At 70.9% G+C, this 54426-nt stretch carries 62 protein-coding genes (2 of these 62 running past the window's edge); 12 read left to right on the top strand and 50 right to left on the bottom strand.

What is annotated here, in order from left to right; genetic code table 11:
* Nucleotides 1-1081, top strand: partial view of a serine hydrolase domain-containing protein gene (locus AB0G35_RS18295; protein WP_360949828.1) — the 3' portion only. It extends 101 nt beyond the left edge of the window; the window shows 1081 of its 1182 coding nt (coding positions 102-1182); its start codon lies off the left edge, out of view; the stop codon is at nucleotides 1079-1081.
* Nucleotides 1082-1091: 10 nt separating this feature from the next.
* On the opposite strand, the gene AB0G35_RS18290 is transcribed toward AB0G35_RS18295, so the two are convergent.
* On the bottom strand, nucleotides 1092-2798 hold the full coding sequence (locus AB0G35_RS18290) for a glycerol-3-phosphate dehydrogenase/oxidase (protein WP_360949825.1): 1707 nt from the start codon (nucleotides 2796-2798) through the stop codon (nucleotides 1092-1094).
* A gap of 246 nt (nucleotides 2799-3044) precedes the next feature.
* On the opposite strand from AB0G35_RS18290, the gene AB0G35_RS18285 reads away from it, so the two are divergent.
* Nucleotides 3045-4286 carry a nucleotide sugar dehydrogenase gene (locus AB0G35_RS18285; protein WP_360949822.1) on the top strand — a complete coding sequence of 414 codons (1242 nt, stop codon included), beginning with the start codon at nucleotides 3045-3047 and terminating at the stop codon, nucleotides 4284-4286.
* Between the two features lie 660 nt (nucleotides 4287-4946).
* Here the strand turns inward: AB0G35_RS18285 and AB0G35_RS18280 are convergent.
* From AB0G35_RS18280 to AB0G35_RS18265, 4 genes are all read right to left on the bottom strand, one after another.
* The gene (locus AB0G35_RS18280) at nucleotides 4947-6062 is read right to left on the bottom strand and encodes a GuaB3 family IMP dehydrogenase-related protein (RefSeq protein WP_360949819.1); all 1116 of its coding nucleotides are present in this window, start codon (nucleotides 6060-6062) and stop codon (nucleotides 4947-4949) included.
* A 122-nt stretch (nucleotides 6063-6184) separates the two neighbouring features.
* Nucleotides 6185-7687 carry an IMP dehydrogenase gene (gene guaB, locus AB0G35_RS18275; protein WP_360949816.1) on the bottom strand — a complete coding sequence of 501 codons (1503 nt, stop codon included), beginning with the start codon at nucleotides 7685-7687 and terminating at the stop codon, nucleotides 6185-6187.
* A 130-nt stretch (nucleotides 7688-7817) separates the two neighbouring features.
* Entirely contained in the window at nucleotides 7818-8393 is a 576-nt protein-coding gene (locus tag AB0G35_RS18270) for a sigma-70 family RNA polymerase sigma factor (RefSeq protein WP_018090849.1), read from the bottom strand.
* 279 nt (nucleotides 8394-8672) lie between these two features.
* The gene (locus AB0G35_RS18265) at nucleotides 8673-9284 is read right to left on the bottom strand and encodes a response regulator transcription factor (RefSeq protein WP_003948568.1); all 612 of its coding nucleotides are present in this window, start codon (nucleotides 9282-9284) and stop codon (nucleotides 8673-8675) included.
* Nucleotides 9285-9665: 381 nt separating this feature from the next.
* Between AB0G35_RS18265 and AB0G35_RS18260 the strand changes: the two genes are divergently transcribed.
* On the top strand, nucleotides 9666-9998 hold the full coding sequence (locus tag AB0G35_RS18260) for a WhiB family transcriptional regulator (protein ID WP_360949813.1): 333 nt from the start codon (nucleotides 9666-9668) through the stop codon (nucleotides 9996-9998).
* Between the two features lie 465 nt (nucleotides 9999-10463).
* On the opposite strand, the gene AB0G35_RS18255 is transcribed toward AB0G35_RS18260, so the two are convergent.
* The gene (locus AB0G35_RS18255) at nucleotides 10464-11375 is read right to left on the bottom strand and encodes a LysR family transcriptional regulator (RefSeq protein WP_360949810.1); all 912 of its coding nucleotides are present in this window, start codon (nucleotides 11373-11375) and stop codon (nucleotides 10464-10466) included.
* Between the two features lie 251 nt (nucleotides 11376-11626).
* On the opposite strand from AB0G35_RS18255, the gene AB0G35_RS18250 reads away from it, so the two are divergent.
* From AB0G35_RS18250 to AB0G35_RS18240, 3 genes are all read left to right on the top strand, one after another.
* Nucleotides 11627-12286: an MOSC domain-containing protein gene (locus AB0G35_RS18250; RefSeq protein WP_360949807.1), complete on the top strand. Its 660-nt coding sequence runs from the start codon at nucleotides 11627-11629 to the stop codon at nucleotides 12284-12286.
* A gap of 83 nt (nucleotides 12287-12369) precedes the next feature.
* Nucleotides 12370-13143: an SDR family oxidoreductase gene (locus AB0G35_RS18245; RefSeq protein ID WP_360949804.1), complete on the top strand. Its 774-nt coding sequence runs from the start codon at nucleotides 12370-12372 to the stop codon at nucleotides 13141-13143.
* 444 nt (nucleotides 13144-13587) lie between these two features.
* Nucleotides 13588-14607 carry a hydroxyacid dehydrogenase gene (locus AB0G35_RS18240; protein ID WP_360949979.1) on the top strand — a complete coding sequence of 340 codons (1020 nt, stop codon included), beginning with the start codon at nucleotides 13588-13590 and terminating at the stop codon, nucleotides 14605-14607.
* Between the two features lie 213 nt (nucleotides 14608-14820).
* On the opposite strand, the gene groL is transcribed toward AB0G35_RS18240, so the two are convergent.
* Together groL and groES are read right to left on the bottom strand one after the other, a co-directional pair.
* Nucleotides 14821-16446 carry a chaperonin GroEL gene (groL, locus tag AB0G35_RS18235; RefSeq protein WP_360949976.1) on the bottom strand — a complete coding sequence of 542 codons (1626 nt, stop codon included), beginning with the start codon at nucleotides 16444-16446 and terminating at the stop codon, nucleotides 14821-14823.
* A gap of 132 nt (nucleotides 16447-16578) precedes the next feature.
* Nucleotides 16579-16887: a co-chaperone GroES gene (groES, locus tag AB0G35_RS18230; protein WP_030417080.1), complete on the bottom strand. Its 309-nt coding sequence runs from the start codon at nucleotides 16885-16887 to the stop codon at nucleotides 16579-16581.
* Nucleotides 16888-17447: 560 nt separating this feature from the next.
* On the opposite strand from groES, the gene AB0G35_RS18225 reads away from it, so the two are divergent.
* The gene (locus AB0G35_RS18225) at nucleotides 17448-18803 is read left to right on the top strand and encodes an FtsW/RodA/SpoVE family cell cycle protein (RefSeq protein WP_360949973.1); all 1356 of its coding nucleotides are present in this window, start codon (nucleotides 17448-17450) and stop codon (nucleotides 18801-18803) included.
* 317 nt (nucleotides 18804-19120) lie between these two features.
* The gene (locus AB0G35_RS18220) at nucleotides 19121-20332 is read left to right on the top strand and encodes a class I SAM-dependent methyltransferase (protein WP_360949801.1); all 1212 of its coding nucleotides are present in this window, start codon (nucleotides 19121-19123) and stop codon (nucleotides 20330-20332) included.
* 7 nt (nucleotides 20333-20339) lie between these two features.
* Here the strand turns inward: AB0G35_RS18220 and AB0G35_RS18215 are convergent, their stop codons facing one another.
* The 4 genes from AB0G35_RS18215 to tsaB form a co-directional block, all read right to left on the bottom strand.
* Complete coding sequence (locus tag AB0G35_RS18215) at nucleotides 20340-20705, bottom strand: hypothetical protein (RefSeq protein ID WP_360949798.1); 366 nt, start codon at nucleotides 20703-20705, stop codon at nucleotides 20340-20342.
* Nucleotides 20706-20855: 150 nt separating this feature from the next.
* Nucleotides 20856-22010, bottom strand: a complete 1155-nt coding sequence (gene tsaD, locus AB0G35_RS18210) for a tRNA (adenosine(37)-N6)-threonylcarbamoyltransferase complex transferase subunit TsaD (RefSeq protein ID WP_360949795.1) — start codon at nucleotides 22008-22010, stop codon at nucleotides 20856-20858.
* 5 nt (nucleotides 22011-22015) lie between these two features.
* Entirely contained in the window at nucleotides 22016-22489 is a 474-nt protein-coding gene (gene rimI / locus AB0G35_RS18205) for a ribosomal protein S18-alanine N-acetyltransferase (RefSeq protein WP_360949970.1), read from the bottom strand.
* A 134-nt stretch (nucleotides 22490-22623) separates the two neighbouring features.
* Complete coding sequence (tsaB, locus tag AB0G35_RS18200) at nucleotides 22624-23283, bottom strand: tRNA (adenosine(37)-N6)-threonylcarbamoyltransferase complex dimerization subunit type 1 TsaB (RefSeq protein WP_360949792.1); 660 nt, start codon at nucleotides 23281-23283, stop codon at nucleotides 22624-22626.
* Between the two features lie 89 nt (nucleotides 23284-23372).
* On the opposite strand from tsaB, the gene AB0G35_RS18195 reads away from it, so the two are divergent.
* A complete protein-coding gene (locus AB0G35_RS18195) occupies nucleotides 23373-23939 on the top strand; it encodes a L,D-transpeptidase (RefSeq protein ID WP_360949789.1) in 567 nt (188 codons plus the stop codon).
* Nucleotides 23940-24050: 111 nt separating this feature from the next.
* Here the strand turns inward: AB0G35_RS18195 and AB0G35_RS18190 are convergent, their stop codons facing one another.
* The 9 genes from AB0G35_RS18190 to AB0G35_RS18150 form a co-directional block, all read right to left on the bottom strand.
* Nucleotides 24051-24311 (bottom strand): hypothetical protein, encoded by a 261-nt coding sequence (locus AB0G35_RS18190; RefSeq protein ID WP_360949786.1) that lies wholly within the window; start codon nucleotides 24309-24311, stop codon nucleotides 24051-24053.
* A 238-nt stretch (nucleotides 24312-24549) separates the two neighbouring features.
* Complete coding sequence (tsaE, locus tag AB0G35_RS18185; RefSeq protein WP_360949783.1) at nucleotides 24550-25134, bottom strand: tRNA (adenosine(37)-N6)-threonylcarbamoyltransferase complex ATPase subunit type 1 TsaE; 585 nt, start codon at nucleotides 25132-25134, stop codon at nucleotides 24550-24552.
* Between the two features lie 59 nt (nucleotides 25135-25193).
* Nucleotides 25194-26531 carry an alpha/beta hydrolase gene (locus AB0G35_RS18180; protein WP_360949780.1) on the bottom strand — a complete coding sequence of 446 codons (1338 nt, stop codon included), beginning with the start codon at nucleotides 26529-26531 and terminating at the stop codon, nucleotides 25194-25196.
* Nucleotides 26528-27862, bottom strand: a complete 1335-nt coding sequence (gene alr / locus AB0G35_RS18175) for an alanine racemase (protein ID WP_360949777.1) — start codon at nucleotides 27860-27862, stop codon at nucleotides 26528-26530. Before alr ends, AB0G35_RS18180 begins: the two co-directional genes overlap by 4 nt.
* A gap of 59 nt (nucleotides 27863-27921) precedes the next feature.
* Nucleotides 27922-28812 carry a L,D-transpeptidase gene (locus AB0G35_RS18170; RefSeq protein WP_360949774.1) on the bottom strand — a complete coding sequence of 297 codons (891 nt, stop codon included), beginning with the start codon at nucleotides 28810-28812 and terminating at the stop codon, nucleotides 27922-27924.
* Nucleotides 28813-28927: 115 nt separating this feature from the next.
* Nucleotides 28928-30352 carry an NAD(P)H-hydrate dehydratase gene (locus AB0G35_RS18165; protein WP_360949771.1) on the bottom strand — a complete coding sequence of 475 codons (1425 nt, stop codon included), beginning with the start codon at nucleotides 30350-30352 and terminating at the stop codon, nucleotides 28928-28930.
* 10 nt (nucleotides 30353-30362) lie between these two features.
* Nucleotides 30363-30731, bottom strand: coding sequence for a holo-ACP synthase (locus AB0G35_RS18160; protein WP_360949768.1), 369 nt, complete (start codon nucleotides 30729-30731; stop codon nucleotides 30363-30365).
* Nucleotides 30728-32575, bottom strand: a complete 1848-nt coding sequence (gene glmS, locus AB0G35_RS18155; protein WP_360949765.1) for a glutamine--fructose-6-phosphate transaminase (isomerizing) — start codon at nucleotides 32573-32575, stop codon at nucleotides 30728-30730. Before glmS ends, AB0G35_RS18160 begins: the two co-directional genes overlap by 4 nt.
* Before the next feature lie 25 nt (nucleotides 32576-32600).
* Entirely contained in the window at nucleotides 32601-32870 is a 270-nt protein-coding gene (locus AB0G35_RS18150; protein ID WP_360949762.1) for a hypothetical protein, read from the bottom strand.
* A gap of 166 nt (nucleotides 32871-33036) precedes the next feature.
* Here AB0G35_RS18150 and coaA point away from each other — a divergent pair, with 166 nt between their 5' ends.
* Nucleotides 33037-34026, top strand: a complete 990-nt coding sequence (coaA, locus tag AB0G35_RS18145; RefSeq protein WP_360949759.1) for a type I pantothenate kinase — start codon at nucleotides 33037-33039, stop codon at nucleotides 34024-34026.
* 16 nt (nucleotides 34027-34042) lie between these two features.
* Entirely contained in the window at nucleotides 34043-34990 is a 948-nt protein-coding gene (locus AB0G35_RS18140) for a DUF389 domain-containing protein (protein WP_360949756.1), read from the top strand.
* A 31-nt stretch (nucleotides 34991-35021) separates the two neighbouring features.
* On the opposite strand, the gene glmM is transcribed toward AB0G35_RS18140, so the two are convergent.
* From glmM to AB0G35_RS18120, 4 genes are all read right to left on the bottom strand, one after another.
* On the bottom strand, nucleotides 35022-36380 hold the full coding sequence (glmM, locus tag AB0G35_RS18135; RefSeq protein WP_360949753.1) for a phosphoglucosamine mutase: 1359 nt from the start codon (nucleotides 36378-36380) through the stop codon (nucleotides 35022-35024).
* A 160-nt stretch (nucleotides 36381-36540) separates the two neighbouring features.
* Nucleotides 36541-37044: a 30S ribosomal protein S9 gene (rpsI, locus tag AB0G35_RS18130; protein WP_360949750.1), complete on the bottom strand. Its 504-nt coding sequence runs from the start codon at nucleotides 37042-37044 to the stop codon at nucleotides 36541-36543.
* A gap of 44 nt (nucleotides 37045-37088) precedes the next feature.
* Nucleotides 37089-37532, bottom strand: coding sequence for a 50S ribosomal protein L13 (rplM, locus tag AB0G35_RS18125; RefSeq protein WP_030413033.1), 444 nt, complete (start codon nucleotides 37530-37532; stop codon nucleotides 37089-37091).
* Nucleotides 37533-37838: 306 nt separating this feature from the next.
* Nucleotides 37839-39458, bottom strand: a complete 1620-nt coding sequence (locus AB0G35_RS18120; RefSeq protein ID WP_360949747.1) for an ATP-binding cassette domain-containing protein — start codon at nucleotides 39456-39458, stop codon at nucleotides 37839-37841.
* Between the two features lie 55 nt (nucleotides 39459-39513).
* Here AB0G35_RS18120 and AB0G35_RS18115 point away from each other — a divergent pair, with 55 nt between their 5' ends.
* On the top strand, nucleotides 39514-40389 hold the full coding sequence (locus AB0G35_RS18115; RefSeq protein ID WP_360949745.1) for a hypothetical protein: 876 nt from the start codon (nucleotides 39514-39516) through the stop codon (nucleotides 40387-40389).
* Nucleotides 40390-40422: 33 nt separating this feature from the next.
* Here AB0G35_RS18115 and truA read toward each other — a convergent pair whose 3' ends face one another.
* The 25 genes from truA to rpsC all read right to left on the bottom strand — a co-directional run.
* Nucleotides 40423-41280: a tRNA pseudouridine(38-40) synthase TruA gene (gene truA, locus AB0G35_RS18110; RefSeq protein ID WP_360949743.1), complete on the bottom strand. Its 858-nt coding sequence runs from the start codon at nucleotides 41278-41280 to the stop codon at nucleotides 40423-40425.
* A 106-nt stretch (nucleotides 41281-41386) separates the two neighbouring features.
* The gene (rplQ, locus tag AB0G35_RS18105) at nucleotides 41387-41869 is read right to left on the bottom strand and encodes a 50S ribosomal protein L17 (RefSeq protein WP_030413029.1); all 483 of its coding nucleotides are present in this window, start codon (nucleotides 41867-41869) and stop codon (nucleotides 41387-41389) included.
* 128 nt (nucleotides 41870-41997) lie between these two features.
* Nucleotides 41998-43020: a DNA-directed RNA polymerase subunit alpha gene (locus AB0G35_RS18100; RefSeq protein WP_003956430.1), complete on the bottom strand. Its 1023-nt coding sequence runs from the start codon at nucleotides 43018-43020 to the stop codon at nucleotides 41998-42000.
* Nucleotides 43021-43153: 133 nt separating this feature from the next.
* Entirely contained in the window at nucleotides 43154-43780 is a 627-nt protein-coding gene (gene rpsD, locus AB0G35_RS18095) for a 30S ribosomal protein S4 (RefSeq protein ID WP_360949740.1), read from the bottom strand.
* Nucleotides 43781-43807: 27 nt separating this feature from the next.
* Nucleotides 43808-44212, bottom strand: coding sequence for a 30S ribosomal protein S11 (gene rpsK / locus AB0G35_RS18090; RefSeq protein ID WP_004571845.1), 405 nt, complete (start codon nucleotides 44210-44212; stop codon nucleotides 43808-43810).
* A gap of 66 nt (nucleotides 44213-44278) precedes the next feature.
* Nucleotides 44279-44659 carry a 30S ribosomal protein S13 gene (rpsM, locus tag AB0G35_RS18085; RefSeq protein ID WP_018090888.1) on the bottom strand — a complete coding sequence of 127 codons (381 nt, stop codon included), beginning with the start codon at nucleotides 44657-44659 and terminating at the stop codon, nucleotides 44279-44281.
* Nucleotides 44660-44857: 198 nt separating this feature from the next.
* A complete protein-coding gene (gene rpmJ, locus AB0G35_RS18080; RefSeq protein ID WP_003956441.1) occupies nucleotides 44858-44971 on the bottom strand; it encodes a 50S ribosomal protein L36 in 114 nt (37 codons plus the stop codon).
* Between the two features lie 60 nt (nucleotides 44972-45031).
* Nucleotides 45032-45253, bottom strand: coding sequence for a translation initiation factor IF-1 (gene infA / locus AB0G35_RS18075; protein ID WP_003956442.1), 222 nt, complete (start codon nucleotides 45251-45253; stop codon nucleotides 45032-45034).
* A gap of 171 nt (nucleotides 45254-45424) precedes the next feature.
* On the bottom strand, nucleotides 45425-46261 hold the full coding sequence (gene map / locus AB0G35_RS18070) for a type I methionyl aminopeptidase (RefSeq protein ID WP_360949735.1): 837 nt from the start codon (nucleotides 46259-46261) through the stop codon (nucleotides 45425-45427).
* A 100-nt stretch (nucleotides 46262-46361) separates the two neighbouring features.
* Nucleotides 46362-47015 (bottom strand): adenylate kinase, encoded by a 654-nt coding sequence (locus tag AB0G35_RS18065; RefSeq protein ID WP_360949732.1) that lies wholly within the window; start codon nucleotides 47013-47015, stop codon nucleotides 46362-46364.
* Complete coding sequence (gene secY, locus AB0G35_RS18060; RefSeq protein ID WP_360949729.1) at nucleotides 47015-48328, bottom strand: preprotein translocase subunit SecY; 1314 nt, start codon at nucleotides 48326-48328, stop codon at nucleotides 47015-47017. The genes AB0G35_RS18065 and secY overlap by 1 nt, the downstream gene beginning before the upstream one ends.
* Nucleotides 48329-48555: 227 nt before the next feature.
* Complete coding sequence (gene rplO, locus AB0G35_RS18055; RefSeq protein WP_030062886.1) at nucleotides 48556-49011, bottom strand: 50S ribosomal protein L15; 456 nt, start codon at nucleotides 49009-49011, stop codon at nucleotides 48556-48558.
* A gap of 1 nt (nucleotide 49012) precedes the next feature.
* Nucleotides 49013-49195: a 50S ribosomal protein L30 gene (rpmD, locus tag AB0G35_RS18050; protein ID WP_360949726.1), complete on the bottom strand. Its 183-nt coding sequence runs from the start codon at nucleotides 49193-49195 to the stop codon at nucleotides 49013-49015.
* Nucleotides 49195-49797, bottom strand: coding sequence for a 30S ribosomal protein S5 (rpsE, locus tag AB0G35_RS18045; protein ID WP_043264889.1), 603 nt, complete (start codon nucleotides 49795-49797; stop codon nucleotides 49195-49197). The genes rpmD and rpsE overlap by 1 nt, the downstream gene beginning before the upstream one ends.
* Nucleotides 49798-49844: 47 nt before the next feature.
* Entirely contained in the window at nucleotides 49845-50228 is a 384-nt protein-coding gene (rplR, locus tag AB0G35_RS18040) for a 50S ribosomal protein L18 (RefSeq protein WP_030413021.1), read from the bottom strand.
* Between the two features lie 3 nt (nucleotides 50229-50231).
* The gene (gene rplF, locus AB0G35_RS18035) at nucleotides 50232-50771 is read right to left on the bottom strand and encodes a 50S ribosomal protein L6 (RefSeq protein ID WP_201803195.1); all 540 of its coding nucleotides are present in this window, start codon (nucleotides 50769-50771) and stop codon (nucleotides 50232-50234) included.
* Between the two features lie 22 nt (nucleotides 50772-50793).
* Entirely contained in the window at nucleotides 50794-51192 is a 399-nt protein-coding gene (gene rpsH / locus AB0G35_RS18030) for a 30S ribosomal protein S8 (protein ID WP_030413019.1), read from the bottom strand.
* A gap of 239 nt (nucleotides 51193-51431) precedes the next feature.
* Nucleotides 51432-51617, bottom strand: coding sequence for a type Z 30S ribosomal protein S14 (locus AB0G35_RS18025; protein WP_003956452.1), 186 nt, complete (start codon nucleotides 51615-51617; stop codon nucleotides 51432-51434).
* Nucleotides 51618-51622: 5 nt separating this feature from the next.
* A complete protein-coding gene (gene rplE, locus AB0G35_RS18020) occupies nucleotides 51623-52183 on the bottom strand; it encodes a 50S ribosomal protein L5 (RefSeq protein WP_030413018.1) in 561 nt (186 codons plus the stop codon).
* Nucleotides 52183-52506: a 50S ribosomal protein L24 gene (rplX, locus tag AB0G35_RS18015; protein WP_065963007.1), complete on the bottom strand. Its 324-nt coding sequence runs from the start codon at nucleotides 52504-52506 to the stop codon at nucleotides 52183-52185. Before rplX ends, rplE begins: the two co-directional genes overlap by 1 nt.
* Nucleotides 52507-52509: 3 nt before the next feature.
* Entirely contained in the window at nucleotides 52510-52878 is a 369-nt protein-coding gene (gene rplN, locus AB0G35_RS18010; protein WP_003998823.1) for a 50S ribosomal protein L14, read from the bottom strand.
* Nucleotides 52879-52982: 104 nt separating this feature from the next.
* Complete coding sequence (rpsQ, locus tag AB0G35_RS18005) at nucleotides 52983-53264, bottom strand: 30S ribosomal protein S17 (RefSeq protein WP_006604882.1); 282 nt, start codon at nucleotides 53262-53264, stop codon at nucleotides 52983-52985.
* A complete protein-coding gene (rpmC, locus tag AB0G35_RS18000; protein WP_004950453.1) occupies nucleotides 53264-53488 on the bottom strand; it encodes a 50S ribosomal protein L29 in 225 nt (74 codons plus the stop codon). The genes rpsQ and rpmC overlap by 1 nt, the downstream gene beginning before the upstream one ends.
* A complete protein-coding gene (gene rplP / locus AB0G35_RS17995) occupies nucleotides 53488-53907 on the bottom strand; it encodes a 50S ribosomal protein L16 (protein ID WP_004571829.1) in 420 nt (139 codons plus the stop codon). Before rplP ends, rpmC begins: the two co-directional genes overlap by 1 nt.
* 5 nt (nucleotides 53908-53912) lie before the next feature.
* Nucleotides 53913-54426 carry the 3' portion of a 30S ribosomal protein S3 gene (rpsC, locus tag AB0G35_RS17990; RefSeq protein WP_085925687.1) on the bottom strand. Its footprint extends 311 nt past the window's final position, so the window shows 514 of its 825 coding nt (coding positions 312-825); its start codon lies off the right edge, out of view — the gene reads right to left on this strand; its stop codon occupies nucleotides 53913-53915.

The following is a 54426-nucleotide window of genomic DNA, read 5'->3' as shown; positions in this document are numbered from 1 at the left end:
GCCGCCGGTGGGAGACGTCGACCGGCCGCCGGCGACGACGCTCCCCGCCCTGCGCCGGCTGGTCGCGGACGGCGCCCCGGGCGCGGCCTCGCTCGTCACCCGCGGCGGCAGGTTCGGCGCCTCGCGCTTCTCCACGGCGGGCGTCGCCGACGTGCGCACCGGCCGCAGGATGGCCGCGGGGGACCACTTCCGGGCCGGCAGCCTCACCAAGACCGTGGTCGCGACGGTGGTCCTGCAGCTCGTCGCCGAGGGGAGGCTGTCCTTGCGGGACAGCGCGGCCGCGCACCTGCCGCGGGGCGTGCCCGTCAGCGGCAGGAACGGCGCCGACCTGCGGAAGGTGACGGTCCACCAGCTGCTGGACCACACCAGCGGCCTGTACAACTACACCGACGACCCCCGGCTGGCCCGGCGGCTGTCCGGCACCGGCTTCCGCACCCACCGCTACGACCGCTACTCCCCGGCCGCGCTCCTGCGGATCGCCCTCGACCACCCGCCGTCGGCCGCGCCGGGCGCCCGTTACACCTACTCCAACACCAACTACCTGGTGCTGGGCCTGATCATCCGGGCGGTCACCGGCCACCCGTACGCCACCGAGATCCGCCGCCGCGTCCTCGTCCCCGCAGCGCTGTACGACACGTCCTTCCCCGGTACGGACCCGGGGCTGCCGGCACCGCACGGCCGCGCGTACTCCCAGGTCGGCGACCGGCGGGTGGACACCACCTACCTCGACCCCAGCCGGGCCGGCGCGGCCGGCGAGATGGTCACGACCCTGGGCGACCTCAACCGCTTCTTCGCCGCGCTGCTCGGCGGCAAGCTCCTGGCGCCCCGCCAGATGGCCGAGATACGCAGCGAGAAGGCCACCCACGGCGCCTACGGCCTCGGCCTCTACGCCACCGAGCTGCCCTGCGGCGTCACGGTCTGGGGCCACAACGGCGACATCAACAGCTCGTTCGCCCAAACGGCGGGCACCGCCGACGGCCGTCACCTCGTCAGCTACCGGGTCAACACGGACGCCCCGGCCGCCCGGGCACACGGCACCGACGTGCTGACCGCGGAGTTCTGCGCGGCACGGCGCGGGTGAGACCGGCGGGCTACAGCGGCACGATGTCCGGTGCCCCCAGCCGCGCCGCGTCCGCCGTCAGATCGTCCGGCTGGCGCTGCGATTCGCGTTCCGCCTCGACCCGCTTGCGGTAGTGGGTGATCTCCTTCTCGACCTGGTCGTCGTCCCAGCCGAGCGCCGGCGCCATCAACTCGGCCACCTCGCGGGCGCAGCGGGTCCCGCGGTCGAACGTCTCGATCGAGATCCGGGTCCGGCGGGTCAGCACGTCGTCGAGGTGGCGGGCCCCCTCGTGCGTACAGGCGTAGACCGCCTCGGCCCGCAGATAGTCGTCCGCGCCGGTCAGCGGTTCGCCCAGGGAAGGATCGTCCGCCACGAGCTCCAGCAGTTCCTCGGTGAGCGCGCCGTACCGGTTCAGCAGGTGCTCTATCCGTGCCACGTGCAGTCCGGTGCGGGCGGCGATCCGGGCCCGGGCGTTCCACAGCGCCTTGTACCCCTCGGCCCCGAGCAGCGGCACCTCCTCGGTGACGCACTCCGCGACCCTCTGGTCCAGCCCGTGCACCGCCTCGTCGACGGCGTCCTTGGCCATCACCCGGTACGTCGTGTACTTGCCGCCGGCGACCACCACCAGGCCCGGCACCGGATGCGCGACCGTGTGCTCCCGCGACAGCTTGCTGGTGGCGTCCGACTCCCCCGCCAGCAGCGGCCGCAGCCCGGCGTACACCCCTTCGACGTCGTCCCTGGTCAGCGGGGTGGCGAGCACCGCGTTCACATGCTCCAGCAGATAGTCGATGTCCGCGCTGGAGGCCGCCGGATGCGCCTTGTCCAGATCCCAGTCGGTGTCCGTGGTCCCCACGATCCAGTGCCGCCCCCAGGGGATGACGAACAGCACGCTCTTCTCGGTCCGCAGGATCAGCCCGGTCGTCGAGTGGATGCGGTCCTTCGGCACGACCAGGTGGATGCCCTTCGAGGCCCGTACGTGGAACTGCCCGCGCTCCCCGATCAGCGCCTGGGTGTCGTCCGTCCACACGCCGGTGGCGTTGACGATCTGCCGCGCCCGGACCTCGTACTCCCGGCCGCCCTCGACGTCCTGCACCCGCGCGCCGACCACCCGCTCGCCCTCGCGCAGAAAACCCGTCACCCGCGCCCGGTTGGCGGCGTGCGCCCCGTACGCCGCGGCGGTCCGCACCAGGGTCGCGACGTAACGGGCGTCGTCCATCTGCGCGTCGTAGTACTGGAGCGCGCCGACCAGCGCGTCCTTCTTCAGGCACGGCGCGACCCGCAGCGCCCTCTTCTGCGAGAGGTGACGGTGCACCGGCAGCCCGCGGCCGTGCCCCGACGACACCGACATTCCGTCGTACAGCGCCACACCGGAGCCCGCGTACCAGCGCTCCCAGAACTTGTGCCGCAGCGGATAGAGGAACGGCACCGGCTTGACCAGATGCGGCGCCAGCCGCTCCAGCAGCAGCCCGCGCTCCTTCAGCGCCTCCCGCACCAGCGCGAAGTCCAGCATCTCCAGATACCGCAGACCGCCGTGGATGAGCTTGCTCGACCGGCTGGACGTGCCGGAGGCCCAGTCGCGGGCCTCGACCAGCCCGGTGTCCAGCCCGCGGGTCGCCGCGTCGAGTGCGATCCCCGCGCCGACGACACCACCGCCGACCACGAGGACGTCCAGCTCCCGCTCCGCCATTCGGGCGAGCGCCTCGGCCCGCTGCGCCGGTCCCAGTATCGCTGTCCTCACCGCTGCCTCCCGCTGTGGTCGGGGCCCCCGCGACCGGGGCCCTGCCCCGTCCGTCGATTCTGACCGCGCTCCTTGCCGCTATCCCCCTTCACCCACACGGCAACACCCCGGCCACCTTGATCCATCAATGCCCATTCTGGGCCAAATATCCGCTTAGTCTACTTATGCACTCTTCGCATACGTCATGCACTTCCCGCCCCGCACACACCACCCGCCACCCCTCCGCTCGGGAAGGACGGTCGCAGCATGCCCGCAGATCTCGCCGTCATCGGACTCGGTCACCTCGGCCTCCCCCTCGCCCAGGCCGCCACCACCGCCGGCATCGGCACCCTCGGCTACGACCCCGACCCGGACGCCGCCGCCGACGGGCCGCTGACCGCCACCGAACTCCGCCGACTGCTCGCCGCCGGTTTCCGCACCACCGCCGACCCCACCGCCCTCGGCCGGGTCCGCACCGCCGTCATCTGCGCCCCCACCCCGCTCGGCGAGGACCGCGCCCTGGACCTCTCCGCGGTCGCCGCCGCCGCCCGCACGCTGGCCGCACAACTGCGCCCGCACACCACGGTGATCCTGGAATCCAGCGCGCACCCGGGCACCACCGAGGAATTCCTGCGGCCCCTGCTCGAAGCGGGCTCCGGCCTCACCGCCGGCCGCGACTTCCACCTCGCGTACTCACCCGGCCGCCACGACCCCGGCAACCGCACCCACCACTACGCCAACACGCCCAAGGTCATCGGCGGCCTCACCCCCGCCTGCACGGAGGCCGCCGCCACCTTCTACGGCCGCCTCACCGACAAGGTCGTCCGCGCCCGCGGCCCCCGCGAGGCCGAGACCGCCAAACTCCTCGAAACGAACTACCGCCACGTCAACATCGCCCTGATGAACGAGATGGCGGTCTTCTGCCACGACATCGGCGTCGACCTGTGGGACGTCATCCGCTGCGCCGAAACCAAACCGTTCGGCTTCCAGTCCTTCCGCCCCGGCCCCGGCGTAGGCGGTCACGCCCCCGCGGTGGACCCCAACTCCCTTGCCGAAAAGGGACGTTCCCCCTCCCTCCCGCTCCCCCTCCGCATGGTCGAACTCGCCCAGGAGGTCAACGGCCGGATGCCGCGCTACGTCATCCAGCGCTGCGCCACCCTCCTCAACGAACACGGCAAGTCCGCGCGCGGCGCCCGCATCCTCCTGCTCGGCGTCACCTACAAACCGGACGTCGCCGACCAGACCGGCTCCCCCGCCTGGGAAATCGCCGCCCGCCTCCGCGAACTCGGCGCCCACGTCACCTACCACGACCCGCACGTCCCGCACTGGACCGTCCACGGCCGCCCCGTCCCCCGCGCCGACTCCCTCTACGACGCCGCCTCCGCCGCCGACCTGACCCTCCTCCTCCAGCACCACCGCACCTACGACCTCCAGGGCCTGTCGGTGAAGGCCCAACTGCTGCTGGACACCCGGGGCGCCACGCCCACGGGGGCGGCGCATCGACTGTGAAGGGGGCGCGCGAGGTGACCCGGACTCCGGAGCTGGTGGCACCGGGCGCGCAGCGCGGGTACCTTACGGAAACAGGTGGAGCCCACCGCAGAGGCCACTGCGGCAGGCTCCTGATGGATCACGGGTGTCCGCCCCTAGCCTTTGTGGGGGCGGCCGCTCACCATCACCGCAATAAGGTGGAGCCCACCGCAGCCGGTACTGCGGCAGGCTCCGGATAGCTCACGGGTGTCCGCCCCTAGCTTTTGTAGGGGCGGCCGCTCACCATCCAAACATCCGCAAGATCCACCTCCTCCGGCACTTCACCATCCGAAGACGGATCCGGTCCCGGCGGGTGGGCTTGCGGTGACGTCCCATGGGCGTCGCCCCCTTCCACGACACCGCCCAGTAGCCCGGTGGACGGTCCGTCGGAAATCGGGCCGGGCCCCGACGGCCGGGGTCCGGAACCAAGTCCTTGGAAGGGGGCGCTACAGAAACCTGGGGCGCCACGTGAACGCTATCGGGCCCGGCCCCGCCGACCGGCCCGCATATGCCGCGAAGACAACCGTGCGCCCCCGCATCGCACAAGGCGCCCCCGGCCGAAGGCAGTTGGGCACGCGAAAGGGCCGGTCACCCACCAGGATGACCGGCCCTTCGTACGTGCCCTACGGACTACCGCACGGCCTACCGCCGCGGCGCGACCGTGACCTCGACGCGCTGGAATTCCTTCAGCTCCGAGTAGCCGGTGGTCGCCATCGCCCGGCGCAGCGCGCCGAAGAAGTTCATCGAACCGTCCGGCGTGTGGGAGGGGCCGAGGAGGACCTCCTCGGTCGTGCCGACCGCACCCAGGTCCATCCGCTTGCCGCGCGGCACGTCCTCGTGGACCGCCTCCATGCCCCAGTGGTGGCCGCGGCCCGGCGCGTCGGTCGCGCGGGCGAGCGGGGAGCCCATCATCACCGCGTCCGCGCCGCAGGCGATCGCCTTGGGCAGGTCGCCCGACCAGCCCACACCGCCGTCGGCGATGACGTGGACGTAGCGGCCGCCGGACTCGTCCATGTAGTCACGGCGGGCGGCCGCGACATCGGCGACCGCGGTCGCCATCGGGACCTGGATGCCCAGGACGTTACGGGTGGTGTGCGCGGCGCCGCCGCCGAAGCCGACCAGCACGCCGGCCGCGCCGGTACGCATCAGATGCAGGGCCGCGGTGTACGTGGCGCAGCCGCCGACGATCACCGGGACGTCCAGCTCGTAGATGAACTGCTTGAGGTTCAGCGGTTCGGCCGCGCTCGACACGTGCTCCGCCGACACCGTCGTGCCGCGGATGACGAAGATGTCCACGCCGGCGTCCACGACGGCCTTGGAGAACTGCGCGGTGCGCTGCGGCGACAGTGCCGCGGCGGTGACCACGCCCGCGTCGCGCACCTCCTTGATCCGCTGCCCGATCAGCTCTTCCTTGATCGGGGCCGCGTAGATCTCCTGGAGCCGGCGGGTCGCGTCGGCCTCGTCCAGCTCGGCGATCTCGGCGAGCAGCGGCTCCGGGTCCTCGTAGCGGGTCCACAGCCCTTCGAGGTTGAGGACGCCCAGGCCGCCCAGCTCACCGATGCGGATGGCGGTCTGCGGGGAGACCACCGAGTCCATGGGGGCCGCCAGGAACGGCAGCTCGAAGCGGTAGGCGTCGATCTGCCAGGCGATCGAGACCTCCTTCGGGTCGCGGGTGCGGCGACTGGGTACGACGGCGATGTCGTCGAATGCGTATGCCCGGCGGCCGCGCTTGCCGCGCCCGATCTCGATCTCAGTCACGTGTGTGGCCTTTCCTTCTACGTCTGCGTCTCCAGTATCCCCGACGCACCGGAGCCCGCGGCCGGGGTGCGGCCGCGGGCTCACGGTAGGGGCGTACGAGGCCCGGGGCTACCTGCCAGACGTCAGCGACGGGCGTAGTTCGGCGCCTCGGTGATCATCTGGACGTCGTGCGGGTGGCTCTCCTTCAGGCCCGCGGCGGTGATCCGGACGAACCGGCCCTTCTCCTTGAGCTCGGGGATGTCGGCGGAGCCGACGTAGCCCATGGAGGCGCGCAGACCGCCGACGAGCTGGTGGGCGACCGAGGCGAGCGGGCCGCGGTAGGGGACCTGGCCCTCGATGCCCTCGGGCACCAGCTTGTCCTCGGAGAGGACGTTGTCCTGGAAGTAGCGGTCCTTGGAGAAGGACCGGCCCTGGCCGCGGGACTGCATCGCGCCCAGCGAGCCCATGCCGCGGTACGACTTGAACTGCTTGCCGTTGATGAAGACCATCTCGCCCGGCGACTCCTCGCAGCCGGCCAGCAGCGAGCCCAGCATGACGGTGTCCGCACCGGCCGCGATGGCCTTGGCGATGTCGCCGGAGAACTGCAGGCCGCCGTCGCCGATCAGCGGGACGCCCGCGGCGTTCGCGGCCTGCGCCGCCTCGTAGATCGCGGTGACCTGCGGCACGCCGACACCGGCGACGACCCGGGTCGTACAGATGGAGCCGGGGCCGACGCCGACCTTGATGCCGTCCGCGCCGGCGTCGATCAGGGCCTGGGCACCGTCGCGGGTGGCGACGTTGCCGCCGACCACGTCGACGCTGATGTTGGACTTGATCTTGGCGATCATGTCGAGGATGCCGCGGCTGTGGCCGTGCGCGCTGTCCACGACGAGGAAGTCGGCACCGGCCTCGACCAGCGCCTGGGCCCGCTCGTAGGCCGCGTCGCCGACGCCCACCGCGGCACCGACGACCAGCCGGCCCTCGGCGTCCTTGGCGGCGTTCGGGTACTTCTCGGCCTTGACGAAGTCCTTGACCGTGATCAGGCCCTTGAGCACGCCCTCGTCGTCGACCAGCGGCAGCTTCTCGATCTTGTGGCGGCGCAGCAGCTCGATGGCGTCGTCACCGGAGATCCCGACCTTGCCCGTGACCAGCGGCATCGGGGTCATGACCTCGCGGACCTGCCGGCGGCGGTCCATCTCGAAGGCCATGTCACGGTTGGTCACGATGCCCAGCAGCTTGCCCGCGGCGTCGGTGACCGGCACACCGCTGATGCGGAACTTGGCGCACAGCGCGTCGGCCTCGGCGAGCTCGGCGTCCGGGCGGACCGTGATCGGGTCGGTGACCATGCCGGACTCGGAGCGCTTGACCAGGTCGACCTGGTTGGCCTGGTCCTCGATGGAGAGATTGCGGTGGAGCACGCCCGCGCCGCCCTGCCGCGCCATGGCGATGGCCATCCGCGCCTCGGTGACCTTGTCCATCGCGGCGGAGAGCAGCGGGATGTTCACCGTGACGTTGCGCGAGACCCGGGACGCGGTGTTCACCGCGTTGGGCAGCACCTCCGACGCGCCGGGCAACAGCAGCACGTCGTCGTATGTCAGCCCGAGCATGGCGAATTTGGCGGGCATACCGTCGACGTTGTCACTCATGACACCTTCCCCAATGCTCTTGCCTCAGCGCGGACTCCCATGCTAACGGCCTACGGGGGTGGCCCATTCCACGAGCAATGAGGGCCTTGTCACTTGTGCTTTCCTACGGTGACTTCACGTCACCTACGGGCTACTGCTCGGCGAGCGCCCGCAACCGGCTCAGCGCGCGGTGCTGGGCGACCCGTACCGCACCCGGCGACATCCCCAGCATCTGCCCGGTCTCCTCGGCCGTCAGCCCGACCGCGACCCGCAGCAACACCAGCTCGCGCTGGTTCTCCGGGAGGTTCGCCAGCAGCTTCTTGGCCCACTCGGCATCACTGCTCAGCAGCGCCCGCTCCTCGGGACCGAGGGAGTCGTCGGGCTGCTCGGGCATCTCGTCGGACGGCACGGCCGTACTGCCCGGGTGGCGCATCGCGGCCCGCTGCAGATCGGCGACCTTGTGACCGGCGATGGCGAAGACGAAGGCCTCGAAGGGCTTGCCGGTGTCGCGGTAGCGCGGCAGCGCGCAGAGCACCGCGACACAGACCTCCTGCGCCAGGTCCTCGACGAAGTGCCGGGCGTCGCCGGGCAGCCGGGACAGCCGGGTGCGGCAGTACCGCAGGGCGAGGGGGTGCACATGGGCCAGGAGGTCATGAGTGGCCCGCTGGTCCCCCTCGACGGCGCGTGCGACGAGATCGCCGATCTCCTGCTTCCCGTCGTCGCGCATCGGTCCATGGTGCCTTGGCGCCGCACGGTCCGCGGCACCAGGTCCATAGTTGTGCACTGAAGCGTTATGAGCGGCAGGTGCGCCGGCAGTCATCTCCCGCGCCCTCCCCTCGTGCCCTAGCGGCCCGTCCCCGAGGAACTCCATACGTCAAGGATGCGGCACCGCGCGGCGAATCGGACCGCCGTCGCCGACCGGGACATGCGGGGCACCATGCCGCCCCGCCCGCCACAGGGCGGGCGGGGATCTTCACTCCCCCGCATCGCTGCACGTCACAACGCCTTAGCGGACCAGTCCCCAGCGGAAGCCGAGCGCCACCGCATGGGCCCGGTCGGAGGCGCCCAGTTTCTTGAACAGCCGCCGGGCGTGCGTCTTGACCGTGTCTTCCGACAGGAAGAGCTCGCGGCCGATCTCGGCGTTCGAACGGCCGTGGCTCATGCCCTCCAGCACCTGGATCTCACGCGCGGTGAGCGTCGGCGCGGCACCCATCTCGGCGGACCGCAGCCGGCGCGGGGCGAGCCGCCACGTCGGATCGGCGAGCGCCTGGGTCACCGTCGCCCGCAGCTCGGCGCGCGAGGCGTCCTTGTGCAGATAGCCGCGGGCGCCGGCGGCGACCGCGAGCGCGACGCCGTCGAGGTCCTCGGCCACCGTGAGCATGATGATCCGGGCGCCCGGATCCGCGGACAGCAGCCGGCGCACGGTCTCGACACCGCCGAGACCGGGCATCCGTACGTCCATCAGAATCAGGTCCGACCGATCGGCACCCCAGCGGCGGAGGACTTCCTCGCCGTTGGCCGCGGTCGTCACACGCTCGACGCCGGGCACGGTCGCAACCGCCCGACGGAGCGCCTCTCGGGCAAGCGGGGAGTCGTCGCAGACGAGGACGGATGTCATGACCGCCCTCCGCAGCTGATGCGCGTCACCTTGAGCCTCCAGGCTGGTACGTATCGTCACCTGTGCGATTGACGGCCGCTCGGACACCTGCCCGAGGGCTACCTCTGCCAATCGCCTCCGCACACTCAACGACGGTCACCCGAAAGAGTTACGGCTTCGGCGACCGAGTTCAGCACGCTCCGTGAGGAGCCGGATACGCAGACGACTCATCGGGCGACCGGCATCCGCGCGTGCACCCTATGCCCTATTTGGCTCCCTTTCTTCCATTTTCGCGTTGACTATGACTAGATTCGCAATGAGTCATATTTACATCTACTTCGACAGTAGATGTACGGTCGTGAGCACCGAGCCCGAATCCGCATCGCTTCGAGGGGACAAGCAATGGCAGATTTCTCCCGCCTCCCGGGCCCGAACGCAGATCTTTGGGACTGGCAGTTGCTGGCCGCCTGCCGCGGCGTGGACAGCTCACTGTTCTTCCACCCCGAGGGCGAGCGCGGAGCGGCCCGTAGCGCGCGTGAGACGTCGGCGAAAGAGGTATGTATGCGCTGCCCCGTGCGGGCCGAGTGCGCGGCGCATGCGCTGGCCGTCCGCGAGCCCTACGGGGTGTGGGGCGGCCTGACCGAGGACGAACGCGAGGAGCTCATGGGCCGGGCCCGCCACCGGCTGGTCCCCGCGAGCTCGATGACGGGCCGGCCGGGGACGTCCGGCCACTGAGGAGATGGACGCGGAGCGCTTGCGGAAGAAACGTTCCTGCAGGGAGGTCTGAGCGCGCCTGCGATGCGGCGGCGGGATCGGGGAGGGGCGGGGTCGGGGAAGGGTCGGGGTCGGTGGGGCTCGTGGAGTCGGGGGTCGGTGGGGCTCGTGGAGTCGGGGGTCGGTGTCGGGGTTCGGGTATCGGGGGCGGAGGGCGGGTCCGCGGTTTCGGCGTGCGGTTTTGATGCGGGGCTTCGGTGTGCGGTTTTGATGCGGGGCTTCGGTGTGCGGTTTCGGTGTGGGGGCTTTGGCTTGCCTGCCGGTTCGGTGCGCAGGCAGTTGGGTATGCAGGCGGCTTTGGGGGCGTAGGTCGGCGTAGGCGCCCACCGGGTTGGACCGTCTGCGGGCGGGTGGGCGCTGCCGCTGCGGTCGTAGGGCGGGGCTTCGTCCGGCTGCTGGCGTCCGCCTGCGGTCGTGCTGCGGGGCTCAGCGGCCCGCGGCGTCCACCAGCTGGTCGAGCATGGCCTCCACGGCCGGGACCCGTGCCAGGTCCGGCAGCGTGAGCGCGACGATCTCGCGGTGCACGGCGGGGTCCATCCGGATCGCGGTGGCTCCCTTGGGACGTACCGATGCCAGCGTCAGCTCGGGCAGCGCGGCGACTCCCAGGCCCGCCCCGACCAGGCCGATCACGGCCGGGTAGTCATCCGTCGCGAAGTCGATGCGGGGCGTGAAGCCCGCGCTCTCGCAGACCTCCACCAGATGCCGGCGGCAGCGCGGGCAGCCCGCGATCCACGGCTCGTCGGCCAGGTCGGTGAAGCGCGCGCGGCCGGCCCTCGCCAGCCGGTGGCCGTCCGGGACCAGGCCGATCAGCCGGTCCGCCAGGATCGGCCGCACCACGAGGTCGTCCCACTCCGCACCGGCCGCCGGGTCCGCCCCGCGCACCTCGGGGTAGCGGAAGGCCAGCGCGATCTCGCAGTCGCCGTTGCGCAGCATCTCGATCGAGCGCGGCGGCTCGGCCTCCACCAGCGAGACGCGGGTGCCGGGGTGGGCGTCGCGCATCTTCGCCAGGGCGGTCGGCACCAGCGTCGAGCTGCCCGAGGGGAACGACACCAGCCGCACCCGCCCGGCCCGGAGCCCGGCGATGGCCGCGACCTCCTCCTCGGCGGCGGTCAGCCCGGCCAGGATGCCGACCGCATGCCGTACGAGCGCCTCGCCGGCCTGCGTCAGCCGCATCTCGCGGCCCGCCCGGACCAGCAGCGGGGTCCCGGTGGACTGCTCCAGCGCCTTCATCTGCTGGCTGATGGCCGGCTGGGTGCAGCCCAGCTCCCGCGCCGCACCGGAGAACGAGCCGGTCCTGGCGACGGCGCGCAGCACGCGGAGATGACGGGCCTCGATCATTTTTCGAGCATAAGCGAGGCTTGGGCTGACCGGGAAAAACCGGCTGGTTGCTTTGAGGCACCGGGCGCATGCACGGAGGTACGGGGGCGGTGCTCGGGGCAGGGGGCGCGGCAGGTGCCCGGGTGAGGGCACCGGAAGCTCGGGGGCGCGCGGGAAGATGCGGGGCGTGTGCGGCGCTTGTCGGGGCGGAGAGCGGTCACCCTGGTGTGTGGGCCGCATCGTGCCGCCGCGACCGGGCATCGGAGCTCCGTATGAAGCTGCTGACCGTGAACATGGGGCATCCCACCCCGTCCCCGCACGCCGCCGTCGAGGCCGGCACGGGCATCTTCAAACGGCCCGTGGACGGCCCGGTGACGGTCCGCTCCCCCGGGCCCAGAGGCGTCGGGGGCAGCGGGCTGGCCGGTGACGCGGTGGTCGACCGGCGCCACCACGGCGGCGACGACAAGGCGGTCTACGCGTACGCCCGCGAGGACCTGGACGTCTGGCAGCACGAGCTGGGGCGCGCGCTGCCCAACGGGCTCTTCGGCGAGAACCTCACCACCTCGGGGGTCGAAGTCACCCACGCACGCATCGGCGAACGCTGGCGGATCGGCCGCGAGGTCCTGCTGGAGGTGTCGGCGCCGCGGATCCCCTGCCGTACGTTCCAGGGGCGGATGGGGGAGGCGGGCTGGATCAAACGGTTCATCGGGGCCGCGGTGCCCGGTGCGTACCTCCGGGTGATCGAGCCGGGCGAGATCCGCGCCGGGGACCCCGTCCGGCGGGAGCACCGGCCCGACCACGAGGTGACCGTCCGGATGGTGTTCCGGGCGCTGACCGGCCGGCGGGAGCTGCTGCCGCGGCTCCTGGACGCGGGCGAGGCGCTTGCGGAGGAGACCCGGCGGCAGGTGGCGAAGTATGCGGGGCGCGGGTGAGAAGGGGGGACCCGGGCATCGGGACCTGGCGCGGCCGGGGGTTGGGGCTCAGGTGGCGCGCTCCGGGCGGATAGCGTGCCGGTATGACGACTGCATTGATCACGGGAGCGACGGCGGGCATCGGCGCGGCCTTCGCCCGGCGGCTGGCGAGTGACGGACACAGCGTGGTGCTGGTGGCCCGCGACGAGAAGCGACTGCGTGAGCAGGCCACCGAGTTGCACGACCGGCACGGCATCGAGGTGGAGGTGCTCAGCGCCGACCTGTCCACGGACGACGGCATCGCGGCGGTCGAGGCGCGGCTCTCGGACACCAAACACCCGGTCGATCTGCTGGTGAACAACGCCGGTTTCGGCAACAAGGGCGAGTACCTCGAAGTCCCGATGGCCGACGAGCTGACGATGCTGAAGGTGCACTGCGAGGCGGTGCTGCGGCTCACCACGGCCGGCGTGCGCGGGATGCGGGACCGGCGGCGCGGCGCGGTGGTCAACGTGGCGTCGGTGGCGGCGTTCGTACCGCGCGGCACGTACGGCGCGAGCAAGGCGTGGGTGGTGCAGTTCACACAGGGCGCGGCGCGCGACCTGGCCGGCAGCGGGGTGCGCCTGATGGCGCTGTGCCCCGGCTTCGTACGGACCGAGTTCCACCAGCGGGCCGGGATGGGCACGGACAACATCCCCGGCTGGATGTGGCTGGACGCCGACAAGCTGGTCGACGCGGCGATGAAGGACCTCATGCGCGGCAAGTCCCTGTCCATCCCCGACCCGCGCTACAAGGCCCTGATGGGCGCGGTGAAGCTGGCACCGCGAGGAATGCTGAGCGGACTCACCTCCCGGACGGGCCGCAAGTACGGGCCGCGCTAGGCGCGTTGCGGTGCCGCGTACGTACCTGGCTTTCGCGCCGCGGGGGCGCCGTGGTGCTTTGCGGCGCCCCGTACGTACCGGCTTTCCCGCCGCGGGGGGCTCGCTGTTGCGCTTCGCGGTGCGCCCGCACGTACCTGTCTGCGGCGCCACGGGGGTTGCTCACCGTGGCGCTCTGCGGCGTCCCGTACGTATCCGGCTTTCCCGCCCCGGGCTCGCCGTTGCTCGCCCACTGCCCAAGGGGCGTGGGAGCTGCCCCCAGCGGCGGGCTGACGGCTGTCGGGTGCGGTGCCGCTCCTCCGGACGTCGTCCTGCGGCGCGGCCCTTCCACTTGGAGGACCGGTCTCACCTCGGCAGCGGCAAGTGACGGACCTGGCGGGCGACTACGAAGGAGCACCGTTCCGCACTATGCACCCCACCCCTGACAATCCCTCCGGGCCTGCGGAAATGCCCTCGACCCGGCCCGCGTTGCTGCTGTCGATGGGCCCCGGCATCGTGGACCGGCTGCTCGACGCCCGTCACCGCACCCGCCTCGCGGCGCTCGCCCGCACCGACCCCGACCTCGTCGCGCACGAACTGGCCGACCCGCCCCCCGCGATCGCCGCCGCCCTCGCCGACGCCGAGGTCCTGCTCACCTGCTGGGGCGCACCGCCGCTCACCGCTCGGGTACTGGACGCCGCGCCCCGCCTGCGCGCCGTCATCCACGCCGCCGGCTCGGTCAAACACCACGTCACCGACGCCTGCTGGGAACGCGGTCTCGCCGTCACCTCGGCCGCCGCCGCCAACGCACTGCCGGTCGCCGAGTACACACTCGCCGCGATCCTGCTCGCCAACAAGCGCGTGCTGCACTCCGCGCACCGTTACCGCGCTCTGCGCGGCCCGCACGACTGGCAGCGGGAACTCGCCGGCGCCGGCAACTACCACCGCACCGTCGGCGTCATCGGCGCCTCCCGCATCGGACGCCGCGTCATCGAACTGCTGCGCCCCTTCGACCTGCGGGTACTGCTGCACGATCCGTACGTCGGCGCCGCAGAGGCCGCCCGTCTGGGCGCCCGGCCGGTACCGCTGGGCACGCTGTGCGCGGACAGCGACGTCGTCACCGTGCACGCCCCGCAGCTCCCCGCGACCCGCCATACGCTCGGCGCCCGGGAGCTGGCCCTGATGCCCGACGGGGCGACCCTGATCAACACCGCCCGCGGCTCACTCGTCGACGAGGCGGCCCTGCTGCCCGAACTGCTCACCGGCCGCCTCAACGCCGTCCTGGACGTCACCGACCCCGAACCCCCGCCCGCCGACTCGCCGTTGTACGACTTGCCGAACGTCCTGCTCACCCCGCACGTCGCCGGCTCCCTCGGCTCCGAACTCCACCGCCTCGCCGACCACGCCCTGGACGCCCTCGAACGCTACGCCCACGGTCTCCCGTTCACCGACCCCGTCCGCCCGGAGCACCTGCACCACTCGGCCTGAGCCGCCCCGACCCAACCGTCCCACCGGACCGGCACGCCCACCACGGCCCGCACCTCTCCCCGACCAGCCCCGCCAGGACGCACAGGTGCACGGCAGGCCCGGCCGGCACAAGAACCGCACCGCAAAACGCCGAACCCGGCCCCGCCGAAGCGGGACCGGGTTCGGGTGGTCAGCGAGGGACGGCGGGGCGCCGCCCCCGGCCCGTGGGACGCGTCAGTGCGCGTGGCCGTGGCCGTGACCGGCCTCGGCGGACTCCTCCTCGGCGGGCTTCTCGACGACCAGGGTCTCGGTCGTCAGGAGCAGCGACGCGATGGAGGCGGCGTTCTCCAGGGCGGAGCGGGTGACCTTCACCGGGTCGATGACGCCGGCCTTGACCAGGTCGCCGTACTCGCCGGTGGCGGCGTTGAAGCCGTTGCCCTTGTCCTGCTCGGCGACCTTCGCGGTGATGACGTAGCCCTCCAGGCCCGCGTTCTCCGCGATCCAGCGCAGCGGCTCGACGACGGCGCGGCGGACGACGGCGACACCGGTGGCCTCGTCGCCCTCCTTGCCGAGGGAGCCGTCCAGCACCTTGGCGGCGTGGACCAGAGCGGAGCCACCACCGGAGACGATGCCCTCCTCGACCGCGGCGCGGGTCGCGGAGATGGCGTCCTCCAGACGGTGCTTCTTCTCCTTGAGCTCGACCTCGGTGGCCGCACCCACGCGGATGACGCACACGCCGCCGGCGAGCTTGGCGAGGCGCTCCTGGAGCTTCTCGCGGTCCCAGTCCGAGTCGGTGGTCTCGATCTCGGCCTTGATCTGGGCGACGCGGCCGGCGACGTCCTCGGCCTTGCCACCGCCGTCGACGATGGTGGTGTCGTCCTTGGTGACGGTCACGCGGCGGGCGGTGCCCAGCACGTCCAGACCGGCCTGGTCGAGCTTGAGGCCGACCTCCTCGGCGATGACGGTGGCACCGGTGAGGGTGGCCATGTCGCCGAGCATCGCCTTGCGGCGGTCACCGAAGCCGGGGGCCTTGACGGCCACCGCGTTGAAGGTGCCGCGGATCTTGTTGACGACCAGGGTCGACAGGGCCTCGCCCTCGACGTCCTCGGCGATGATCAGCAGCGGCTTCGAGGCGCCGGCCTGGATGACCTTCTCCAGCAGCGGCAGCAGGTCCTGGATCGAGGCGATCTTGCCCTGGTGGATCAGGATGTAGGGGTCCTCAAGGACGGCCTCCATCCGCTCCTGGTCGGTGACCATGTACGGCGAGAGGTAGCCCTTGTCGAAGGCCATGCCCTCGGTGAAGTCCAGCTCCAGGCCGAAGGTGTTGGACTCCTCGACGGTGATCACACCGTCCTTGCCGACCTTGTCCATCGCCTCGGCGATGAGCTCGCCGACCTGCTTGTCCTGCGCGGACAGCCCGGCCACCGCGGCGATGTCGGTCTTGTCGTCGATCGGCCGGGCGGTCGCGAGGAGCTCCTCGGACACGGCCTTGACGGCGGCGTCGATGCCCTTCTTCAGGGCGGCCGGGGAAGCACCCGCGGCGACGTTGCGGAGGCCCTCGCGGACCAGCGCCTGGGCCAGCACGGTGGCGGTGGTGGTGCCGTCACCCGCGATGTCGTTGGTCTTGGTCGCCACCTCCTTGACGAGCTGGGCGCCCAGGTTCTCGTACGGGTCGTCGACCTCGACCTCACGGGCGATGGTGACACCGTCGTTGGTGATGGTCGGGGCGCCGAACTTCTTGTCGATGACGACGTTGCGGCCCTTGGGGCCGATCGTCACCTTGACCGTGTCGGCAAGCTTGTTGACGCCGCGCTCAAGGGCGCGACGGGCGTCCTCGTCGAACTTCAGGATCTTCGCCATGGGTTGCTTCAAGTCCTCTCATTGCGATCCTCGGCACGCAGTGGGGACCGCTGTCTCAAACGGAACTGCGCCCCTGCCCCGGGTTGTTCAGACTCGGGAACCAGGGGCGCAGATCACGGCAAAACCGGTGACTTACTTCTCGACGATCGCGAGAACGTCGCGGGCCGAGAGGACGAGGTACTCCTCGTTGTTGTACTTCACCTCGGTGCCGCCGTACTTGCTGTAAAGCACGACGTCGCCAACGGTGACGTCGAGCTCGACGCGCTTGCCGTCCTCGAAGCGGCCCGGGCCCACGGCCAGGACGACGCCCTCCTGGGGCTTCTCCTTGGCGGTGTCCGGAATGACCAGGCCCGAAGCCGTGGTCTGCTCGGCGTCGAGCGGCTGGACCACGATGCGGTCCTCAAGCGGCTTGATGGCAACCTTGGAGCTGGCGGTCGTCACGATCCGACCTCCCCCTTCGGAGATCTCACGGGGTTAACTGTCTGAGGTGGCGACCAGGTGGATCCGTCGTCGCGGGTGCCGGACCTGCCCGTCGCTGTGTGTCTGGCACTCCCCCTCGGAGAGTGCCAACGCCGAGACTATGACGCGGTTAGCACTCGGTCAAGCGGAGTGCCAGCGCGGCGGGGGTGCTTCCTGTGGCGCGGGTTGACCACCGCCCCCCGCGCCAGGAGAACGGCCGCGGTGGATCCCTGCCAAATCGGACACACCTTCCCCTTACCTCGCAACCACGCCACCGGCTGCTTCGTCTACCTCCCCGACCGCCGAGCCGGTGAACCGTGCCCGCCGCGTGCGTCGTATGCGATGTGTGCGACATATGTGACCGGTGCGCCGTACGCGATGTGCACCACGCGTGCCGCGCGCGCCACGTACGCGACGTGTACGACATGCGCGACCCGGTTCCGGCCCGGCGGCACTGACCATCGATGGCGGAGGAACCCGTGCGTGGACTGACCAGTGCTTCCCGGGCGGCCGGGGAGCCGGAGAGCGATGCCGAACGCACCATGACGTTCGCCGCGCTCGCCCAGGCACCGAACCGCCGGAGGACCGAGGCCCGGCTGCTCGCCCTCGTCGTCGCGATCGCCGTCTTCGGCTACGCGTACACCGGCCTGTCGATGACCGGCCGGCTGCCCGGCGGACTGCCCGGCTTCGCGGTCAGCATGCTCTTCGTGGCGCTGGTCCCGCACCTGGTCCTGCGCCGCTTCGCGCCGCGCGCCGATCCGCTGATCCTGCCGCTGGCGACGCTGCTGACCGGGATCGGCCTGGTCCTGCTGCACCGCCTGGACCTCACGTACGCCCAGACCCCCCGCCTGAAGATCGCCGAGGCGGCCAGCGGGCAGCTGGTGTGGACGGTGATCGGGGTGGCGGTCTGCATCGTCATCCTGCTGGTGCTGCGCGACCACCGCATCCTGCAGCGCTACATCTACCTGACGATGGTGGTCGCGCTGGTGCTCCTGATGGCGCCGGCCTTCTTCGGTGCGGACATGTACGGCGCGAAGCGGTGGATCCTGCTCGGGCCGCTGTCGCTCCAGCCCGGCGAGTTCGTGAAGATCATGATCTCGGTGTTCTTCGCCGGCTACCTCACCGTCAACCGCGACGCGCTGGCGCTGGCCGGCCGCCGCGTCATGGGCGTCCAGCTGCCCCCGGGACGCCAGCTCGCCCCGATCTTCACGATCTGGGTGATCAGCCTGCTGGTGCTGGTCTTCGAACGCGACCTGGGCACCTCGCTGATCTTCTTCGGCGTCTTCGTGATCATGCTCTACATGGCCACCGGCCGCACCAGCTGGGTGGTGTGCGGTCTGCTGATGGCCACGGTCGGCGCGGCCGTCGTCGGCTCCCTCGAACCGCATGTGCACGGCCGGGTCACCGCCTGGCTGGACCCCATGCGCGCCTTCACCAAGGAGGGCATGCGCGAGGGGATGTCCAACCAGCTCGGCCAGGCACTGTTCAGCTTCGGCAGCGGCGGCATCAGCGGCACCGGACTGGGCCAGGGCCACCCCGAACTGATCGGCTTCGCCGGCAACAGCGACTTCATCCTCACCACCGTCGGCGAGGAACTCGGCCTCGCCGGGGTGATGGCCGTCCTGATGCTCTACGTCCTGCTCGCCCAGCGCGGCCTACGGGTGGGGCTGACCGCCCGCGACCCCTTCAGCAAACTCCTCGCGGTCGGCCTCGCCGGCGCCCTGCTGCTCCAGGTCTTCGTCGTCTCCGGCGGCGTCACCGGCCTCATCCCCCTCACGGGCAAGGCACTCCCCTTCCTGGCCAAGGGCGGCTCGTCCCTGGTCGCGAACTGGGTGATGGTCGCGGTGCTGCTACGGATCAGCGACCACGCCCAAAAGCGACGCGAGCCGGTGCGCTAGCGCTGCGCTTTGCGGTGCCTCCCACGTACCCGGCTGTCCCGCCGCGGGGCTTGCTCGCCGTTGCTCCCCACTGCTCGTGGGGGGGGCGGGCGTGATTCCGTTCGCTGCGGACGCGTACGCCGGAGACGTGCGCCCCCACCGGCCGTTTCCTTCCCCCTACGGGGGGGCTGGGCCGGAGGACGACGTCTGGAGGGCCGGAACCGCACCCGACCACCACCAGCCCGCCGCAGGCGGCACGGCCAGACGCCCCGCGGCGCCGCGGACAGGTACGTGGGGGAGCAGCCAAGCGCAGCGGAACGTGGGGAGACAATGACCCCGTGACGGACGACCACGCCCCCGACGATTTCGCCGCCCTCCTCGCCCCGGAAGGGCAAGCCCTGCTGGAGGAGCTGCGGGATCACGACCCCGCCGACGAGCTGGCGGCAGCGACCCGGCTGCGCCGGACGCACGCCGCGCCGCTCGTCTCCGCCGCGCTCACCCAGGCGCGGCTCCGGCAGCGGGCGGCGGCGAAGTTCGGGGCCGACGCGCAGCGGATGTACTTCACGCCGAACGGGGTCGAGCAGTCCACCCGCGCCGCGGTCGCCGCGCACCGCGCGGCACGGCTGGCCGGACTCGGCGTGCGGACGCTGGCGGATCTGTGCTGCGGGATCGGCGGCGACGCGCTGGCCCTGGCACGGGCCGGGATCCGGGTGCTGGCCGTCGACCGGGACCCGCTGGCCTGCGCGGCGGCGCGGGCGAACGCCGAGGCGCTGGGGCTCGCGGAGCTGATCGAGGTGCGCTGCGCGGACGTGACGGAGGTGGACACCGCCGGGTACGACGCGGTGTTCGTCGACCCGGCGCGCCGCACCAAGGCGCGCGGGGGCCGGATCTTCGATCCGGAGGCGTACTCGCCGCCGCTGTCGTGGGCCGTCGAGGCGGCCCGTACCGCCCCGTTCGCGGCGCTGAAGATCGCGCCGGGGGTGCCGCACGAGGCGCTGCCCGAGGACGCCGAGACGGAGTGGATCTCTTACGGGGGCGAGGTGAAGGAGGCGGTGGTGTGGTTCGCCCGGACCGGCGGGGGCGAGCGGCCGGTGCCCGGCGGGCGTCGGGCCACGCTGCTGCCCGGTGCGGACTCGTTGCTCGGCGCCGGGCTGCCGGATCCGGAGCCGGGGCCGGTGGGCCGCTACCTGTACGAGCCGGACGGGGCGGTGATCCGCGCGCATCTCGTCGCGGACGTCGCCCGGCAGGTCGACGGGCGGCTGATCGACCCGACGATCGCGTACGTCACCGCCGACGCGCTGCGCCCGACCCCCTTCGCCACCGCCTACGTGATCACCGATGTGCTGCCGTTCCACGTCAAACGGCTCAAGGCGCTGCTGCGGGAGCGCGGGGTCGGTGTGGCGGTGATCAAGAAACGGGGCTCCGCGGTGGAGCCGGAGGAGCTGCGCAAGAAGCTGAAGCTGGGCGGCGGCGCCTCCTGCACGATCTTCCTCACCCGGGTCGCGGGGGCACCGACGATGCTGCTGGGGCAGCCGGCCGAGGAGGCCTGACGGAGCGTCAGGCCAGGTCGGTGAGGTCCTCGGCGTAGATCTGGGAGAGCGGCTGCGGGCCGACGTACTGCTGGCAGGTGCACTGGCCGGCCTCGTACTGGACCGGCTTGTGGTCGGCGTCCCAGGCGACCGGGATCTCCACCCGCTCATGACACTTGCCCTTTTTGTCATGCTTCGCGAGGTGGTGGGTGCAGCCGCACACCGGCTCCGGCGGCTTCTGGGCGGCCTCCAGCGCCTGCCGTTCCTGACGGGCGGACTCCAGCCGTTCCATCTTGCGCTCGTGGCGGGTGCGCAGCGCCGTACGGGCGGTGTCCGCGACCTTGGCGAAGCCGCCCGCCATGAAGAAGATGAACACCCACCAGAACCAGTCCACAGCCTGCCGCCTCCCCACGCGCCCGGTGCTGCACCAGGGTAAGACCTCGCGGCAGCCGCGGGGTCCGGGGAGGCGGCGGTTGTCACCGATCCTCAGATGTCAGCGGTCCGGAGGCCGACATTCCGGACCGGTGCACGGTGACGGGCGCGATTACGAGTAGAGGTTCTGCTTGCTCAGCTCGTGAACGTGGTCGTGGCTGTGGCCATGACCGTGGCCGTGGCCGTGGCCGTGGTGGCCGTCGTCCTCGGGTGCCGACGCCGGGACGTGCGGGTCGGTGACCGGGAGCGAGGAGTCCGCGGACAGGTCCCAGGAGGAGGCCGCGCGGCCGCGCGCCACCATCTCGGCGCCGAGCGCCGCGACCATCGCGCCGTTGTCGGTGCACAGCTTGGGCCGCGGCACCCGCAGCGTGATCCCGGCGTCCTCGCAGCGGCGTTCGGCCATCGCCCGCAGCCGGGAGTTGGCCGCGACCCCGCCGCCGATCATCAGGTGCTCGACGCCGTTGTCCTTGCAGGCGCGCACGGCCTTACGGGTCAGCACGTCCACCACGGCCTCCTGGAAGGACGCCGAGACGTCCGCCACCGGCACCTCCTCGCCGGCCGCCCGCTTGGCCTCGATCCAGCGGGCCACCGCCGTCTTCAGGCCGGAGAAGGAGAAGTCGTAGGCGGGGTCGCGGGGGCCGGTCAGCCCGCGCGGGAAGCGGATCGCGTCCGGGTCGCCCTCGCGTGCGTAGCGGTCGATGACCGGGCCGCCCGGGAAGCCGAGGTTCAGCACCCGGGCGATCTTGTCGAACGCCTCGCCGGCCGCGTCGTCGATGGTCGAGCCGAGCGGGCGCACGTCGGAGGTGATGTCCGGGGCCAGCAGCAGCGAGGAGTGGCCGCCGGAGACCAGCAGGGCCATCGTCGGCTCCGGCAGCGGGCCGTGTTCGAGCTGGTCGACGCAGATGTGCGAGGCGAGGTGGTTGACGCCGTAGAGCGGCTTGCCGAGCGCGTAGGCGTACGCCTTGGCGGCCGAGACGCCGACGAGCAGGGCGCCGGCCAGGCCCGGGCCCGCGGTGACCGCGATGCCGTCCAGGTCGCTCGCCGCGACACCGGCCTCCTTCAGGGCGCGCTGGATGGTGGGGACCATCGCCTCCAGATGGGCGCGGGAGGCCACCTCCGGCACCACGCCGCCGAAGCGGGCGTGTTCGTCGACGCTGGAGGCGACCGCGTCGGCGAGGAGGGTGTGGCCGCGGACGATGCCGACACCGGTCTCGTCGCAGGAGGTCTCGATGCCGAGGACGAGCGGTCCGCCGCGTGAGTCAGCCATGGTTGTCAGGTTCCTTGTACGGAGGGTGCTTCGGAGGAGGTCTGGGTGGTACGGCGCATCACCAGGGCGTCGATGTTGCCGGGCTGGTAGTAGCCGCGCCGGAAGCCGATCGGTTCGAAGCCGAAGCGTTCGTAGAGGCGCTGTGCGCGGAGGTTGTCGACCCGCACCTCCAGCAGTACCTCGTGGCATTCGAAGTCCGTTGCGGCGCCGAGGAGTTCGGTCAGCAGCCGGGCGCCGAGGCCGGTGCCCCACTGGTCGCGGGCGGCGGCGATGGTCTGGACGTCGCCGGTGCCGTCGACGGCGGCCAGGCCGGCGTAGCCGACCAGCCGGCCCGCGATTTCGGCGACCACGTAGCGGCGGGTGGCCCACGGGCCGCGGGCGTGCGCCAGCTCGGACCAGAACATGCCGCGCGACCAGGCGTCCTCGGGGAACAGCTGGCGCTCCAGCTCCAGCACCGGGGCTATGTCCCACCAGCGCATCTCGCGCAGCTCGGCGGGTTGTGGGGTGCCGCCGCGCAGCGGTGCCCTTGAGGGGCGGTGGTCGGGCGACGCTTCAGAGGTGCCGCCGCGCAGCGGTGCCCTTGAGGGGCGGTGGTCGGGCGACGGGCGGGAGCTCACTTGGGCGTGACCACCTTGTAGTTCGCGGGCACCTGGGCGTCCGGGCGGCGCAGGTACAGCGGCCGCGGCGGCAGCAGCTCCTCGCCCGCGGCCAGCTTGGCGGCGGCCAGCTCGGCGAGCGCGCCGGCCGACTGGTGCTCGGGGGCGTCGCGCCGTACGCCGGTGAAGACGGAGTCGTAGAGCAGCGCGCCCGCGCCCACGGCCGGGACGCCGGCCACCTGGTCGGCGATGTCGGCGGGGCGGTCCACGGCGGGCTCGGTGATCCGCGTACGGGAGTCCGTGAAGCGGGCCCAGTAGACCTCTTTGCGGCGGGCGTCGGTGGCCACCACGAACGGCTCGGTCAGACCGGAGGCGTGGGCCAGGCCGTCGAGCGTGCACAGGCCGTGGACGGGGACGTCGAGCGCCGCACCGAACGTGGCGGCGGTCACCAGGCCGACCCGCAGACCGGTGTACGGCCCCGGGCCCACCCCGGCCACGATGACGCTGACCTCGTCGAGCTTGCGGCCGGCCTCGGCCAGCACCCGGTCGACGGCGGGCAGCAGCAGCTCGCCGTGCCGGCGGGCGTCCACCTGGCAGGACTCGGCGAGGACCCGCTCTCCGTCATGGAGCGCGACGGTGACGGCGGGGGTGGCGGTGTCAAGAGCTAGCAGCAGCACGCCTTTAAGACTACGGCGCGGCAGGTGGTGCCCGTCGCGGTGCTACCGTCGGCCCGTGGTCCAGGCCCGTACGGAAAGGTGGCACAGCGGTGCCCGCTAAGAGCAGCACGATCGTCACCGCGCTGACCACGGCCGCCGTGGTCGTGGTCGGGGTGCTCGGCTACCAGGCCGCGGCCTCCGCCCCGGACTCGCTCGCCCCGGCCCGCAAGGGCCACCACGGCAGCGCCAAGGGCCACGAGGACGGCTCCGGCAAGAAGCACCGGGCGCCCGCTCCGGCGCCGGTCCCGGCGGCGTCCGGCACCGGCAAGCGGGTGGTGTACTCGCTCGCCGCCAAGCGGGTCTGGCTGGTCGGCGCGAACGGCAAGGCGCTGCGGACGTACCAGGTCGCGCCCAGCACGGTGAGCCCGGCGCCCGGGACGTACTCGGTGACCTCGCGGTCGGTGAGCATCACCGGCTCGGACGGGGTCGCGATCGAGCATGTGGTGCTGTTCGGCGGCGTCGGCGGTGTTCCGATCGGTTTCAGCGCGGCCGTCGACGGCTCCCGGCCCGACCCCGCCGCCAAGAAGAAGACCGGCGGCATCCGGGAGTCCCGGGCCGACGGCAAGGCGATGTGGGATTTCGCACTCCAGGGCACCAAGGTCGTGGTGGTGGCCTAGGCGGCCGCCCTCCAGGGAGGCACCCGTGGGGGCCCTGCCGGGTCCCCCGAGGGTTGGACCGGGATGCCGGGTCCCCCGAGGGTTGGACCGGGATTTCTTAGCCCGTACGGACTACGCCGCGGAGCGGCCGGGAGTGGACGCCGGGGTGTCCTCGCCGTCCGCCGGTGCCTCGTCCGCGGCGGACGCGGGCCGTTCCGCCGGCCGGTCCTTACGGGATTCCGGGCGTTCCTTACGGGATTCCTCGGGGGCGTCGGGGGGCGTGGAAACGGCGCTGGCCGCGGCGCACGCCGCCAGCAGTTCGTTCATCGTCGGCGTCTCGCGCGCATCGTGCTGGTGGGCCGGCATGGACGCCTCCCGGGGCTCCTGGGGCAAGCGACAGAAGCTAGGACCGCCTCCGAGCCCGGCGAGCTCGTTACTTAGGCTGACCTAACTGGGGTCACATCCCATGTGACCACGGCCGGTACCGGCTACGCAACATCTTGCCGACGGCTTGTCGGAAACTACGGGACCCGCGGCCGGATATCCGCCCGCCCATGAGGCGGCCCGGCCCGATCGGGTCCACCGGGAAGTCAGCCGACCCTCAGCGGGTCGTCACCGGGCCGTCAGCGGGTCAGATCCCCAGGTCGGCCAGGCCGGCGTCCGCCCAGCGCGGGCCGAATCCGCTGACCGTCACCTCGCGGACGTCGTCCACGTCGTCCTCCGGGTGCCCGTCCACGCCGCCGGGGGCGTCGTCCCGCCCGTCACCCGACCGCCGCCCCGGCACGAGGCGCTCCGCGCCGCCCCCTCCTACGGCCCGCGCGATGACCACGTGCAGCCGGTCCTCGGAGAGCTCCTCGACCTTGCCCTCACCCCACTCGACGACCACCACCGACTCCGGCAGCGAGACGTCCAGGTCCAGGTCCTCCATCTCCTCCAGCCCGCCGCCGAGCCGGTAGGCGTCGGCGTGCACCAGCGCGGGGCCGCCGGTCAGGGACGGGTGTACCCGGGCGATGACGAACGTGGGCGAGGTCACGGCGCCGCGCACGCCCAGGCCCTCGCCCAGCCCGCGGGTCAGCGTGGTCTTGCCGGCGCCCAGCTCACCGGTGAGCAGCACCAGGTCGCCGGGGCGCAGCAGCGGGGCCAGTCTGCGGCCCAACTCCTGCATCTGGTCGGGGGACTTGACGGTGACATGCGCAACAGGGGCGGTGGTGCTCATGCCGCAAATGGTACGTCCCTGCCGACCCCGCCAGGCAGCGTCGCCCCCGGCTGCCACCCTCACGCCCGTGCGTGTCCCGAACTGCGGGTCGCCGCGGCCGCGCGTTCCACCAGGGCCACCAGATGCTCGTTGACCAGCTCGGGACGCTCCAGCATCACCAGGTGGCCGGCGCCGGGCACGCACACCAGCTCCGCGTCCGGCAGCACCTCCGCGATCGTCCGGCTGTGGTCGGCGGGCGTGATCAGGTCGCTCTCACCGGCGAGCACCAGCGCGGGCACCGCGTCGTACGCCACCAGCGCCTCGGTCTTGTCGTGCACCGCGAACGCCGGGAAGAACTCGGCGACCACATCGATCGGCGTGCCCTCGATCAGCCGCTCACCGAACCGCGCGATGCCCGGGTCCACGTCCTCCGGCGTGCCGAACGAATACCGCTTGACCAGCCCGGCGAACAGGTCGGCGGTGGCCCGCCGGCCGCGTTCGACCAGCTCGTGCTGCCAGCCCAGCGCCTTGAGCACGCCCGGTGCGAGCCAGTGGAACGCCTTCATGCCCATCGACGGCAGCCCGTAGGTGACCTCGCTGAGCCGGCCCGCGGACGTACCGATCAGGGCGACGCCGATCACCCGCTCCGCGACGTACTCGGGGAACTGGTCGGCCAGCGCCATCACCGTCATTCCGCCCATCGAGTGCCCGACCAGCACGATCGGCCCCTCGGGCACCGCGGCGTCCAGCACCGCCTTCAGGTCCCGGCCGAGCAGGTCGATGGTGACGTTCTCGGTGCCCTCGATCTGGCTGTGCCCGCGGGCCGAGCGGCCGTGGCTGCGCTGGTCCCAGTGGACGGTGCGCACCGTGCCGCGCAGCGCGGCCCGCTGGAAGTGCCAGGAATCCTGGTGCAGGCAGTAACCGTGGCTGAAGACGACCGTCGGGGCGGCCGAGGGGCGCCGGCCCAGCGCCGCCGTCAGCCGCTTGCGCAGTCCGCCGTGGGCCTCCTGGGCGGCTCGGGCCTGTTTGCCCCGGACCGGCCTCGCCGACGGGTCGTTGCGGCTGTGTTTGCCGCCCCGCCGGTCGCCCTTCTCCGGGCGGGCGGGCTCCATGCCCACCTCGTCGATCTCGAAGTACAGCTCCGTGCCGTCCTCGGCGATCGCCGCGCCGGGCGTGCCGCGCAGCGTGCCGTACGGGCCGGCCGCGTCCAGGGCGAGCCGGGCCCGGCGGCGCATCCCGCGGCCCACGGTCAGCCGCTCTATGGCCACGCCGGCCGCCGCCCCGGCCGCGACCACGCCGATCGCGGCACCGGCGATGCCCGCGTGGCGGCCCGCCTTGGCCCAGTTGTTCGCGGCCTCGGCCGCCACCTCGGCGGCCGTCTCTACCGCCTGCGCGGCGGCTTCAGTGCCGTCGGTCATGCCGTACCCCCCGTGAGCGCGGTGTCTCCATCGGCCGTTCCGGCTGTCGTGGTGTGGGCTGGGATGTTCGTTGCGGTGTTCGTTGCTCTGTGTGCGGCGCTCTCTGTTCCGGCCGTCGTTCCGGCTTCCGCTCCGGCCTCTTCGTGCGCCTGTGCCTCTTGCGCCTCTTCTGCCCCGGCCACCCCGCCCTCCATGCCACTGTCCACATAGACGCGCGGGACGCGGGTTCCGATCCGGGTGACGATTTCGTAGCCGATGGTTCCGGCCGCCCGGCCCCAGTCCTCCGCGGTCGGCTCGCCGCGGTCGCCGGGGCCGAAGAGCACCGCGGGATCGCCCTCCTCCGCGCTGTCGCCGCCCAGGTCGACCACGAACTGGTCCATGGCGATCCGCCCGGCGACCGTCCGCCACTTCCCGGCGACCAGCACCGGGCCGGTGCCGGAGGCGTGCCGCGGGATGCCGTCGGCGTACCCGAGCGGGATCAGCGCGAGGGTGGTCTCGCCGGGGGTGGTGTACCGGTGCCCGTACGACACGCCGTGGCCGCCCGGCACCCGTTTGACCGAGGCCAGCGCGGCCTCCAGGGTCATCGCGGGCCGCAGCCCGAAGTCCTCGGAGGTGCCGAGTTCGGGGCTGGGAGAGATGCCGTAGATGCCGATACCCGTACGGACCAGGTCGAAGTGGGCTTCGGGGAGGGTGAGCGTCGCCGGGGTGTTGGCGATGTGCCGCACCTCGGGGCGCAGTCCGGCCTCTTCCGCCGTCCGCAGCGCCCGGCGGAAGACGTCGAGCTGGGCGGCGATCGAGGGGTGGCCGGGCTCGTCGGCGCAGGCGAAGTGCGACCAGACGCCGGTGACCCGCAGCGCGCCGGCGGCCTCGGCGGCGCGGGCCGCGGCGGTCAGCTCCGGCCAGTCGGCGGGCTGGCAGCCGTTGCGGCCGAGCCCGGTGTCGATCTTGAGCTGGACGCGGGCGGTGCGGCCGGCCGCGCGCGCCGCGGCGGTCACCTCGCGCAGCGCCCACAGGCCGCTCACCGACACGTCGATGTCCTGCTCCACGGCTCGCTGCCAGGGCCCGCCCGGCGTCCACAGCCAGCACATCAGCCGCCCGGTGTCACCGGCCGCGCGCAGGGCGAGGGCCTCCTCGGGGAGCGCGGTACCCAGCCAGCCCGCGCCGGCCGCCCGGGCCGCCCGGGCACACGGCACCGCGCCGTGTCCGTAGCCGTCGGACTTGACCACGGCCATCAGCTCCGCCCCGGGGGCGCGGTCCCGCAGGGCACGGACGTTCGCCCGCACGGCGGCGAGGTCGACGACGGCACGGGCGCGCTTCGCTGTCTCGTTCATCCCCCTCAGTGTCGCAGGCGATCGCGCGGCGCCCCCGGGGACCGGCACGGAAACCGTGCTCACCCGCTGGGTTTCCGCCCCCAGACGTGCACGAGGTCGTGCTTCTTGAGCACGTACCACAGGTTGCGCGCGTCCGACCAGGTCAGATTGATGCACCCGTGCGAGCCGGGCCCCTCGTAGATGTCGTCCTCGACACCGTGGAACGCCTCCCCGCGGTCGAAGAACTGCGCGAACGGCATCGGCGTGTGGTACAGGTTCGAAATGTGGTACCTGCGCCGTAGATAGATGCGGTACGTCCCGGTACGGGTCTCCATCGTCGGCTGGCCGGACCGGATCGGCACCGCGTCGAAGATCACCCGTCCGGACTGCTGCACCCACATCAGCTGCCGGTCCAGGTCGACGCACGCGGTCCGCTCCGCCCGCACCGGGCAGTGGCCGGCCCGGTTGGGGTCCTTCCTGGCCCGCAGCAGCCGCACCACGGCGCCGGTGACCGGCCCCGCGTAACCGGTCGCCGGGGCGATCCGGTGCGCCCGCTGGAACCGGCGGATCGCCCGGCAGTCCCCCACGCTCTGCCGGCCGTCCGGCTTCCGCTGCAGAAAGCGCTCGGCCTGCCGCTGGAACGGCCCGGTGGACCGGGTGCAGCGCGCCGACCGGGCGCCCCACGCCGCCTCGGACCGGGGGACGTACTCGATGTGCGGCTGCCGCCCGCCGGGCGCCGGCCGCCGCGGACCGTGCGGGATCCCGGGGACGAGGTCATGGGCCGCGAACCGGGCAGCGGCCGCGTACCCGGCGGAGGGCGCGTACCGGGCGGACGTCACGTACCCGGCGGAGGACGCCTGCCGGGCAGCGGCCGCGTACCGAGCGGCTGACGGGGCGACGGCCACCGCGGGCGGCCCGGCGAGCGGGAACAGCGAGGCGCCGGCCAGCAGCGCCACAAGCGTGCGTTTCATGCCCTCACGCATCCCGTGACCGGACCGCCCTCCCGCCCGCCCGGCCACGAGGTTCGCCCTGCTGCCCGCGGCATTCCCCCGCGGGGCGTAACCCCGGCCCAGTCACACGAACCTGTCACCCCGTCACATCGCGCCAGGCCGCCGCCAGATGGTCCGCGACCTCGGTGGCCAGGATGGGGGCGCCCCCGGGTGCGGCCGCCCGGCGGGCCGCCAGGCCGTGGAGGTACGCGCCGACGGATGCCGCGTCGCGGGCGGGCAGGCCGGCGGCGAGGAGGGAGCCGGTGACACCCGACAGGACGTCACCGCTGCCCGCGGTGGCCAGCCAGCCGGTGCCCGTGGGGTTCACCCGCACCGGGCCGCTCCCCTGCGCGACCAGCGTCGTCGAGCCCTTCAGCAGTACGGTCGCCGCATAGCGCGCCGCCAGCTCCCGTACGGACGCGAGCCGTTCCGCCTCGACCTCGTCGCGGCTGCGGCCCAGCAGCGCCGCCGCCTCCCCGGCGTGCGGCGTCAGCAACGTCTCGGCGGTGCGCGCCCGGACCCGTTCCGGCGTCAGGAAGCGCAGTCCGTCGGCGTCCACCAGGATCGGCACGTCGGAGGCCAGCACGTCCTCCAGGGCGTCCGATTCGTCGCCGATGCCGGGGCCGATCACCCAGGACTGCACCCGGCCGGCCCTGTGTGGCGGACCGGCGTGCACCAGCGTCTCCGGGAAGCGGGCCAGCACCGCGTCCGCGGCCGGCCCCACGTACCGGACGGCCCCCGCACCACCGCGCAGCGCACCGGCCACCGCCAGCACCGCCGCACCCGGATAGCGCGCCGACCCGGCGACCACACCGACCACGCCCCGCCGGTACTTGTCGCTCTCCGCCGCCGGGCGCGGCAGCAGTTCCGCCACGTCCGCGTGCTGCAGCGCCTCGAACTCGGCCTCCTCGGGCAGCGTCAGGCCGATGTCCACCAGCCGCAGTGCCCCCGCCCGCTCCCGGGCCGGGTCGATCAGCAGGCCCGGCTTGTACGCCCCGAACGTCACCGTCGCATCGGCCCGTACCGCCTCGCCGGGCACCTCACCGCTGTCCGCCTCCACCCCGCTGGGCAGATCGACCGCCACGACGGGCGCCGACTCCCAGGCGGCGCGGGCGAGTTCGGCGGCATCCGGCCGCAGCCCGCCGCGGCCGCCGATGCCCACAATCCCGTCCACGACCAGATCGCACCGGGCGAGGTCCCGCAGCGGGTCGTCCGACACCCGGCCGCCGGCCGCCCGCAGCGCGCCGAGGCCGCCCTGGTGGGCCCGTTCGGGCGAGAGCAGGACGGCCACCACGCCGGCCCCGCGCCGGGCCAGCCGGGCCCCGGCGTACAGCGCGTCCCCGCCGTTGTCCCCGCTGCCCACCAGCAGCACGACCCGGCTGCCGTAGACCCGGCCCAGCAACTCCCGGCAGGCGGCGGCCAGTCCGGCCGCCGCCCGCTGCATCAGGGCGCCGTCCGGCAGACGGGCCATCAGTTCCCGCTCGGCGGCGCGCACGGTCCGCACGCTGTAGGCAGTCCTCATGGCCCCAGTGTCACCCCTCGGCGATCACCACGGCCGAAGCGACCCCCGCGTCATGGCTCAGCGAGAGATGCCACGACCGTACGCCCAGCCGGGCCGCGCACGCCTCGACCGTGCCGCGCACCCGCAGCCGCGGCCGGCCGCTGTCCTCGACGTACACCTCGGCGTCGGTCCAGTGCAGCCCGCCCGGCGCGCCCAGCGCCTTGGCCACCGCCTCCTTGGCGGCGAACCGGGCCGCGAGGGACGCCGTGCCGCGCCGCTCCCCGCTCGGCAGCAGCAGTTCCGACGCGACGAACAGCCGGCCGGCCAGTTCGGGCGTGCGGTCCAGCGCCGCGGCGAACCGGTCGATCTCGGCGACGTCGATCCCCACCCCGATGATCACTCCACCGTCACCGACTTGGCGAGGTTGCGCGGCTGGTCGACCTCGTTGCCGCGGGCGGTGGCCAGTTCGCAGGCGAAGACCTGCAGCGGGACGGTGGACACCAGCGGCTGCAGCAGCACCGGGGTGTGCGGGATGCGGACGAGGTGGTCGGCGTACGGCACCACGGCCTCGTCGCCCTCCTCGGCGATCACGATCGTGCGGGCGCCGCGGGCCCGGATCTCCTGGATGTTGGAGACGATCTTGTCGTGCAGCACGGACCGGCCGCGCGGCGACGGCACCACGACGACGACCGGCAGATCGTCCTCGATCAGCGCGATCGGACCGTGCTTGAGCTCACCGGCGGCGAAACCCTCGGCGTGCATGTACGCCAGCTCCTTGAGCTTGAGCGCGCCCTCCAGCGCCACCGGGTAGCCCACGTGCCGGCCGAGGAACAGCACGGTGTTCTTGTCGGCGAGGCTGCGGGCCAGCTCCCGCACCGGCTCCATCGTGCCGAGCACCTGCTCGACCTGGGTGCCGATGGCGGCCAGTTCGCGCACCACCGCCCGGACCTCGTCGCCCCACTTCGTGCCCCGTACCTGCGCGACGTACAGCGCGACCAGGTAGCAGGCGACCAGCTGGGTCAGGAACGCCTTCGTGGACGCCACCGCGACCTCGGGACCGGCGTGCGTGTAGAGCACCGCGTCCGACTCGCGGGGGATCGTCGAGCCGTTGGTGTTGCAGATCGCGAGCACCTTCGCGCCCTGTTCGCGGGCGTGCCGGACCGCCATCAGGGTGTCCATGGTCTCGCCGGACTGGCTGATCGCGATCACCAGCGTGCGCCGGTCCAGGATCGGGTCGCGGTAGCGGAACTCGCTGGCCAGCTCGGTCTCGCAGGGAATGCGGTTCCAGTGCTCGATCGCGTACTTGGCGATCATGCCGGCGTGGTACGCGGTCCCGCACGCGACGATGACGACCTTGTCGACCTCGCGCAGCACCTCCGGCGGGATCCGCACCTCGTCCAGGGACAGCACGCCCGAACCGTCGATCCGCCCCAGCAGGGTGTCCGCGACGGCCTTGGGCTGCTCGGCGATCTCCTTGAGCATGAAGTAGTCGTAGCCGCCCTTCTCGGCGGCCGAGGCGTCCCAGTCGACGTGGTATTCGCGGACGTCCGCCGGCGCACCGTCGAAGTCGGTGACCGTCACCCCGTCCCGGCGGGCCTCGACGACCTGGTCCTGGCCCAGCTCGATCGCCTCGCGGGTGTGCGCGATGAACGCCGCGACGTCCGAGGCGAGGAACGCCTCGCCCTCGCCGACGCCCACCACCAGCGGGGAGTTGCGGCGCGCGCCGACGACCACGTCGGGCTCGTCGGCGTGCACCGCGACCAGCGTGAACGCGCCCTCCAGCCGCCGGCACACCTGCCGCATCGCCTCGGCCAGCTCACCGCACGAGGAGTAGCACTCGGCGAGCAGATGGGCCACGACCTCGGTGTCCGTCTCGGACGCCAAGGCGTGGCCGCGCTCGGCGAGTTCGGCGCGCAGCGCGGCGAAGTTCTCGATGATGCCGTTGTGCACCACCGAGACCCGTCCGGCGTTGTCCAGGTGCGGGTGGGCGTTCTCGTCGGTGGGCCCGCCGTGGGTGGCCCACCGGGTGTGCCCGATGGCGGTGGAGCCGGCCGGCAGCGGACGGTCCGCCAGCTCCTTCTCCAGGTTGGCGAGTTTGCCGGCCTTCTTGGCCGCGGCCAGCCCGCCGTCGGCCAGCACGGCGACGCCCGCCGAGTCGTAGCCGCGGTACTCCAGCCGCCTCAGCCCGGCCAGGACGATGTCCAGGGCGCTCTGCCCGCCCACGTAACCCACGATTCCGCACATGGGGGCAGCCTACGACGCGGCCCGCTCAATACCCGCGCGCTATCCGGTGGTGCGCCTCCCGCACCGTCTCCAGGAACTCCTCGTCGGCCTCCGTGTCGGCGCCGGGCCCGCCGGCCGGCTCGTACCGTTCCAGGAAGTCGGCGAGGTCCTCGCCCAGGTCCTCTTCCGGGAGTTCCTCGGCGAGTTCGGCATGCACCCGTGCGACGAAGAGGTCCGTCGCGGTGCCGTCCGGTCCGGTCTTCCTGCGCCGGTACCGCAGTCCCGGCAGTGCTGGCTTGCGCGTGCGCACAGCCACCCCCTGTGTCTTCTTCGCGGCCCGGATTGCGGGCCGCCCCCGCGCCGACCGTACCGGGCGATTTCCGTCCGGTACAGACCCGCAGGTGGCGAAGGCCACACACCGGCCGGGGTGGCGTGTGACACCCCCGCATGAACGGCGTGTGACGGCTGCGCACAATGGGCGCGTGCCCCTGACGACCGATCCGCACGCGCGCCGCCGCGCCGACAGCTCCCCCTACGTCGATCTGACGCGCGCCCAGTGGAGCGCCCTCAGGGAGAAGACCCCGCTGCCGCTGACCGCCGAAGAGGTGGAGCGGCTGCGCGGCCTGGGCGACGTCATCGACCTGGACGAGGTCCGCGACGTCTACCTCCCGCTGTCCCGGCTGCTCAACCTCTACGTCGGCGCGACCAGCAATCTGCGCGGCGCCCTGAACACCTTCCTGGGCGACGCCGGCGACGGCCACGGCTCGCAGCCCGGCACCCCGTTCGTCATAGGGGTCGCCGGCAGCGTCGCGGTCGGCAAGTCGACCACCGCCCGGCTGCTGCAGGCGCTGCTCGCCCGCTGGCCCGAGCACCCGCGCGTCGAGCTGGTCACCACCGACGGGTTCCTCTTCCCCAACGCCGAGCTGCACCGCCGCGGCCTGATGTCCCGCAAGGGCTTCCCGGAGTCCTACGACCGCCGCGCGCTGACCCGTTTCGTCGCGGACGTGAAGTCCGGCAAAGCGGAGGTCTCCGCCCCGGTCTACTCGCACCTGATCTACGACATCGTGCCCGGCGAACGGCTCACCGTGCAGCGCCCCGACATCCTCATCGTCGAGGGGCTCAACGTCCTGCAGCCCGCACTGCCCGGCAAGGACGGGCGCACCCGCCTCGGCCTGGCCGACTTCTTCGACTTCTCCGTGTACGTGGACGCCCGCACCGAGGACATCGAGCAGTGGTACCTCGGCCGGTTCCGCAAGCTGCGCGAGACCGCCTTCCAGAACCCGTTCTCGTACTTCCGCAAGTACACCCAGGTCTCCGAGGAGGAGGCCCTGGACTACGCCCGCATGATGTGGCGCACCATCAACCGGCCCAACCTGCAGCAGAACGTGGCCCCCACCCGCGGCCGGGCCAGTCTGGTGCTGCGCAAGGGGCCGGACCACAAGGTGCAGCGGCTGTCGCTGCGCAAGCTCTAGGGAGGATGCGCGGACCGTGCTGCATCTGCGAATGATCGTGCCGGCGGACCGTACGGACGCGGTGCTGGGCCTGCTGGAGACGACCGTCGGCACGGCCCATGTGGCGGTGCTGGCCGGGGCCGCCCGGGACCCGCGGGGCGATGTGGTGCTGTGCGACGTCGCCCGGGAGGCCGCCGACGGGCTGCTGACCGGCCTGCGGGCGCTGGGCCTGCACACGGACGGCTCGATCGCGATCGAGAACATCGACCTGTCGCTGTCCGTACGGGCCGACCGGGCCGAGGACGAGGCGCCCGGCGAGGGGGCCGACGCGGTGCTGTGGGAGTCGCTGACCGACGCCACCCACGAGGAGTCCACGCTCTCCGCCACCTACCTGGCGTTCCTCACGGTCGCCACGATGATCGCGGCCTGCGGTGTGGTCCTCGACAACGCGATCCTGATCGTCGGCGCGATGGCGGTGGGACCGGAGTTCGGCCCGGTGGCCGGCATCTGCACCGCGCTGGTGCAGCGGGCGCCGCGGCTGGCCTGGCGCTCGGTGACGGCGCTGGTCGTGGGCTTCGCCGCGGCCATGGTGCTCACGGTGGGCTTCAGCCTCTTCATGGACGCGGTGGGCCTGTTCCACGCCGGGGCGCTGGCGGCGGAGCGGCCCAACACGAACTTCATCTACCGGCCGGACTGGTTCTCGTTCGTCGTCGCCGTGCTGGCCGGGATCGCCGGGGTGCTCTCCCTGACGTCCGCGAAATCGGGCGCGCTGGTCGGCGTGGCGATCTCCGTGACGACCGTCCCGGCCGCCGCCAACGCCGCGGTCGCGCTCGCCTACGGGGCGTACGGCCAGGCCTGGCGCTCCATGGAGCAGCTGCTGCTGAACCTGGCGGGCATCATCGTGGCCGGCACCCTGACCCTGATCAGCCAGAAACTGCTGTGGGCCCGGCACGACACGGGCCCCGCCCGCCGGCTGCGCCACTGACGACGCAGCCGGCGGGCGGGGCCCACGTGGCTCAGCCCAGTGCGGACTTGACCGCGTCCGCGAGCCGGCCGGCCACCGCCCGCGCCTGCTCCTCGTCCGCGGCCTCCACCATCACCCGGACCAGCGGCTCGGTGCCGGACGGCCGCAGCAGCACCCGCCCGGTGGCGCCCAGCTCCCGCTCCGCCTCGGCGACCGCCTGGGTCAGCTCGGGCGAGCTGGCGACCCGCGCCTTGTCGACGTCGGGGACGTTCACCAGGACCTGCGGCAGCCGCTCCATGACGCCAGCCAGCTCCCCGAGCGGACGGCCGGTCGCCGCGACCCGGGCCGCCAGCATCAGCCCGGTCAGCGTGCCGTCGCCGGTGGTGGCGTGGTCCAGCACGATGACGTGCCCGGACTGCTCGCCGCCCAGCGCGAAGCCGTGCGCCTTCATCTCCTCCAGGACGTACCGGTCGCCGACCGCGGTCTGCACGAGGTCGATGCCCTCGCGCTCCATGGCCAGCTTGAACCCCAGGTTGGACATGACGGTGGCGACCACGGTGTTCTTCCGCAGCGCCCCGGCCTCCCGCATGCCGAGCGCCAGGACGGACAGGATCTGGTCCCCGTCGACCTCGTTGCCCTCGCGGTCCACCGCCAGGCAGCGGTCCGCGTCCCCGTCGTGGGCGACACCGAGGTCGGCGCCGTGCTCGACGACCGCCGCGCGCAGCAGCGCGAGGTGGGTGGAGCCGCAGCCGTCGTTGATGTTCAGGCCGTCGGGTTCGGTGCCGAGGGTGATGACCTCGGCGCCGGCCCGGGCGAACGCCTCGGGCGAGACCCGCGCCGCCGCGCCGTGCGCACCGTCGATGACGATCTTCAGCCCGTCCAGGCGGTTCGGCAGGACGCCGACCAGGTGCGCGACGTAGTTGTCGAAGCCCTCGTCGTAGACGGTGACCCGGCCCACGCCGCCGCCGGTCGGCCGCTCCCACGGCTCGCCGGAGCTGTGCGCGCGGTAGGTCTCCTCGATCCGGTCCTCCAGCTCGTCGGCGAGCTTGTGGCCGCCGCGGGCGAAGAACTTGATGCCGTTGTCGGGCATCGGGTTGTGGCTGGCGGAGAGCATCACGCCCAGGTCCGCCCCCAGCGAGCCGGTCAGGTACGCCACCGCGGGGGTCGGCAGCACGCCCACCCGCAGCACGTCCACCCCGGCGCTGGCCAGCCCGGCCACCACCGCCGCCTCCAGGAACTCCCCCGACGCCCGCGGGTCCCGCCCGACCACGGCCACCGGCCGGTGCCCCTCGAATGTGCCGGCTTCCGCAAGCACATGCGCCGCAGCGACCGAGAGACCGAGCGCCAGCTCCGCCGTCAGGTCCGCATTGGCGACGCCGCGCACACCGTCCGTGCCGAAGAGTCGTCCCACTGGTGTCCTCCGAGTTTCTGAGCTTGGACCAGAGCGTCACGTCCAGGTATACGCCCCTGGACGAAGATCTACGCCGCCCGGTCCCGGATAGCCGAACGCCCCGGCAGCACGGGAAGTGCCACCGGGGCGTACGCCACGAGCTGCATGCCGCAGCGCGTGATTAGCGCTTGCTGTACTGCGGCGCCTTGCGGGCCTTCTTCAGACCGGCCTTCTTGCGCTCGACCGCACGGTCGTCACGCTTGAGGAACCCGGCCTTCTTCAGCGCGGGGCGGTTGTTCTCGACGTCCGCCTCGTTCAGCGCACGGGCCACGCCCAGGCGCAGCGCACCGGCCTGGCCGGAGATGCCGCCGCCGGAGATGCGGGCGATGACGTCGTAGCGGTTGTCGAGTTCGAGCACCTTGAAGGGCTCGTTGACTTCCTGCTGGTGCACCTTGTTGGGGAAGTAGCCCTCAAGGGTGCGGCCGTTGATCTTCCACTGGCCGGAGCCCGGAACGATCCGGACGCGGGCGATGGCGTTCTTGCGACGGCCCAGGCCGGCGGCCGGCTGCGGGTCGCCGAAGCGGGACGCGAGGGACTCGGAGGTGTACTCCGACTCCACGACCTCGGTCTCGGTGGTGTACTCCTCGACCTCGTCCAGCGGGGTCTCGGGGGTGGTCTCAGCCACGATGCTCCTTAAGAATTCTCTGTCGTCTTAGGGGGTGGCCGGACTTACTGCGCGACCTGGGTGATCTCGAACGGCACCGGCTGCTGCGCAGCGTGCGGGTGCTCGGCGCCCGCGTAGACCTTCAGCTTCGAGAGCATCTGACGGCCGAGGGTGTTCTTGGGGAGCATGCCCTTGATGGCCTTCTCGACGGCCTTCTCGGGGTTCTTGTCGAGCAGCTCGTCGTAACGGACGGAGCGCAGACCACCCGGGAAGCCGGAGTGACGGTAGGCCATCTTCTGGGTCTTCTTGTTGCCGGACAGGTGCACCTTGTCGGCGTTGATGATGATGACGAAGTCACCGGTGTCAACGTGCGGTGCATACACCGGCTTGTGCTTACCCCGCAGGAGGGACGCGGCCTGGCTGGCCAGACGGCCCAGGACAACGTCCTGCGCGTCAATGATGTGCCACTGGCGCTGGACATCGCCGGGCTTGGGGCTGAACGTACGCACGGTCGTAGCCTTCGCTTCTTCAGTGATGGGACCCCCGGGCCGTGAGGACTCGGGGGTGGGTCCTGTACTGGTCACCACGATCGATCACGCAGCATGGCGGCGCTACGGGTGACGCAACCCGATCGTCCGCCTCTGGTGGTCGGTCCGGTGGACCGGCGTAAGGGCCCCTCACGTGAGATAGAGCAAGCCAATACGCATAACGAACTCGCAGAATACCGGCCCGTCCCCAGCGCGGTCAAAACGCCCCCCGACCCGGCTCCCGGACCCCCGCGGAGCCCGGCCGCCCGGACCCCCCGGGCCTGCCGGCTACCGCGCCCGCTCCACCCTCCGCTCATCCCACACCGGCTCCGCCGTCTCCCGCACCACACCGTCCGACCCGAACACCAAGAACCGGTCGAAGGACCGCGCGAACCACCGGTCATGCGTCACCGCCACAACCGTGCCCTCATACGACTCCAAGCCCTCCTGAAGCGCCTCGGCCGACTCCAGGTCCAGGTTGTCGGTGGGTTCGTCCAGGAGGAGGGCCGTGGTGCCGGAGAGCTCCAGGAGGAGGATCTGGAAGCGTGCCTGCTGGCCGCCGGAGAGGCGGTCGAAGGGCTGCTCGGCCTGCTTCTCCAGCTCGTAGCGGCGCAGCGCCGACATCGCCTGGCCCTTGTCCTTGGCGTGTTCGGTCCAGAGGATGTCGAGGAGGGTGCGGCCCAGCAATTCGGGGTGGGTGTGGGTCTGGGCGAAGTGGCCGGGGACGACGCGGGCGCCCAGCTTCCAGGCGCCCGTGTGGGCCACGTCCTCGCCGGCCAGCAGGCGCAGGAAGTGCGACTTGCCGGAGCCGTTGGAGCCCAGCACCGCGACCCGTTCGCCGTAGAAGATCTCCAGCGAGAACGGCTTCATCAGGCCGGTCAGCTCCAGGTCCTCGCAGGTCACCGCCCGGACGCCGGTGCGGCCGCCGCGCAGCCGCATCGTGATGTCCTGCTCCCGCGGCGGCTCCGGCGGCGGCCCGGCCTCCTCGAACTTCCGCAGCCGGGTCTGCGCCGCCTGGTAGCGGGAGGCGAGACCGTCGTTGAACGCCGCCTTGTTCTTGAGCGTGTTCACCAGCTGCCGCAGCTGCGCATGCTTCTCGTCCCAGCGCCGCCGCAGCTCCTCGAAGCGGGCGAAACGCTCCTTGCGTGCCTGGTGATAGGTGCCGAAGCCGCCGCCGTGCACCCAGACGTCCGAGCCCGCCGGGCCCGGCTCGACGCTGATGATCTTCTCCGCGGCGCGGGCCAGCAGCTCCCGGTCGTGCGAGACGAACAGCACCGTCTTACGGGTCTGCCGCAGCTGCTCCTCCAGCCAGCGCTTGCCCGGCACGTCCAGATAGTTGTCCGGCTCGTCCAGCAGCAGCACCTCGTCCGTGCCGCGCAGCAGCGACTCCAGCACCAGCCGCTTCTGCTCGCCGCCGCTGAGCGTGCGCACCTGGCGCCACTGCGCCTTCTCGTACGGGACGCCGAGCGCGGCCGTGGTGCACATGTCCCAGACCGTCTCGGCCTCGTAGCCCCGTGCCTCGGCCCAGTCACTCAGCGCCTGCGCGTACGCCATCTGCGCGGCCTCGTCGTCCTCGGTCATGATCGCCAGCTCCGCGGCGTCCACCGCCGCTGCCGCCTCCCGGATCCGCGGCTGGGCCACCGACACCAGCAGGTCCCGCACCGTCCGGTCGTCCCGTACCGAGCCCACGAACTGCGGCATCACGCCCAGCCCGCCGCTGACCGTCACCGATCCGCCGTGCGGCGCCAGCTCCCCCGCGAGCAGCCGCAGCAGCGTCGTCTTGCCCGCGCCGTTGGCCCCCACCAGCGCGACCGTCGCCCCCTCCGCCACCCGGAAGGACACGTCCCCCAGCAGGATCCTCCCGTCCGGCAGGTGGTACTCCAGGTGCCCGGCTTCCAGATGTCCCATGGCGGGATTGTGACCGGCCTATAAGCGTTCCACCAACCGCATTAGGATGCGCGCCATGAGTTTTGGGCAAGGCGGGCCGTTCGACGGCCCCGGGGGATCTTTCTCGTCCACGCCGGACTGGGACGCGCTCGCCGCGGAGAGCGAGGCGCAGTCCCGCCGCAAACGGTGGATGTGGATCGGCGGCGGAGCCCTGGCGACCGTCGCGGTGGCCGGCATCGTCGCCGCCGCCGTGATGGCCGGCGGCAGCGACTCCCCGGGCGGCAACGCGACCGCCGCGCCCACCTCGTCCGGCCAGGCCGCGACCCCGGACGACAAGCCGTCCTTCCCGGACGTCTCGGTACCGCCGCCGCCCAACCCGCGGGACTACATCTCCGACCCGAAGAAGGACACCGCGCCGCTCACCCCGGCCACGCTCTTCCCGCAGAAGGCCATGGTCATCGGCGAGCACAGCTACCCGCGCACCAGCACCGCCTCGACCAAGGACTGCACCGCCGCCGCCCAGGGCCCGCTGGTCTCCTCGCTGTCCCACAACGGCTGCAGGCAGCTGCTGCGCGCCACCTACGCCAAGGGCGGCGTGGCCGTCACCATCGGCATCGCGGTCTTCGACTCGCCCGCCAAGGCCACCAAGGTCATGAACGAGAACCGGACCAACCTCATGCCGCTGCCCGGCGGGGGCGTCCCCTCGGACTTCTGCCAGGGCCACAAGTGCCGGATGGCCACCAACGCCACCGGCCGCTACGCCTACTTCACCATCGCCGGCTACCTCAACGGCAAGGACGTCGTCACCTCGGAGACCAAGGCCCGGCAGATCGCCCGGGACGGCGGCTCCTACGCGTTCGCCCAGATCACCCAGCGCGGCAAGGACCAGGCCGCCAAGGCCGCCGAGCGCCAGCTGAAGGAAGCGCAGAAGAAGGCCGGCCAGGCCTCCTGACCGGCCGGCTCCCGGGGCGGGCGGCCCAGCAGCTCAGCAGCAGCCGCCCGCCGGCAGCGCCCGCTTGTTCCGGGCCTCCTTGTTGCGGGCCGCCAGCAGCCCGTCCGCCGGATATCCGACCTCTTCGAGCGTCAGCCCGTGCGGCCGGACCACATGCACGGCCGAGTCCCGGACGCCGGCCGCGAGCACCTTCCCGGGCCAGTCCGCCGGCCGGTGCCCGTCCCCCACGAACAGCAGCGCCCCGATCAGCGAGCGCACCATGTTGTGGCAGAAGGCGTCGGCCCGCACCGTGGCGGTGATGATCCCGTCGTCGCCCCGTACGAGACTCAGCTCCTGGAGCGTCCGGATCGTCGTCGCGCCCTCGCGCTTCTTGCAGTACGCCGCGAAGTCGTGCTCCCCCAGCAGCCGCCGGGCCGCCTCGTTCATGGCGTCCACGTCGAGCGGCCAGTCGTGCCACAGGACGTGGCCGCGCAGCAGCGGGTCCACGCCGCCGGGGTGGTCGGTGACGCGGTAGGCGTAGCGCCGCCAGATCGCCGAGAAGCGCGCGTTGAAGCCCTCGGGGGCCTCGGCCAGGCGCCAGATCCGCACGTCCTTCGACAGCCGCCCGGCGAGCCGCTTCAGCAGCTTCTCCCGGTGCTCCGCCCACAGCTCCCCCGGCAGGTCGACGTGTGCCACCTGGCCCCGCGCGTGCACCCCGGCGTCCGTCCGCCCGGCCACCGTCAGCTCGTACGTGGTCTCCCCCGACCGCGTCACGGTGCGCAGGGCGTCCTCGATCTCGGACTGCACGGTGCGTCGGCCGCCGGCCTGCTTGGCCCAGCCGTGGAAGGCGGCACCGTCGTACGACAGGTCGAGGCGGACACGGACGTATCCGGGCTGTACTTCGTCACTCACGGGGAGATCCTCTCGGGGCAGATCCCTCGGGCCTGGGCAGATCCCTCGGGAAAGACGCGAAAGCGGGCCCGCCCTCTCGGACGGACCCGCTCACGCGAGGTCAACCTCAGGCGTCCTTGGACTCCTCGGCGGGCGCCTCGGCCGGAGCCTCGGTCGCCGCAGCCTCATCGGCTTCCTTCACCGCGCGCTTGGTCGCGGCCTCGGCCTCGGCGACGGTCGCCTTCTTGGCGATCTCGCCCTCGACCAGCTCGATGACGGCCATCGGGGCGTTGTCGCCACGACGGTTGCCGATCTTGGTGATACGGGTGTAGCCACCCGGACGCTCCGCGAACCGCGGCGCGATCTCCGTGAAGAGCGTGTGCACGACGCTCTTGTCCGAGATCAGCTGCATGACCTGACGGCGGTTGTGAAGGTCGCCCTTCTTCGCCTTGGTCACCAGACGCTCCGCGTACGGACGCAGACGGCGGGCCTTGGCCTCGGTCGTCGTGATGCGGCCGTGCTCGAAGAGGTTGGTCGCCAGGTTGCGCAGCATGGCACGCTCGTGCGCAGCGCTGCCGCCCAGACGGGCACCCTTGGTGGGCTTCGGCATGGTGTATCTCCTTCATTGCTGCACCGGCCGTATCAGGTACCGGTGTCAGTTCCCACGAGGCGGCCGCCCCGCGGAAGATGCACACGGCGGGGGCCCGGGAATCACTCCCGGACCCCTGCCGGTCGAACTCAGTACTGCTCGGTCTCCACGAAGCCCGCGTCCGCGTCGTCGTCGGCACCGAAGGCGTCGGCGGCGGCGGTCGGGTCGAATCCGGGCGGGCTGTCCTTGAGGGCCAGGCCCATGCCGGCCAGCTTCGCCTTGACCTCGTCGATGGACTTCGCACCGAAGTTGCGGATGTCCAGCAGGTCCGCCTCGGAGCGGGCGACGAGCTCACCCACGGAGTGGATGCCCTCGCGCTTGAGGCAGTTGTAGGAGCGGACGGTGAGCTCCAGCTCCTCGATCGGCAGCGCCAGGTCGGCGGCCAGGGCGGCGTCCGTGGGGGACGGGCCCATGTCGATGCCCTCGGCGTCGATGTTCAGCTCGCGGGCCAGGCCGAACAGCTCGACCAGGGTCTTGCCGGCGGACGCCATGGCGTCACGCGGGCGCATGGCCTGCTTGGTCTCGACGTCGACGATCAGCTTGTCGAAGTCGGTGCGCTGCTCGACACGGGTCGCCTCGACCTTGTACGTGACCTTGAGCACCGGCGAGTAGATGGAGTCGACCGGGATGCGGCCGATCTCCTGGCCCACCTGCTTGTTCTGCACGGCGGAGACGTAGCCGCGACCGCGCTCGACGGTCAGCTCCATCTCCAGCTTGCCCTTGCCGTTGAGCGTGGCGAGGACCAGGTCGGGGTTGTGCACCTCGACACCGGCCGGGGGCGCGATGTCCGCGGCGGTCACGAGGCCCGGGCCCTGCTTGCGCAGGTACATCACGACCGGCTCGTCGTGCTCCGAGGAGACGACCAGCTGCTTGATGTTGAGGATGAGGTCGGTGACGTCCTCCTTGACGCCCGGCACGGTGGTGAACTCGTGCAGAACGCCGTCGATGCGGATGGACGTGACCGCCGCACCCGGGATCGAGGAGAGGAGCGTACGACGCAGGGAGTTGCCGAGGGTGTAGCCGAAGCCCGGCTCCAGCGGCTCGATCACGAACCGGGAACGGTATTCGTCCACGACCTCTTCGGTCAGGGAGGGACGCTGAGCGATCAGCATGTTTTCGGTCCTTCAGTCGTGGGCGCCCGCTATTTGACGCCCGCTGTACTGACAAGGGTACGGGCGGTACGACGCCGAAGCTCCGTACCGCCCACACCCACCGGCCCCGACGTGATCGGGAGCCGGACGAGCCTTACTTCGAGTAAAGCTCGACGATCAGCTGCTCCTGCACCTGGGTGTCGATCACCTGGCGCTCGGGCAGGCTGTGCACGAGGATCCGCAGCTGCGAGGGGATCGCCTCCAGCCACGCCGGAACGGTCTTCTCGCCGGCCTCGGCCTTGGCCACCTCGAAGGGGGTCAGGTTCCGAGAGCTCTCGCGGACCTCGATGATGTCGTTCACGGCGACGCGGGCCGACGGGATGTCGGTCTTGCGGCCGTTCACGGTGATGTGTCCGTGACGGACCAGCTGACGGGCGTGGTCGCGGGACTTGGCGAAGCCGGCCCGGTAGACCACGTTGTCGAGGCGGGTCTCAAGGATGCGCAGAAGGTTCTCACCGGTCTTGCCGGTCTTCTGGTTCGCTTCCTTGTAGTAGTTCACGAACTGCTTCTCAAGGACACCGTAGATGCGGCTGCACTTCTGCTTCTCACGAAGCTGGAGCAGGTACTCGCTGTCCTTGGTGCGCCCGCGACCGTGCTCACCCGGGGGGTAAGGACGGATCTCGATCGGGCACTTCGCGCTCTCGCACTTGCTCCCCTTGAGGAAGAGCTTCTGCTTCTCCCGACGGCAACGCTTGCAGTCGGCCCCGGTGTAACGCGCCATTGTCTAGTTGTCTCCTACTTCAGTGGGTCAGACGCGGCGACGCTTGGGCGGGCGGCATCCGTTGTGCGGGGTGGGGGTGACGTCCTGGATCGAGCCGACCTCCAGGCCGGTGGCCTGGAGCGAGCGGATCGCGGTCTCACGGCCGGAGCCGGGACCCTTGACGAAGACGTCGACCTTGCGCATGCCGTGCTCCTGCGCGCGGCGGGCGGCCGACTCGGCGGCCATCTGCGCGGCGAAGGGGGTGGACTTGCGCGAGCCCTTGAAGCCGACATGGCCGGCAGAGGCCCAAGAGATCACGTTCCCGGTCGGGTCGGTGATCGAGACGATCGTGTTGTTGAACGTGCTCTTGATGTGAGCGTGCCCGTGGGCGACGTTCTTCTTCTCCTTGCGGCGCACCTTCTTGGCGCCGGCCGTACGGCCCTTCGGAGGCATGAATTTCTCCCGTGGAGGTGGTCGGTCCTACAGCGAAGACCGCTGGTGCGAGCGTCCTGCTGAGGACTACTTCTTGCCCGGCTTCTTCTTGCCGGCGATCGCGCGACGCGGACCCTTGCGGGTACGGGCGTTCGTGCTGGTGCGCTGACCGTGCACCGGCAGACCGCGACGGTGACGCAGACCCTGGTAGCACCCGATCTCGACCTTGCGGCGGATGTCGGCCTGGATCTCGCGACGGAGGTCACCCTCGGTCTTGAGGTTGTTGTCGACGTACTCGCGGATCTTGACGAGGTCTTCCTCGGCCAGGTCGCGGACCCGGGTGTTCGGGTTCACGCCGGTGGCGGCGAGGGTCTGCTGCGAGAGCGTCCGCCCGATACCGAAGACGTAGGTGAGGGCGACCTCCACACGCTTTTCGCGCGGGAGATCAACGCCTGCGAGGCGTGCCATTGATGTGGCTCCTGATGGCTATTCGGAGGTCTTCCGCAGCACCGTTCCCGTAAGACTCTGCAGAATTACGAGCCGGGTCCCCGGCCTCCGAGCCGGGGGTGTCGTCCCCACGCCGCTGGTGCGGGGGGTCGGGTGACTGCGTATGAACGTGTGGTGCTTGCGTCGCGCGAACTGCGAAATGCAGGTGGTCGGCGTGCGTCAGCCCTGGCGCTGCTTGTGGCGCAGGTTGTCGCAGATGACCATGACCCGGCCGTGACGGCGGATCACCTTGCACTTGTCGCAGATCTTCTTGACGCTCGGCTTGACCTTCATGGGATGTGAGGTTCTCCGGGTCAGTGCCGTCACCCCACGGGAGCGGGGTGCCGACAAGATCTACTTGTAGCGGTAGACGATCCGGCCACGCGTCAGGTCGTAGGGAGAGAGCTCCACGACGACCCGGTCATCCGGAAGGATACGGATGTAGTGCATCCGCATCTTGCCGCTGATGTGCGCGAGGACCTTGTGACCGTTCTGAAGCTCCACCTTGAACATCGCGTTCGGGAGGGACTCGATCACGGTGCCCTCGATTTCGATGGCACCTTGCTTCTTGGCCACGCTTCGCCCTTCGAATCGGCTACCTTATGGCGGCTGTCGTTCGCAGATGAAACACCTGCAACGCGCCCGGACTCCCTTACGGGCATACGGATGCACGAGAGCCGACGCGTCAGTCTACGTCAGCGTCCGGGAAAAGACGAATCCAGGATTATTGCCCATGGCGGGAGATCGTTACGCCAGCGGGTCCGGCGCGGCGACGATCCCGAGCTCCGCAAGCCTGGCCTTGCCGCCGTCGGGCGCGGTCAGCACCAGCGGGCCCTGCTCGGTCAGCGCGACCGAGTGCTCCCAGTGCGAGGACCAGCTGCCGTCGTTCGACTTCACGGTCCAGTCGTCTTCGAGGACGTGGGTCTTCGGGGTGCCGAGGTTCACCATCGGCTCGATCGCGATGCAGAAACCGGGCACCAGCTTGGGGCCGCGGCCGCGCTTGCGGTCGACGTAGTTCAGCAGGTGCGGGTCCATGTGCATCTGGGAGCCGATGCCGTGGCCGCCGTAGTCCTCGACGATGCCGTACTTGCCGCTGGCCGGGCGCGGCTGGCGGCGGATGTAGCCCTCGATCGCCTTGGAGATGTCGACCAGCCGGTTGCCCTTGGCGACCGCGGCGATGCCCGCCCACATCGAGGCCTCGGTGACCCGGCTCAGCTCGATCAGCTCCGCCGAGTGCCCGGATCCGACGAACGCGGTGTAGGCGGCGTCGCCGTGCCAGCCGTCGACGATCGCACCGCAGTCGATGGAGATGATGTCGCCGTTCGCGAGGACCGTGTCGGTGTCCGGGATGCCGTGGACCACGACGTCGTTCACCGACGTGCAGATCGTCGCGGGGAAGCCGCCGTAGCCGAGGAAGTTCGACTTCGCGCCGTGCTCGGCGAGCACCTTGCGCGCCGCGTCGTCCAGGTCCTTGGTCGTGGCGCCCGGCACCGCGACCTCCCGGGTCGCGGCGTGGATGGCGGCGACCACCAGCCCCGCCTCGCGCATCTTCGCGATCTGCTCGGGGGTCTTGATCTCCACCATCGCGGCTTACGCCCTTCCGTCCGTGCTGTGTCCGTCGTACCCGACCAACAGTACGGCCGCGGTGCCCGTGCTGGACACCGCGGCCGTACGGAGCTGCGGGCTACTTGCCGCCCTGGAGCGCGGCCATGGCGCGCTCGGTGACCTCTTCGACCTTCCCGAGTGCCGGGATGGTCACGACCAGGTCCTGGGCCTTGTAGTAGTCGATGATCGGCTCGGTCTGCGTGTGGTAGACCTCCAGCCGCTTGCGGACGGTCGCCTCGCTGTCGTCGTCGCGCTGGTACAGCTCGCCGCCGCAGACGTCACAGACGCCCTGCTGCTTCGACGGGCTGTAGGACACGTGGAAGACGTGGCTGGAGTCGTTGCGGCAGATACGGCGGCCGGCGATGCGCTTGACCACCTCTTCCTCGGGGACCTCCAGGTCCAGGACCGCGTCGAGCGTGACGCCGTCCTCCTTGAGGGCCTCGTCGAGCGCCTCGGCCTGCGAGACGTTGCGGGGGAAGCCGTCCAGCAGGAAGCCGCCGGCGGCGTCCGGCTGGTTCATCCGGTCGCGGGCCATGCCGATGGTGACCTCGTCCGGGACGAGCTCACCGGCGTCCATGAACGCCTTGGCCTTCTTGCCGAGGTCGGTGCCCTGGCTGATGTTGGCCCGGAACAGGTCCCCCGTGGAGATGTGCGGGATCGCGAGGTTCTTGGCAAGGTACGCAGCCTGCGTACCCTTGCCGGCCCCCGGGGGCCCGACGAGGACGATTCGCATCAGCGGAGGAACCCTTCGTAGTTGCGCTGCTGAAGCTGGCTCTCAATCTGCTTCACGGTCTCCAGACCCACACCCACGATGATGAGGATGCTCGTCCCGCCGAACGGGAAGTTCTGGTTCGCGTTGAACAGCACCAACGCCACTGTTGGTACGAGCGCGATCAGCCCCAGGTACAGCGAGCCCGGCCACGTGATCCGGTTGAGCACGTAGCTGAGGTACTCGGCCGTCGGGCGACCAGCCCGGATACCCGGGATGAAGCCACCATACTTCTTCATGTTGTCGGCAACTTCTTCGGGGTTGAAGCTGATGGCGACGTAGAAGAAGGCGAAGAAGACGATCAGCAGGAAGTACGTAACGATGTAAACGGGGTGATTTCCCTTGGTGAAGTTGGTGGCGATCCACGTCGCCCATGCCGCCTTCGACCCGCTGAACTGCGCAACCAGGGCTGGAATGTAGAGCAGCGACGACGCGAAGATGACGGGAATCACACCCGCCTGATTCACCTTGAGCGGGATGTACGTGGACGTACCGCCATAGGACCGGCGGCCGATCATCCGCTTCGCGTACTGCACCGGGATGCGGCGCTGGGCCTGCTCGACGAAGACCACCAGGGCGACCATCGCCAGGCCCACCACGATCACCGAGAAGAACTCGATCCAGCCGTCGGCCAGCTTGCCCTGGAGCTTGATCTGCCACAGAGCGCCCGGGAAGCCGGCGGCGATCGAGATGAACATCAGGATGGACATGCCGTTGCCGATGCCGCGGTCGGTGACGAGCTCACCGAGCCACATGATCAGGCAGGTGCCGGCGGTCATGCAGATGACCATCGTGATGGTGGTGAAGATCGAGTCGCTGGGCACGATCTCACTGGCGACCGGGCAGCTCTGGAACAGCGCACCGCTGCGGGCGGTGGCCACCAGGCCGGTGCCCTGCAGGATGGCGAGCGCCACGGTCAGGTAGCGGGTGTACTGGGTGATCTTCGCCTGGCCGGTCTGCCCCTCTTTCTTGAGGGCCTCCAGCCGGGGGATGACCACGGTCAGCAGCTGGAGGATGATGCTCGCCGTGATGTACGGCATGATCCCCAGCGCGAAGATCGTGATCTGCAGCAGCGCACCACCGCTGAACATGTTCACCAGGGCGAACAACCCGCTGTTGCCGCCGGCCTGCTTCATGCAGGTCTCGACGTTCGCGTAGTTCACCCCTGGGACCGGGACGTGCGCTCCGATCCGGTAGAGCACGATGATGCCCAACGTGAACAGCAGCTTCTTGCGCAGGTCGGGCGTCTTGAACGCTCGGGCGAACGCGGTGAGCACGGTGCCTCCTGCGCCTCCCGCCCGCGGGCGAGAGGTAACGGTCTTGAGGATCGACGAATACGTAACGGCCGGAAACCGCGCGGGCACGGCCCACCCGGCGGGGGCCCGGGGCATTGGCCCCGGAAAACAACAGTGCATGCCACCTTACCGGCGACCGTACCCCCGTGGAACGACCAACCGGGGATGCCCCAATCGATGGGCATCCCCGGTCAGTTGAACCAGCGAACTCAGATGAGCTCGGTGACGGTGCCGCCGGCGGCGGCGATCTTCTCCTTGGCGGAGCCGGAGACGGCGTCAACCGAAACCTGCAGCGCCACGGAGATCTCGCCCTGGCCCAGGACCTTGACGAGCTCGTTCTTGCGCACCGCGCCCTTGGCGACCAGGTCGGCCACCGTGACCTCGCCACCCTGCGGGTAGAGCTCGGCCAGCTTGGCCAGGTTCACGACCTGGAACTGCTTGTGGGCGGGGTTCTTGAAGCCCTTCAGCTTCGGGAGGCGCATGTGGAGGGGCATCTGCCCACCCTCGAAGCGCTCCGGAACCTGGTAACGGGCCTTGGTGCCCTTGGTACCACGACCGGCGGTCTTACCCTTGGACGCCTCACCACGACCGACACGGGTCTTGGCGGTCTTGGCGCCCGGGGCGGGCCGGAGGTTGTGGACCTTCAGCGGGTTCTGCTCCGCCATGTCAGTCGACCTCCTTGACCGACACGAGGTGGCGGACGGTGTGCACCATGCCGCGGAACTCGGGGCGGTCTTCCTTGACAACCACGTCGCCCAGCTTCTTCAGGCCGAGCGAACGCAGCGTGTCGCGGTGGTTCTGCTTGCTGCCGATGTAGGACTTGGTCTGCGTGATCTGAAGGCGAGCCATTACGCGCTCACCCCTGCACGCGCCCGCAGCAGAGCGGCGGGAGCCACGTCCTCCAGCGGCAGACCACGACGGGCGGCGATCTCCTCGGGCCGCTGCAGGCCCTGGAGCGCCTCCACCGTGGCGTGCACGATGTTGATCGGGTTCGACGAACCGAGCGACTTGCTCAGCACGTCGTGGATGCCCGCGCACTCCAGAACGGCGCGCACCGGGCCACCGGCGATCACACCGGTACCGGGGGAAGCCGGCTTGAGCAGGACGACGCCCGCAGCCTTCTCGCCCTGGATGGGGTGCGGGATGGTGCCCTGGATACGGGGGACCTTGAAGAAGTTCTTCTTGGCCTCTTCCACGCCCTTGGCGATGGCAGCCGGAACTTCCTTGGCCTTGCCGTAACCGACACCCACGGTGCCGTCACCGTCGCCCACCACGACCAGCGCAGTGAAGCTGAAGCGACGACCACCCTTGACAACCTTGGCGACGCGGTTGATCGCGACTACGCGCTCAACGTACGCGGTCTTCTCGGCGGCAGCGCCACCGTCGCGACCCTTCCGGTCCCGCCGCTCGCCGCCACCGGCACCGCTGCCGCGGCGCTGGGGTCCAGCCATTGGATTTACCTCTCTCTGTTACGTCCGCTAGCTCCGGAACCGGGGCTTTAGAACTTCAGCCCGGCTTCGCGGGCGGCGTCGGCCAGAGCGGCAATCCGCCCGGCGTACTGCTTGCCACCGCGGTCGAACACGACGGCCTCGACACCGGCGGCCTTGGCACGCTCGGCAACCAGGGCGCCGACCTTCTGGGCCTGGGCGCTCTTGTCGCCCTCGCCACCACGGATGGACGCGTCCAGGGTCGACGCCGAGGCCAGGGTGTGGCCCTGGATGTCGTCGATGACCTGAGCGGTGATGCCGCGGTTGGACCGCGTCACGACCAGACGCGGACGCTCCGGGGTACCCGAAATCCGCTTACGGATGCGGATGTGGCGACGCTTGGCGGCGGCGCGCTTGTACGCGTTGCCCTTAGCGATCTTCACACCGTATGCCATGGCTTACTTACCAGCCTTTCCGACCTTGCGGCGGATGACCTCGCCGGCGTACTTGACGCCCTTGGCCTTGTACGGGTCAGGCTTGCGCAGCTTGCGGATGTTCGCCGCCACCTCGCCGACCTTCTGCTTGTCGATGCCCTCGACGCTGAGCTTGGTCGGGGACTCGACCTTGAACGAGATGCCCTCGGGGGCCTCGATCAGGATCGGGTGGCTGTAGCCCAGGGAGAACTCCAGGTTGGAGCCCTTCGCCTGGACGCGGTAACCGACACCGCTGATCTCGAGCGCCTTGCTGTACCCCTGGGTCACGCCGGTGATCATGTTCGCCACCAGCGTGCGGGACAGGCCGTGCAGGGCCTTGTTCTGACGCTCGTCGTTCGGGCGGGTGACGTTGATGACGCCGTCCTCACCCTTGGCGACCTCGATGGGAGCCGCGACGGTGTGCGAAAGGGAACCCTTGGGACCCTTCACGTTGACCGTGCGGCCCTCGATGGTGACGTCCACGCCAGCGGGAACCTGGATGGGCAGCTTGCCAATGCGCGACATTAGCTCTTCCTCCGTTCCCGGGTTACCAGACGTAGGCGAGGACTTCCCCACCCACGCCCTTCTTCTGCGCCTGCTGGCCGGTGAGCAGACCGTGCGACGTGGAGATGATCGCCACGCCCAGGCCGCCGAGCACCTTCGGCAGGTTGGTGGACTTTGCGTAGACCCGCAGGCCCGGCTTCGAGATCCGCTTGATGCCGGCGATCGAGCGCTCGCGGTTCGGGCCGAACTTCAGCTCAAGGACGAGGTTCTTGCCGACCTCGGCGTCCTCGACGCGCCAGCCGGTGATGTAACCCTCCTGCTGGAGGATCTCCGCGATGTGCGACTTGATCTTGCTGTGCGGCATCACGACGGTGTCGTGGTACGCCGAGTTCGCGTTCCGCAGACGGGTCAGCATGTCTGCGATGGGGTCAGTCATGGTCATGAATTGGCCTTCGGCCTCTCTCGCCGGGGTTTCCTATGTGCGCCATCCCTCTCCCCGATCAGAGTCGGGACGGGTGCGGCGCGGGGACCTACGGCGTAGTAAGCGACGTTATGCGGGCACGGCCCGCGGTCGGTCTCGGGCGGCGGGACACCCAAACCCTTCCACCCTACGGGAAAAAGGGGCAGGTGCCCGCCGACCGACTGCTTACCGAGAGTCTCCGGGGTATCCCAACTGGGGGATTACCAGGAGCTCTTGGTCACGCCCGGCAGCTCGCCACGGTGAGCCATCTCACGAAGGCACACGCGGCACAGGCCGAACTTGCGGTACACGGAGTGCGGACGGCCGCAGCGCTGGCAGCGGGTGTACGCGCGCACACCGAACTTCGGCTTGCGAGCAGCCTTGGCAATCAGAGCCTTCTTCGCCATCTCGCTCACGCCTCCTTGAACGGGAAGCCGAGGTGACGAAGGAGAGCGCGGCCCTCATCGTCGTTGGTCGCCGTGGTGACCACGGTGATGTCCATACCCCGGGTACGGTCGATCTTGTCCTGGTCGATCTCGTGGAACATGACCTGCTCCGTGAGACCGAAGGTGTAGTTGCCCCGACCGTCGAACTGCTTCGGGGACAGACCACGGAAGTCGCGGATGCGCGGGAGCGCGAGCGACAGCAGGCGGTCCAGGAACTCCCACATGCGGTCACCGCGGAGGGTGACGTGGGCACCGATCGGCTGGCCCTCGCGCAGCTTGAACTGCGCGATGGACTTACGGGCCTTGGTGACGGCCGGCTTCTGGCCGGTGATCGTGGTGAGGTCGCGGATGGCGCCCTCGATCAGCTTGGAGTCGCGGGCGGCGTCGCCCACACCCATGTTGACCACGATCTTGGTCAGACCGGGGATCTGCATGACGTTCTCGAAGGAGAACTCGTCCTTCAGCTTCCCGGCGATCTCTTCGCGGTAGCGCGTCTTGAGACGCGGCGCGTTGGTGGTGGCAGTCATCAGATGTCCTCACCGGTCCGCTTGGCAACGCGGATCTTGTTGCCCTCGTCGTCGAAGCGGTACCCGACGCGGGTGACGACCTTCTTGCCGTCCTTCTCCACCACGAGCTGAACGTTGCTCACGTGGATCGGGGCCTCGGTCGTCACGATGCCGCCGGTCTTCGAACCACGAGCGGTCTGTCCGGCCTTGGTGTGCTTCTTGACCCGGTTGACACCCTCGACCAGAACACGGTCCTCGCGGGGGAAGGCCTGGATGACCTTGCCCTGCTTGCCCTTGTCCTTACCGGTGATGACCTGGACCAGGTCGCCCTTCTTGATCTTCATCGGTTACAGCACCTCCGGCGCGAGCGAGATGATCTTCATGAACTTCTTCTCGCGCAGTTCCCGGCCCACGGGGCCGAAGATGCGGGTGCCGCGGGGGTCGCCATCGTTCTTGAGGATGACGGCCGCGTTCTCGTCGAAGCGGATGTACGAGCCGTCCGGACGGCGGCGCTCCTTGACGGTGCGAACGATGACGGCCTTGACGACGTCACCCTTCTTCACGTTGCCACCGGGGATCGCATCCTTGACGGTGGCGACGATGACGTCACCGATGCCCGCGTAGCGGCGACCGGAACCACCGAGAACACGGATGCAAAGGATTTCCTTCGCACCAGTGTTGTCGGCGACACGCAGTCGCGACTCCTGCTGGATCACGTCTATCTCCTGAATGTCTGCCGGTTCCCGGCGAGAAGCGCGAGTGCTTCGCGCTTCTCGCCGAGCCTGGCGGAACTGTTCCTAGGGGGTCCCCCTAGGAGGGATTACTTGGCCTTCTCGAGGATCTCGACGATGCGCCAGCGCTTGGTGGCGGACAGCGGCCGGGTCTCCATCAGGAGGACGCGGTCGCCGACACCGGCAGCGTTCTGCTCGTCGTGCGCCTTGAGCTTGTTGGTACGGCGGATGACCTTGCCGTACAGCGCGTGCTTGACGCGGTCCTCGACGGCGACGACGACGGTCTTGTCCATCTTGTCGCTGACGACCAGACCCTCACGGGTCTTGCGGAAACCGCGCTCGTTCGTCTCAGTCACATTCTTCTCGCTCATCAGGCGCTCTCCACCGTCTCGATGCCGAGCTCGCGCTCCCGCATCAGGGTGTAGATCCGGGCGATGTCCTTCCGGACGGCCTTCAGCCGGCCGTGGTTCTCGAGCTGTCCGGTCGCCGCCTGGAAGCGGAGGTTGAACAGCTCCTCCTTGGCCTCACGAAGCTTGGCAACGAGGTCCTCGTTGTTCAGCTCGCGCAGCTCGGTCGCCTTGGTACCGGCCGCCATCACGACTCACCTGCCTCGCGCCGCACGATGCGGCACTTCATCGGAAGCTTGTGGGCGGCGCGGGTCAGCGCCTCCTTGGCAACCTTTTCGTTCGGGAAGGACAGCTCGAACATCACCCGACCGGGCTTGACGTTCGCGACCCACCACTCCGGAGAACCCTTACCGGAACCCATGCGGGTTTCGGCCGGCTTCTTCGTCAGCGGACGGTCGGGGTAGATGTTGATCCACACCTTGCCGCCACGCTTGATGTGACGGGTCATGGCGATACGAGCGGACTCGATCTGCCGGTTCGTCACGTAGGCCGGGGTGACGGCCTGGATTCCGTACTCACCGAAGGCCAGCTCGGTGCCACCCTTGGCCATGCCGTTGCGCTTCGGGTGGTGCTGCTTGCGGTGCTTGACCCTGCGAGGGATCAGCATGTCGGTCAGGCCTCCGTTCCGGGGGTCTCCGCCGGAGCAGCGGCTGCGGCCTCGGCCTTGGGGGCCTCGGCAGCGGCGGTCTGCTGCGGCTTGCGGCCACCGCGGCCGCCACGCTCGCCACCGCGGCGCGGGCGGTCGTTACCGCCACCGCGGGCCGGGCGGTTACCCGCACGGGCGGCGGCGTTCTCGGCGCGCACCTCGGCGATGTTCTTGACGTCGCCCTTGTAGATCCAGACCTTCACGCCGATGCGGCCGAAGGTGGTCTTGGCCTCGAAGAAGCCGTAGTCGACGTTCGCGCGGAGGGTGTGCAGGGGCACACGGCCCTCGCGGTAGAACTCCGAGCGGGACATCTCGGCGCCGCCGAGACGGCCACCGCACTGGATCTTGATGCCCTTGGCGCCGGCCTTCATCGTCGACTGCATGCTCTTGCGCATGGCGCGACGGAAGGAGACGCGGGAGGACAGCTGCTCGGCGACGGCCTGGGCCACGAGCTGAGCATCGGTCTCGGGGTTCTTGACC

Source organism: Streptomyces sp. NPDC021749 (genome assembly GCF_040640655.1).
Taxonomy (GTDB): Bacteria; Actinomycetota; Actinomycetes; order Streptomycetales; family Streptomycetaceae; genus Streptomyces.
This window is presented reverse-complemented; position numbering and strand designations above follow the sequence as displayed.

Bases quoted from the DNA above. Each gene is read 5' to 3' on its own strand.
- AB0G35_RS18285 (WP_360949822.1), top strand. From the start codon at position 3,045: ATGCCCGCAGATCTCGCCGTCATCGGACTCGGTCACCTCGGCCTCCCC.
- guaB (WP_360949816.1), bottom strand. From the start codon at position 7,687: ATGAGTGACAACGTCGACGGTATGCCCGCCAAATTCGCCATGCTCGGG.
- AB0G35_RS18270 (WP_018090849.1), bottom strand. From the start codon at position 8,393: ATGCGCGACGACGGGAAGCAGGAGATCGGCGATCTCGTCGCACGCGCC.
- AB0G35_RS18265 (WP_003948568.1), bottom strand. From the start codon at position 9,284: ATGACATCCGTCCTCGTCTGCGACGACTCCCCGCTTGCCCGAGAGGCG.
- AB0G35_RS18260 (WP_360949813.1), top strand. From the start codon at position 9,666: ATGGCAGATTTCTCCCGCCTCCCGGGCCCGAACGCAGATCTTTGGGAC.
- AB0G35_RS18255 (WP_360949810.1), bottom strand. From the start codon at position 11,375: ATGATCGAGGCCCGTCATCTCCGCGTGCTGCGCGCCGTCGCCAGGACC.
- AB0G35_RS18250 (WP_360949807.1), top strand. From the start codon at position 11,627: ATGAAGCTGCTGACCGTGAACATGGGGCATCCCACCCCGTCCCCGCAC.
- AB0G35_RS18245 (WP_360949804.1), top strand. From the start codon at position 12,370: ATGACGACTGCATTGATCACGGGAGCGACGGCGGGCATCGGCGCGGCC.
- AB0G35_RS18240 (WP_360949979.1), top strand. From the start codon at position 13,588: ATGCCCTCGACCCGGCCCGCGTTGCTGCTGTCGATGGGCCCCGGCATC.
- groL (WP_360949976.1), bottom strand. From the start codon at position 16,446: ATGGCGAAGATCCTGAAGTTCGACGAGGACGCCCGTCGCGCCCTTGAG.
- AB0G35_RS18225 (WP_360949973.1), top strand. From the start codon at position 17,448: ATGACGTTCGCCGCGCTCGCCCAGGCACCGAACCGCCGGAGGACCGAG.
- tsaD (WP_360949795.1), bottom strand. From the start codon at position 22,010: ATGGCTGACTCACGCGGCGGACCGCTCGTCCTCGGCATCGAGACCTCC.
- rimI (WP_360949970.1), bottom strand. From the start codon at position 22,489: ATGCGCTGGTGGGACATAGCCCCGGTGCTGGAGCTGGAGCGCCAGCTG.
- tsaE (WP_360949783.1), bottom strand. From the start codon at position 25,134: ATGAGCACCACCGCCCCTGTTGCGCATGTCACCGTCAAGTCCCCCGAC.
- AB0G35_RS18180 (WP_360949780.1), bottom strand. From the start codon at position 26,531: ATGACCGACGGCACTGAAGCCGCCGCGCAGGCGGTAGAGACGGCCGCC.
- alr (WP_360949777.1), bottom strand. From the start codon at position 27,862: ATGAACGAGACAGCGAAGCGCGCCCGTGCCGTCGTCGACCTCGCCGCC.
- AB0G35_RS18170 (WP_360949774.1), bottom strand. From the start codon at position 28,812: ATGAAACGCACGCTTGTGGCGCTGCTGGCCGGCGCCTCGCTGTTCCCG.
- AB0G35_RS18165 (WP_360949771.1), bottom strand. From the start codon at position 30,352: ATGAGGACTGCCTACAGCGTGCGGACCGTGCGCGCCGCCGAGCGGGAA.
- glmS (WP_360949765.1), bottom strand. From the start codon at position 32,575: ATGTGCGGAATCGTGGGTTACGTGGGCGGGCAGAGCGCCCTGGACATC.
- AB0G35_RS18120 (WP_360949747.1), bottom strand. From the start codon at position 39,458: ATGGGACATCTGGAAGCCGGGCACCTGGAGTACCACCTGCCGGACGGG.
- AB0G35_RS18115 (WP_360949745.1), top strand. From the start codon at position 39,514: ATGAGTTTTGGGCAAGGCGGGCCGTTCGACGGCCCCGGGGGATCTTTC.
- rplQ (WP_030413029.1), bottom strand. From the start codon at position 41,869: ATGCCGAAGCCCACCAAGGGTGCCCGTCTGGGCGGCAGCGCTGCGCAC.
- AB0G35_RS18100 (WP_003956430.1), bottom strand. From the start codon at position 43,020: ATGCTGATCGCTCAGCGTCCCTCCCTGACCGAAGAGGTCGTGGACGAA.
- rpsD (WP_360949740.1), bottom strand. From the start codon at position 43,780: ATGGCGCGTTACACCGGGGCCGACTGCAAGCGTTGCCGTCGGGAGAAG.
- rpsK (WP_004571845.1), bottom strand. From the start codon at position 44,212: ATGCCTCCGAAGGGCCGTACGGCCGGCGCCAAGAAGGTGCGCCGCAAG.
- rpsM (WP_018090888.1), bottom strand. From the start codon at position 44,659: ATGGCACGCCTCGCAGGCGTTGATCTCCCGCGCGAAAAGCGTGTGGAG.
- rpmJ (WP_003956441.1), bottom strand. From the start codon at position 44,971: ATGAAGGTCAAGCCGAGCGTCAAGAAGATCTGCGACAAGTGCAAGGTG.
- map (WP_360949735.1), bottom strand. From the start codon at position 46,261: ATGGTGGAGATCAAGACCCCCGAGCAGATCGCGAAGATGCGCGAGGCG.
- AB0G35_RS18065 (WP_360949732.1), bottom strand. From the start codon at position 47,015: ATGCGAATCGTCCTCGTCGGGCCCCCGGGGGCCGGCAAGGGTACGCAG.
- rplO (WP_030062886.1), bottom strand. From the start codon at position 49,011: ATGGCGGAGCAGAACCCGCTGAAGGTCCACAACCTCCGGCCCGCCCCG.
- rpmD (WP_360949726.1), bottom strand. From the start codon at position 49,195: ATGGCTCGCCTTCAGATCACGCAGACCAAGTCCTACATCGGCAGCAAG.
- rpsE (WP_043264889.1), bottom strand. From the start codon at position 49,797: ATGGCTGGACCCCAGCGCCGCGGCAGCGGTGCCGGTGGCGGCGAGCGG.
- rplR (WP_030413021.1), bottom strand. From the start codon at position 50,228: ATGGCATACGGTGTGAAGATCGCTAAGGGCAACGCGTACAAGCGCGCC.
- rplF (WP_201803195.1), bottom strand. From the start codon at position 50,771: ATGTCGCGCATTGGCAAGCTGCCCATCCAGGTTCCCGCTGGCGTGGAC.
- rpsH (WP_030413019.1), bottom strand. From the start codon at position 51,192: ATGACCATGACTGACCCCATCGCAGACATGCTGACCCGTCTGCGGAAC.
- AB0G35_RS18025 (WP_003956452.1), bottom strand. From the start codon at position 51,617: ATGGCGAAGAAGGCTCTGATTGCCAAGGCTGCTCGCAAGCCGAAGTTC.
- rplE (WP_030413018.1), bottom strand. From the start codon at position 52,183: ATGACTGCCACCACCAACGCGCCGCGTCTCAAGACGCGCTACCGCGAA.
- rplX (WP_065963007.1), bottom strand. From the start codon at position 52,506: ATGAAGATCAAGAAGGGCGACCTGGTCCAGGTCATCACCGGTAAGGAC.
- rpsQ (WP_006604882.1), bottom strand. From the start codon at position 53,264: ATGAGCGAGAAGAATGTGACTGAGACGAACGAGCGCGGTTTCCGCAAG.
- rpmC (WP_004950453.1), bottom strand. From the start codon at position 53,488: ATGGCGGCCGGTACCAAGGCGACCGAGCTGCGCGAGCTGAACAACGAG.
- rplP (WP_004571829.1), bottom strand. From the start codon at position 53,907: ATGCTGATCCCTCGCAGGGTCAAGCACCGCAAGCAGCACCACCCGAAG.